Raw genomic sequence first — 45,405 nt, forward strand, 5'->3', positions numbered from 1 at the left:
ATCGTGCGGTGCCTTGTACATTGCCGTGGTGATATATCCGAGTTCGCGCAGCGGGCGCTTGGCCATGCGAACACCCAGTTCCAGCGAGGTGAAATGCGCGGACAGCAGAATGATGCCGCGTCCTCGCGCGCACGCCGCTTCGAGGTTTTCCTGACCTTCGATATGGGCCAGCGATTCGATCTTGTCGGTCGGCCCCCACCAGCACAGCGCCGTTTCGATCGCCCCCATGCCCACGGATTGAAAATGCGCGCGCAGAAGACGCTGACGTGCCTCGGCATCGAGTTCCGGAAAGCACAGACGCAGATTCACCTCGGCCACCCGGCGGCGCTCGCGAATGACGTGGTAGGCCAGATCGCCGAAGCGTTTGCCCAGCCACATCTGCAGGCGGTAAGGCAGACGCGCGAGCAGCCAGCCCAGCCCCATCAGCACCCAGCTTGGCCAGTGGCGCGGGCTGTTGAGCGTGGGCGTATCGGAATCTTTCGACGGGGCGGGGCTAGCCATGCGAATAAAGCCCCTGCGGTCGGTCGGCAGTCATAGGCACGAACGCGTATCAGGTCGCGGATTGCGCGCTACACAGCACGCAGCAGGGTTTGTATGATGCGCCAATTGTTCGCCCGGTGAAAGCATGCTCACGGTTCCTTCGTTTGAAAACGCGCGCGTCCTGGTGGTGGGCGACATCATGCTCGACCGCTACTGGCACGGCGACACGGGCCGTATTTCACCGGAAGCGCCGGTGCCGGTGGTACGTATCGCCGACGAGGAACGCCGTCTGGGCGGTGCGGCCAACGTTGCGCTCAACCTTGCACGTGTGGGCGCACAGACCCGCCTGCTGGGCGTCATCGGTCAGGACGAACCGGGCGAAGCCACCCGCGCAATGCTCGAAGACGCGGGCGTGGTCGCCGACCTGATCGCCAGCGACAGCTATCCCACGATCGCCAAGCTGCGCGTGATGAGCCGCAACCAGCAGCTCATTCGCCTGGACTTCGAGAAGTCGTTTGCTCTGGACGGGGCCTTCGAGCGCGAGCGCCTGATCGAGCGCTATCGTGCAGCGCTCGATGATGTTGATGTCGTGGTGTGCTCCGATTACGGCAAGGGCACGCTCGCCGATGTGGATACGATCATCGCCATCGCGGGCGAGCGGCATATTCCGGTGCTTGTCGACCCCAAGGGAGCCGACTGGCAGCGCTATGCGGGCGCGCACCTGATCACCCCCAATCTGCACGAGTTCGAGATGGTGGTGGGGCCGGTAGGCGACGAGGCATCGCTCACACGCGAAGCAGCGGCGCTGCGCACGCGGCTGGATATCGATGCGCTACTGGTCACACGCAGCGAAAAAGGCATGAGCCTGTTCGCCCACGCCGGGCATCTGCATCTGCCCGCCCAGGCCCAGGAGGTCTTCGATGTGACCGGCGCGGGCGATACCGTTATCGCGCTGCTGGCGGCCGGGCTTGGCGCCGGGCTGGCGCTGGCCGATGCCGCGGCCATCGCCAATCTTGGCGCGGGTATCGTCGTGGCCAAACTGGGTACGGCGACGGTCACGCCCGGCGAACTCAAGCAGGCGGCCCACGGTCAGCGCAATGGCCCCCGCGGGCTGGTCGACGAAGAGGCGCTGGCCGCGATTGTGGCCGAGCGTCGTGCGCGCGGTGAGCGCGTGGTGATGACCAACGGCTGTTTCGATCTGCTGCACCCGGGCCATATCGCCTATCTCGAAGCGGCCCGCGCACTGGGCGACTATCTGGTGGTCGCCGTCAACGACGATGCGTCCGTTCGCCGCCTCAAGGGCCCTTCGCGGCCGCTCAACGATCTCGACCATCGCATGCAGGTGTTGCGCGGGCTGAGTGCCGTGGACTGGGTTGTGGCGTTTTCCGAGGACACCCCGGAACGCCTGATCTGCCGCATCCTGCCGGATGTGCTGGTCAAGGGCGGGGATTACACGCCCGAGCAGATCGCCGGCGGTCAATGCGTACGTGATGCCGGCGGCGAGGTGCGAGTACTCGAGTTCGTCGATGGCTACTCGACCACGTCGATCATCGAGCGCATGAATGGCGATGCGGCTGCGCCGCGGTGAAAAAACGCCCGGCTAGCGGCGCGTTCGCGGCGCGCATGGCCGATCTGATCGTGCGCGGCGTCTATCGCCTGGCCACCTGGGCAGCGCTGCCTTTCGTGCTGGCTTATTTCTACTGGCGCGGCCGGCGTGAGCCGGCCTATCGCCGGTACTGGAAGGAACGCCTGGGCTGGATTGGCGACGTACCTGCCCGCGCGATCTGGATTCATGCCGCATCGGTGGGCGAAGCGATCCTGGTTACGCCGCTGATTCGCCGGCTCGAGCAGGCATACCCGGATCGCGCCATTCTGGTGACCACCATGACGCCCACCGGGCGGGAACGTATCGAGCGGACCTTCGCGGACGATGTCTACTGCCGGTACGTGCCGCTCGACACCCTGGGTGCAACACGCCGATTCATGCATCGCGCGCGTCCCGGCCTGGGCGTGATCGCCGAAACCGAGCTGTGGCCGCATCTGCTGGCTGCCGCCGATCGATACGAAGTGCCCATCGCGCTGGTCAACGCGAGCGTGTCGCAACGTTCGGCTGCTCGCTATCAGAACCCGCTCTGGCGTCAGACCATTGCCCGCATGCTCGCTTCGCTGGCCGCCATCGGTGCGGCCAGCCCGGCCCATGCAGAACGCTTCGTCGCGCTCGGCGCGTCGGCCGAGCGGGTACATGCAATCGGCAATCTCAAATACGACAATATTCCGGCCGGCGCCGACGAATCCGAGGCCACGGCGCTGCGAGACGACTGGCAGGCCCCTGATCGGCCCATCTGGGTCGCGGCCAGCACGCATGAAGGCGAAGAGGCCCGGGTACTCGATGCCTGGGCCGAGCTGCGTGCCCGTCATCCCGAACTGCTGCTCGTCATCGCACCGCGTCACCCGCAGCGTTTCGATTCTGTCGCCGAATTGCTCGAAGCGCGCGGCATCGTTTTTGCCCGCCGCAGTACCGGCCAGTTGGTCGGCGACGATACCGGTGTAGTGCTTGCCGATACGCTGGGCGAAGTGCCGCTGTTCTATGCCGCGGCCAACGTGGTGCTGGTCGGTGGTAGTCTGGTGCCCGGTATCGAGGGGCACAACGTACTCGAAGCCGCCGCTCTTGCACGTGCGTTCTGCGTGGGCCCGTACGTACGTGAATGGCGGGAGATTGTCGACGCGCTGGTCGCGGCCGAGGCGGCCTGCGTCTGCGATACGCCCGCTGCGCTGGTTGCGACACTGGATGAATGGCTTGCCGACCCCGACCTGGCCGCGGCGGCCGGCCGAGCGGGGCGACAGCTGGTCCACGAGCGCTCCGGTGCACTCGAGCGGAGCATGCAGATGATCGAAACGCTGGCGCACGACAGGGCCTAGCACAACACTATTCGCGTCATGCACGCCGTGATATAGAAGGCGGTGGCGCGGTGCTGATTACAACCCTTGGGGGAACGAAATGCTGGAACGTTTGCTGAGCCGGGCGCATGCCCGATCGTTAATAACGGCCGCGGTGGTCGCAAGCTTGAGCGCCTGCGGCAGTGGCGGCGACGGCTCGGGCTCCGATGAGGGGGGCGGTACGGATGGCGGCGGCGGTAACGCCGGCGGTGGAACGACGGTGCCGGATCCGGATTTTGCCAGCGTTCGCGGCTTGAGCGCGGATGGCGTGATGCAGGATCCGGCAACGGCCGCGATCTACCAGAGTCCGGACGACAGCGGGATCATCAATATCTACGTCGAGATCGATCCGCCCGTAGGCGAAATCTGCGGCGACGACCCCTCGACCCCAGAAACCGAAGAGAACTACGCCGGTTGTACCCTCGACGATCTCGATGATGACGACGATGGCAGTGATGCGTTCGATCCCGAGCTATCGGGGACGGTGCGCATCGGCAGCTTGGCAGCGCCCCGCGACCTGACCTTCAGGTCGGACGAGATCGAGGTGCGCGGTGCATCGAGCCGGCAAGCGCGACAGAAGTCCTACAAGGTGGAGTTCGAAGACGGCGACTGGTTCGGCATGGAGCGGCTCCAGCTCAACAAGCATCCCTTCGACCTGAGCCGGATACGCAACAAGCTGTCTTTCGATCTATTCAAACAGATCGAGAATTTTCCGAGTCTACGCACGCAGTTCGTGCATGTCTTCGTGAAGGAAGAAACTGACGCGGACTACCAGGACGGTGGCCTGTTCACCAATATCGAGTATATGGACGACGACTGGGCGGATAATCACGGCCAGGAGGAGCAGTCCAACATATTCAAGACCGAGCAGTTCTCCTTCCAGTCGCTCGAGGACACCCCCGAACTCACAGAAGATGTCGACTCCGACGCGTTCGAAACCGTGCTGGAATCCAAGGGCGACGATGAAAGCACCGAGACTCTCATCGCCATGCTCAATGCGCTCAACGATGACGACGTGCCGTTCGATAACGTGCTCAAACAGTACTTCCAGGCCGACAACTTCCGTACCTGGCTGGGCATCAATATCCTGCTGTCCAACGACGATACGAATTCGCAGAATTTCTATCTGTATCGACCCAGCCAGATCGACAACTTCTATTTCACGCCGTGGGATTACGACGGCGCCTGGGATTTCTTCGGCCAGCGGGCACAGCAGCTCGCTTTCGCGCAGCGCCCCCGCTGGACGCAGGGCATTGCCAACTGGTGGGCCATGCCGTTGGTCAGCCGGTACGTGCGTAACGGCGGGATCCCGGCGCTACAGGCGAAGCTGGACGCCCTCCAGGCAGGCGCGCTTGCCCCGGCAAACGTAGAGACGTTGATCGATAGTTATCCAATCGACGACATAGTCGGTATTTTGGTCAACCGCGCGGGCCCGGACCTGGATGGTCTGCCGACCGTAAACGATGGTCGAAGCGCGGAACCGCAAATCCGGGAAGAGATCGAGCGGCTGCGGAAGTCGGAGACCATAGTTGCAGCGCGCGAAGAGTTCGACAGCACGCTGGATCGCCCGATGCCGGTCTATACCGCGGCTTCGCTGCAAAACGGCAACGTGGTTTTGCGTTGGGACGAGTCCTACGACATCCAGAACAACGCGTTGAGCTATGACGTGCGCCTGGCGACCAGCCCGCTGCTTAACGGCACGCGCGACGCCTGCACCAGTGAAGACGACGCCATGCCGATGCTGAATACCAACGTCGTGTTCAGCCGCAACGGCATTCAAGGCACGACGGTCGTACCGACAACCGCGTTGACCCCCGGCCAGCGCTACTACGCCCAGGTCATCGTGCGCGACAGCGACGGCTATTGCCAGAGCTCGTTCGACGAGTACTACGATCAAGCCAACGACGAAACCTACTACGGTGTGTTCGGCTTCACGTATACGGGCACCGAAATCGTCACAGCCTATGAGGAACAGGCGGACGCTGAATAATCCGTAGCTGACGTTTGTGCAGCCAATCAAGGCGGGCCGGCTAACGGTCCGCCTTTTTTAATGCCTATCAGCTGAATCAGCGACGCCGGGCATGCCGAGCTCGCGTCGGGCTGGCAGTAGACGGGGCCAGATCGGCTAGGCTGTCTCAAGCGAGCTCGGCGTGTTTCTCCGGGGCTACATGGCCCCGGTTCGTATCGAATAGGCGCAAGGCTCGACCTAAGTCGACCTTCCCACCCCGGGTTGGATGTGAAAGGGTTGTTACAGGGGAAAGCCATTTTATCTGGGGGACGTGATGGCGATTGGTGTATGGATCAGTCTGATCCTGTATTTCTGCCTGATGCTGGGTATCGGCTTCTACGCGTGGCGCAAGTCCACGGCATCGTCCGAGGAATACATGCTGGGCGGGCGCAATCTCAGCCCGGCGGTTGCCGCGCTGTCGGCGGGCGCTTCGGATATGAGCGGCTGGCTGCTGCTGGGGCTGCCCGGCGCGCTCTACGCCTCCGGCCTGGTCGAGGCCTGGATCGGCATCGGCCTGTTCGTGGGCGCATTCGCGAACTGGATGATTGTCGCGCCGCGCCTGCGCGAGCAGACCGAACGCTACGACAATAGCCTCACGATTCCCCAGTTTCTGTCCAAACGCTTTCCCTCCCGCGCGATGGCGTTACGCACCGTGTCCGCGGTGATCATCGTGATCTTCTTCGCGGTCTATACCGCCTCCGGTCTGGTCGCTGGCGGCAAACTCGTACAGAGCGCGTTTGGCGACGTGGTCACGCTGGCCTCGCTTAGCGATTACCAGGTCGGGGTCTGGGGGACCCTGGCGGTGGTGCTGGCCTACACCGTGGTCGGCGGCTTTCTGGCCGTGAGCCTCACCGATTTCTGCCAGGGTGTGATCATGATGCTGGCGCTGATCATCATGCCCGCGGTCGTGTTGTTCGGCAGCGGCGGCGGCGGTTTCTCGCAGGCCTCGGAGACGCTCGCCGGCGTGGATCCGAACTTCCTGTCTTTGGGCAACGGGCTGACGATCGTCGGCTTTTTATCGGCGGTGACCTGGGGCCTGGGTTATTTCGGCCAGCCGCATATCGTCGTGCGTTTCATGGCCATTCGTACCGTCGGCGAGGTGCCCAAGGCACGCAATATCGGCATGACCTGGATGGGTATTTCCCTGATCGGCGCGATCTGTGTGGGCGTGTTCGGTCGTGCCTATGCCGAACGCAACGGCCTGAACGTCGAGGACAAGGAAACGATCTTTATCGTCCTGGCGGATCTGCTGTTCCACCCCTTGGTGACCGGTTTTCTCTTTGCGGCGTTGCTGGCCGCGATCATGAGCACCATATCGAGCCAGCTGCTGGTGGCCTCGTCCTCGCTTACCGAGGATTTCTATCGCCTGTTTCTGCGGCGCGAAGCCGGTGAGGGCGAAAGCGTGACCATTGGCCGTATCAGCGTGCTGATCGTGGGTCTGGTCGCAGCGTTCATCGCCCGCGATCCCGAATCGCAGGTGCTGGGGCTGGTCAGTAACGCCTGGGCCGGCTTCGGCGCAGCGTTCGGGCCGTTGATCATCCTGTCGCTGACCTGGCCGCGCATGTCGGGCACCGGGGCGGTGGCCGGCCTCGTTGCCGGTGCGGCAACCGTGCTGGCCTGGATCCTACTCGGCTTCAACAATAGTTTTCTGGGCGGGCCGGGCGTGTATGAAATCATTCCCGGGTTCATCGTGGCCTGGCTCGCCATCTATGGCGTGAGCCTGGCAACGCAAACCAGCGGCGAATACCGCGCGATCGAGACGAACTGACTGGGCAAGGCCCGCCGAGAGCCACTGAAACGAAAAGCCGGGCCGGCAGGCCCGGTTTTTTTATGTCACGCCGCGCGGTGCAAGGCGATCGGCGGGCAGGGCAGGCGAAGGGGCTTCCAGCGGCGGTGGACGCCCCGAATCTCTGCGAGCGCTTGTGTCGGCGCATGTCCGCCTGAACCGCATATGCGACCAGACGCCGGCCGCCCTGGGGCGCGGCGGGCCAGCCGGCGCCGGCTGGCTAGGCGTAGCGCTGCGGTTCGGGTGTGACCAGAACATTGTCGGCCGGTTCGTCTTCTTCCAGCGACATGAGAGAGGCGTTGCCGCCGGCTGCCGTGGTATCGCGGCTGATCGCACGTTCGGTTGCGAAGCGGTATAGATAGTGCGGACCGCCGGCTTTGGGGCCCGTGCCCGACAGGCCTTCACCGCCGAACGGATGCACGCCCACGACCGCGCCGATCATGTTGCGATTGACGTAGGCGTTGCCCACCTTGATACGGCGCACCACGCGCTCGACCGTGGTATCGATGCGGCTATGAATGCCGAAGGTCAGGCCATAGCCGAGCCCGTTGATCTGATCGACGACGTTGTCGATATCCTCCGCCTCGTAACGAATCACGTGCACGATCGGGCCGAACTGTTCCTCGCCAAGATCGTCGATGCTGTTGAGCTCGACGGCTCGCGGCGCGAAGTAGGTGCCGTTGCCTTCGGGTGGCGTGCAGACATGGATCGTGTTCAGCTTCTTTCTGGCCTTGTCGACGTAGTCTGCCAGGCCAGCCCGTGCATCGGCATCGATCACCGGCGTAACGTCCGTGGAGAGCTTCCACGGATCGCCGATCGAGAGTTCCGCCATCGCACCGGAGAGCATGGTGAGCAGGGTGTCGGCGATATCGGTCTGAACATAGAGCAGGCGCAGCGCCGAGCAACGCTGGCCGGCGCTCTGAAAGCCGGAACGGATGACGTCGGCCACCACCTGTTCGATCAGCGCCGACGAATCCACGATCATCGCGTTCTGGCCGCCGGTTTCGGCGATCATGGGGATGAGCGGGCCCTCGCGCTCGGCCAGGGTTCGGTTGATTGCCTTGGCGGTTGCAAGTGATCCGGTGAAGGCGATGCCGGCAATGCGGGGATCGGCGACCAGCTTTGCGCCGACCGACGGGCCGTCGCCCGGGAGGAAGTAGAGTACGTCCCGCGGTACGCCGGCCTCGTGCATGAGCTGGATCGCACGATGGCCGATCAGACAGGTCTGTTCTGCCGGCTTGGCGATGACGGCATTGCCCGCTGCCAGCGCTGCGGCGACCTGGCCGGTAAAGATGGCCAGCGGAAAATTCCACGGGCAGATGCACACGAACACGCCGCGGCCGACGAGCCGATAGGTATTGCGCTCGCCGGTCGGCCCGGGCAGCAGGGTTTCGCCGTCGAACTCGTCTTCCACCTGGCAGGCATAATAGCGACAGAAATCCACCGCCTCGCGCACCTCGGCCACGCCGTCGCCGATATTCTTGCCGGCCTCGCGTGCACACAGGGCGATCAGCTCGGCCATATGGCTTTCCAGCAGATCGGCATAGCGGCGCAGCACGGCCGCGCGTTCGCGACCGGGCGTCGCGCTCCAGCGATCCGCCGCGGCCGCCGCGCCGGCCAGCGCGGCTTCGATATCCTCATCGTTCGCCCACACCACATCGCCCACGCTGATGTCGTTGTCGGCCGGGGATTTCACCGCGATTGCGCTGCGATTATCGAAGTCGATGCGCGTGTCGCCGATCAGCGGCGCGGCCCGCCAGGTTTGGGCATCGGCCTCGCGCATGCCCTGGGCGAGGGCGTCCAGCTCGCGTACATCGGACAGATCCACGCCTTTCGCGTTCGGGCGCCGTTCGCCGTAGAGGTCGTAGGGCAGGGGAATACGCGGATGCCGCGCCTGCTGCTGTTTTTCGGCCGCGAAGACCGGGTCGGCCACGATGTCTTCCACTGGCTCGCTTTCGTCCACGAGTCGATTGACGAAGGAGCTGTTGGCGCCGTTTTCAAGCAGGCGGCGTACCAGGTAGGCGAGCAGATCCTCGTGCGCGCCGACCGGCGCATAGATACGACAGGCCGCAGGGCGTTCGCCTTTTTCGACTATCTCCTCGTAGAGATCCTCGCCCATGCCGTGCAGGCGCTGGAACTCGAAGTCGGTACGCTCGCCGACCGCCTGACGGATATAGGCCAGGGTATGCGCATTGTGGGTGGCGAACTGGCCGTAGAAAACGTCCGAGGCCTCCAGAATGTGGTTTGCACAGGCCAGGAACGATACGTCCGTATTCATTTTGCGGGTGAACACCGGATAGCCGTCGATGCCGGCCTCCTGGGCCCGTTTGATCTCGGTATCCCAGTAGGCGCCCTTCACCAGCCGGATCATGATGCGGCGGTTATGGCGGCGGCCCAGATCGGCGAGCCAATCGATCACATCGAGCGCGCGCTTCTGATAGGCCTGTACCGCCAGGCCGAGGCCCTGCCAGTCGGCGAGATCCGGTTCCTGCGATACGCAGGCGAACAGCTCCAGCGACAGATCCAGGCGCGCGGCTTCTTCCGCGTCGATGGTCATGTTGATGTTGTGCTTCGCGGCCAGGCGCGCGAGTTTGAGCAGACGCGGCAGCAGCTCTTTATGCACCCGGACCCGGTGGCTGAGTTCGTAGCGGGCGTGCAGGGCGGACAGCTTGACCGACACGCCGGGCGATTTCTCCGGGCCGAGGCCGCGGCTGGCCTTGCCGCATTCTTCGATGGCATGCCAGTAGTCGTCGAAATAGCGCTGGGCGTCGCGATCGGTACGCGCGGCCTCTCCCAGCATGTCGTAGGAATAGCTATAGCCGCGTTTTTCCAGCGACCGGGCATTGTCGATGGCTTCTTCGATGGTGCGCCCCATCACGAACTGCCGGCCCATGATGCGCATCGCCTGGCTGACCGCCTGGCGGATGAACGGCTCGCCGCTGCGTTTGACCAGCCGTTGCAGCACGCTGCGGAAGTTGCGCTGCGGCGAATCCTCGTAGCGCAGAATCCGACCGGTGAGCATCAGGCCCCAGGTGGAGGCATTCACGAACCAGGACTTGGACTCGCCCAGATGCGATTCCCAGTTCGAACCGCCGATCTTGTCGTCGATCAGTCGATCAACCGTCGTGGCATCGGGAATACGCAGCAGGGCTTCGGCCAGGCACATCAGCACCACACCCTCCTGGCTGGACAGCTCGTATTCGTGCATGAAGGCGTCGATGCCGCTGCCGTGGGCATTCTTCTTGCGTACGGCCTCGACGAGCTTGCCGGCTTCGGCCTCAACGCGCCGGCTGCTATGCGGCGAAAGCCGAGCGATCTCGATCAGTCGATTGACCTGCGCCGCCTCGTCGCAGCGATAGGTTTCCAACACACCGCGATAGGCGGGCTCGTCGATCTGACTCGGGCGGGAATAGTCCATGGCTACAGCGCGTCGGCGTGGGTGAACGAAACCAACTTAGCGTGGCCGCAGCGCAGGTGTCGATTAGCCAGACGGTGGCAATAAGTCGCATACGTCCAGGGTGCCGGGCCGTGTGCAAACCTGCGCCGACGTACTTGTCGACGTTTTTCAGCCGATTACCGATCGCCTGTGCCGTGTCCGGCGTAGGCGGGACGAACGGCGTGTGAAGTGGCGTACTGCCTGCTTGCCGAATTACCAGCTCGAAATCGGGCCGACTGTGCGCTCGGGGCTGAGCGAAAATCGCGGGCATAAAAAAAGCCGCCCGACCTTGCGGTGGGCGGCTTTCCTGCCGTAATGGCGTCCCCAAGGGGATTCGAACCCCTGTCGCTGCCGTGAAAGGGCAGTGTCCTAGGCCTCTAGACGATGGGGACACTTTTTATGGTGGAGCCAGGCGGGATCGAACCGCCGACCTCAACACTGCCAGTGTTGCGCTCTCCCAGCTGAGCTATGGCCCCTGATGTGCAGCGAGGGCGTATTGTAGAGATTGGCGTGCGGCTTGCCAACCTCTATCGCATTATTTTTTTAATGCGTTTTTCAGCGCCTCGGCTACGCGTTGCTGATCGGCCTTTTCCAGATACGGATGCATGGGCAGGCTGAGTACCCGTTCGGCCGCACGCTCGGACTTCGGAATGGCCACATCCGAATACAACGGCGGCTGCCGGTTCAACGGGACGGGATAGTAGACGGCGTTGGGAATACCGGCATCGTTGAGGGACTGGCGTACCCGGTCGCGATCGTCGACTTCGATCGTGTACTGAGCATAGACGCTCGTGCAGTCGGCGCCGATCACCGGCGTATGCACCACGCCGTCGAGCAGCTCGGCATAACGTGCGCCCACCTCGGCACGCCGGGCGACCTCGTCGTCGAAGACCTCCATCTTGGCCAGAAGCACTGCCGCCTGAATGGTATCCAGACGGCCGTTGATGCCCAGCCGCGGGTGCTGGTAAGGAGCATTTTGGCCATGGTTGCGCAGTTCGCGCATGCGTTCGGCAAGCGCCGCGTCGTGGGTGAACGTCGCGCCGCCGTCGCCGTAGCAGCCCAGCGGCTTGGCCGGGAAGAAGGAGGTGGCCGCGATCGGCGATACGCCGCAGGAGCGTTTGCCTTTATAAGTGGCGCCAAAGCTCTGGGCGGCGTCTTCGATCACCGGTACGCCGTGGCGTTCGCCGATGGCGTTGATGGCGTCCATATCGGCGGTCTGGCCGAACAGGCTTACGGGGACGATCGCCTTGGTGCGATCGGTGATCTTTTCTTCGATGAGCGCGGCGTCGATGTTGTAGGTATCCGGATCGATATCCACGAACACCGCGGTCGCGCCCAGCAGGCCGATCATCTCGCCGGTGGCGATGAAGGTGAACGGCGTGGTAATGACTTCATCGCCCGGGCCGATTTCCAACGCCATCATGGCCACGAGCAGCGCATCGGTGCCGCTGGATAGCGCGATGCAGTGTTCGATGCCGACGTATTCGGCCAGACGCGCCTCCAGGGCTTCCACCTCGGGGCCCATGACATAGCGGCCGTGGTCTAGAACCGCCTGAATGCGCGCGTCCACATCCGGTTTGATGCGCTGGTACTGGGCTTGCAGATCGATGAGTTGCATCCGGGCTCCCGGCTTCGAGGGTGATAGTTCCTTGGCTGCGCGGATTCTAGCATCGCATCGGCGCGATTTATTCGTTGACCCGTTATGGCTTGCGCACTAGACTCTGCGCGCTCGCAAAGCGAACCGGGCGGTTAGCTCAGCGGTAGAGCACTGCCTTCACACGGCAGGGGTCACTAGTTCGAACCTAGTACCGCCCACCAGAATCAAATCGAGGGTCAGGCCAGTCGGCCTGGCCCTTTTTTTATGTCCGCGCGGTTGGCGGGTGCTCGCATCCACGGGCCTGGTTGCGCATAATCGCGGCGTTCCCGGGTCATTCGACTCGTCAAACCAAGCAGTCAAGGGGTCAGTGTGCGTATCACGATATTCGGAACGGGTTATGTCGGTCTTGTCACCGGGGCCTGCCTCGCCCAAAGCGGCAACCACGTTGTATGCGTGGATATCGATGAAGCCAAGATCGCGCGCCTGACGCAGGGCGAGATCCCGATTTTCGAGCCGGGGCTCGAACAGATCGTGCACGACAACGTGCGTGCCGGCCGGCTGCGCTTCACCACCGATGCCGCCGAGGCCGTGGCCCACGGGACCCTGCAGTTCATCGCCGTGGGCACGCCGCCCGACGAGGATGGCAGCGCCGATCTGCAATATGTGCTCAAGGTCGCTGCGACCATTGGCGCGCATATGGACGATTATCGGTTGGTGATCACCAAGTCGACGGTGCCGGTCGGCACGGCCGACAAGGTCCGGGATGCGCTGGCCGAAGCGGTGCGCAAGCGCGGCGTCGATGTCGAGTTCGACGTGGCCTCGAACCCGGAATTCCTGAAAGAGGGAGCCGCGGTCGAAGATTTCATGAAGCCTGATCGCGTGGTGGTGGGCGTGGACAGCGACCGTGCCGCCGAACACCTGCGCGCGCTCTATGCGCCATTCAACCGCCAGCACGATCGCACCATCGTCATGGATATCCGCTCGGCTGAACTGACCAAGTACGCGGCCAATATCGTGCTCGCGACCAAGATCAGCCTCATGAACGAGCTGTCGCAGGTCGCCGATCGCGTGGATGCGGATATCGAACAGGTGCGTAAGGCCATCGGTGCTGATCACCGTATCGGCTATCACTTTATCTATCCGGGCTGCGGCTTTGGCGGCTCCTGTTTCCCCAAGGACGTACGCGCGCTTGCGCAGACGGCCGGCAAGCTCGGCTACGAAACCGAGATCATCAACGCCGTGGAGCGGGTCAACGATCGTCAGAAGCAGGTGCTGTTCGAGAAGCTGGCGGCCCATTTCGGCGATCTGGCGGGCAAGAACATCGCGCTCTGGGGGTTGGCCTTCAAGCCCAACACCGATGATATGCGCGAAGCGCCCAGCTGCACGCTCATGGAAGCGCTATGGGCCGCCGGGGCGAGCGTGCGCGCCTACGACCCCGAAGCCATGACGGAAACCCGGCGTATTTACGGCGAGCGCGACGATCTGACGCTCTGCGATACGGCCGAACAGGCGGTGGAAGACGCCGACGCGCTGGTGCTGGTTACCGAATGGCATATTTTCCGTACCCCCGATTTCGGCGATATCGCACAGCGCATGCGCGAGCCGGTGCTCGTCGACGGGCGCAACATCTACAAGCCATCGTATGTCGCCCAGGCCGGATTCACCTACTACGGTATCGGCCGCTCCGCGGCCAGTGGCGCAACGCGTCACGTCGTATAAAATACGCGCCGTTATTGGCCTCGCAGGGGTTTCGAGCATGCCCATCTACGAATATGTCTGCCGCAACTGCGGTCATGAACTTGAACGGCTCCAGCGTCTGTCGGAAGACCCGCTGACGCAGTGCCCGGCCTGTGATACGCCGGAACTCAAGCGCAAGATTTCGGCGGCCGGCTTCCGTCTGGCCGGCGGCGGCTGGTACGAAACCGACTTCAAGTCGGACGGCAAGCGCAATATTGCCAGCGGTGACGACAAAAGCGCGAAGTCGTCGGGCTCGACGTCCTCGAGCACAAGCGACAGCGCCAAGTCGGATACGTCCACCCCGTCGTCGACGCCTGCCGCCAGCGACAAAAAGTCGGATAGCGCCGCGTCCAAGCCGACCAACAAGACCAGCACCCCGTCGTCCTCGAACGCGGGCAGCTAGACATTGGAGCGCCCCGGCCGAGCCCGGCCGGGGTGTGATCGCGGCAGTTCGCTTGCACGCGCCTGCCGTGCGGAATTTTCGCGCGGGTACCGGCCAGGCGCTGCCTCTTGCTAGACTCGCGCTCTTTTGCATACCTCGAAGACGATAGCCATGATGCGATCCCACTACAGCGGCGACGTCACCGCCGCTGCCATCGACAGCGAAATCACCGTCTGCGGCTGGGTGCATCGCCGCCGCGACCACGGCGGGGTGATCTTCGTCGACCTGCGTGATCGCAGCGGTCTGATCCAGGTCGTCTTCGACCCGGACGAACCCGATACCTTCGCCGAAGCCGAAAAGCTGCGCAGCGAGTACGTGATTCAGGTGACCGGGCGGGTGCGCGCGCGGCCCGAGGGCACGGTCAACAAGAATCTGGCCTCGGGCGAAATCGAGGTCTACACAACGGCGTTGACCGTGCTCAATGCTTCGGAAACCCCGCCGCTACAGCTCGACGACACCGAGAACGTGGGCGATGCCGCGCGTCTGCGCTATCGCTATGTCGAGCTGCGCAAGCCGCGCATGCAGCGCCACATTCAGCTGCGTGCCCAGGTGACCCGTGCGGTGCGCAACGCGCTCGATGAGCTCGGCTTTCTGGATATCGAAACCCCGATTCTCACGCGGGCCACCCCGGAAGGCGCGCGCGACTATCTCGTGCCCAGCCGAACCCAGCCCGGCCATTTCTTTGCGTTGCCGCAGTCGCCGCAGCTGTTCAAGCAGCTGCTGATGGTGGCGGGCATGGATCGCTATTATCAGATCGCGCGCTGCTTTCGTGACGAGGACCTGCGCGCGGACCGTCAGCCCGAGTTCACCCAGATCGATATCGAGGCCTCGTTCGTCGATGCCGACGACATCATGGCGATCAACGAAACCATGATTCGGTCGCTGTTCGCCGACGTGCTCGACGTCAAGCTGCCCGATCCGTTCCCGCGCATGAGCTATGCCGAAGCGATGCAGCGCTTCGGCTCCGACAAGCCGGATCTGCGCATCGATCTGGAGCTGGTCGATATCGCCGATCTCGTGGCCGATGCCGACTTCAAGGTGTTTTCCGGCCCGGCCAACAGCGAAACCGGCCGCGTCGCGGTCATGCGCGTGCCGGGCGGGGCGAGCCTCACGCGCAAGCAGATCGACGGCTATACCGAGTTCGTCGGTCGCTACGGCGCGAAGGGCCTGGCCTACGTCAAGGTCAACGATATCGCCGCGGGTCGCGACGGCCTGGCCTCGCCGATTCTCAAGTTTCTGTCCGATGCCGCTGTCGACGGCATCATGTCACGCAGCGGTGCCGCCGACGGCGACCTGCTCTTCTTCGGTGCCGACACCGAGACCGTGGTCAACGATGCGCTGGGTGCCCTGCGGGTTCGCCTGGGCCACGATCTCGGGCGTGTCGAAGGCGACTGGGCGCCGCTGTGGGTGGTCGACTGGCCGATGTTCGAGTACGACCCCGAGGCGAAGCGCTGGGACGCACTGCATCATCCGTTCACCGCGCCGGCGGTCAACGATGCCGACGCGCTGCGCAACGACCCCAAGAACGCGCTGTCGCAGGCCTACGACATGGTGCTCAATGGCACCGAAATCGGCGGTGGCTCGGTGCGTATCCATACGCCGGCGATGCAGCAGGCCGCCTTCGACGTGCTCGGCATCTCCCGCGAGGACGCCGAAGAGAAGTTCGGCTTCCTGCTCGAGGCGCTCAAGTTTGGCGCGCCGCCCCATGCCGGCATTGCTTTCGGGCTCGACCGACTGGTGATGCTCATGGCCGGGGCGGACTCCATTCGCGAGGTCATTGCCTTTCCCAAGACGCAGACCGCCACCGATCTGCTCACGGGTGCGCCGGGCGTGGCCGACAACGCGCAGCTGCGTGAACTGGGCATTCGGTTGCGCGCCACCGGCGACGGCAACACGCCGAAGGGGAGTTAGCGCGCCGCTTCGTTACCGGCGAAAACTGTTGGCCCGACAAGCCGGCGCCGCCTCGAGCGGTTGCCGGCTTTGTTGTATCTGGCAACCGGTTTTGACGTTCAGACGGCAGGCGGGAGAGTCTCGACCTGTGTTTTGGGATAAAAATCCTAAAGCGTGGGAGGCGCGCCCATCGCGCCAATGGCAAGGGGAACCCAGTCATGAGAATGTCAAACCGAGTCGGCCCACGCCTGCGGCAGCAGGTGCGCCTCGCACTCATCGGTACATCGCTGGCGGTCGTTGCGCCGGGCGCGATGGCCGCGACCATCACCGTCAACGCGACAGGCGACGCATCCAGCGAGGGTCAGTGCACGCTGCGCGACGCGATCGCTGCGGCGAATCAGAACGAAATGGTCGGCGCCTGTGCAGCGGGCGACGACATGAACGACACCATCGTTTTCGGCAACAGCGTTGCCGGGTCAAAGATTACGCTGGCCGGCACGGCGCTGCCGACCATCGCCTCCGGGTCGACGTTGACCATTGGCATGGCCAGTGACGGCGATTCCGACAGCACGAATGATTCCGCAGGCGTCACCATCGATGCCAACAACCAGAGCCGAATCTTCACCAACCAGGGCAACCTGACGCTCAACGGCCTGACGCTGGTCAACGGTACGGCGACGACGTCCGGCGGCGATGCCGATGCCCGCTCCGGCGGCGCGATTCTCAACGACGACGGCGGCGTTCTGACCGTTAACGGCGGCGCCATGAACAACAACACCGCCGATCGTGCCGGCGGTGCCATCGAAGAAGCCTCGGGTGCCACGGCCGCGGGCGACGATGACGACAGCGCCAACGACAACGTCCGCGTGACGCTCAACAACGTCAACTTCAGCGGCAACAACGCCGGTATGAATCCCGGTAACGGCGGTGCGCTGCATGTGACCGGCAGCGGCGATATCGTCGTCAACGGCGGTACGTTCAACGCGAATATCGCCGAAGAAGGCGGCGCGCTCTGGAACAACGGCGGTACCCTGACCGTGTCGGGCGCAAGCTTCACGCAAAATCGGGCCAACGGCACCGAAGCCGATATGGGCGGCGGCGCGATCTTCGGCCAGGTCGGCGGCGCAAACGGCACGGTGGTCGTATCCGATTCCACGTTCGTGTCGAACATGGCCGGCAACTCGGATGATAACGAAAGCTCGGCCTCGGGCGGCGCCATTCTGGCCGGCGACGGCACGACGCTGACGATCTCCGACTCAGTGTTTCGCATGAACACCGCACGGCGTGCCGGTGGCGCCATCGAAGTGCTGGCGGGCAGCACGACCACGCTCGACAACGTCACCGCGACCGGCAACGATGCGGGCGCGAGTCCCGGCAACGGCGGCTTTCTGCACGTGACCGGCGATGGCGACATCGATGTGACCGGCGGCCTATTCGCACGTAATACCGCGGTCGAAGGCGGCGCTTTCTGGAACAACCAGGGCACGATGACCCTCGACGGTGTCTCCATCGTCAACAACGAAGCCACCGGTGCCGATGCGACCCAGGGCGGCGGCGGCATCTATGCCGAAGGCAACGACATGGGCGATAGCGGCACGCTCACGATCACGGCCAGTCGTATCGCCATGAACCGTGCATCGGGCACGTCCGGCTCGGGCGGCGGTATTCTGGTCAGCCCGAATGCCACCGCGAACATCACCGATACGCGCATCTCGGGTAATACCTCCCAGCGCGCCGGCGGCGGTATCGAGAACGCAGGTGGCAGCGTGACGCTGACCGAGGTCACGCTGGGTGGCACGGCAAGCGCTGACGGCAATAATGCCGGCGCCAACCCGGGCAACGGCGGTGGCCTGCATATCGGCGGCAGCGGCACGACCACGATCGTCGACTCCAGCGTGGGTAACAACAAGGCCGTGGAAGGCGGCGGGCTGTGGAACTCGGGCGGCGGTACGCTCGATGTCGACAACAGTACCGTGGCGCAGAACAGCGCGACGCGCGGGGCCGGCGTGTATCTCGACGGGGCCGGCGGTACCATCACCCTCGACTATGTCAGCGTGACCAACAATCAGGGCAGCGGCGTGTTCGCGGTCGACGGTGCGGGCGGTTCCATTACCGTGAACAACAGCCTTGTGTCCGGTAACAGCCCCGACCTGGACCCGGACAGTGGCGTGACCGCCGATGGGGCGAACGGCAACGTCACCGGCGACGTGGCCTTCAACGGCGCGTACCGTTTGTATGGCGGATCGACCGCGACCCAGCCTCTTGCCATGGGCAGTGCGGCAGTCGATACAAACGACTGTGCAGCAACCGCAACCGATCAGCGTGGCGCGGAGCGTGGTGCCGATATGACCGATTGCGATTCGGGGGCTTTCGAGCTCACCGATGATCCGGTCGTACAGGCAACCCGCCTGAACCTGGGGTCGGCGGTGATCGGAAACGACGATGCCGATGCCGTGGTGCTGGGTGTGCGGCTGGCCAACAACAGCGACACCGCGGTGACGATTGGCGGCTTCTCCGGCTACGTAAATCGCGACGATCGGCTGCCGGCCGGTATTGACCCGAGCGACATCCGTCTCACGGTCTATGCCGACAGCAACGACAACGGCCGCTATGACATGGGCAGCGACATGTCGGTAGGCAGCGCAACCCTGGATGAAGGCTACGACTTCACCGTGACCTTCAACGGTGGCGGTCAGAGCGTGTTGGCCAACGATAGCGCGAGCTACTTCATCGTGGCTGACCGGGTCACTCAGGGCGATGTTGTTGCCGGTGTGGCGACCGTACAGCTGTCCACTTCGCTCTATGCGGGCGGCGGACTGCTTGCGCTGCTCGGTCTGGTTTCTGTAGGCGGCGTGCGTCGGCGTACGCAGTACGCTCTGGTCGCCGGTGCGCTGGTGCTCATGCTTACCGCCTGTAGCGATAGCGACAGTGATCGTACGGTCAACGTCAAGCAGCCGGGCAACCCGATGATGGGCGAAGGCGAGGCGACCTTCGTACTGAGCGAAGTCAATGGCACGGGTACGGATCTGCTCATCGGCGACGGTTTGCCGATCAGCGGGCCGACCGTGTCGTTCGAGTCGTCAACGACGGACGCCAACGACACGAACTAGCGTCACGTCGGATCGCGCTTGCTGGCCGGATCGGGGTTCCCGATCCGGCCTTTTTTATGGCAATTCGTCCTGGTCGTGCCTGCGCTCAATCGGCGGCGTCGAGCAGGATGCGCGCACGTCGTACGATGCTGATCCGATCGCCATTCTGCGGTCCGGTCAATCGTACGCGCGCGCCGGCGTCAACGGCGGTATAGAACGTCTGGGCATCGACGGCGTTGCCGTCAGCGTCCTCGTAGGCGGTGGTGGCATCATCGAGCTGTGCGGTGACCCCGGCCACCACGATCGTCGCGGCCGTGCCGGTACGCGTCACGTTCGTGGCCGCGCCTGCGATGGCGGCCTCGTCGGCCTGGGCGGCCGGCAAGCGCTCGATGCTGCGGGCTGTCGCCGTAGCGCCGTCCAGATAGGCCTGTACGCGTACCGCATCCCCGGCTGCGAGCGTGTCGAGACGCAGGGCCTGCTTGCCTGTTTGGCTGTTGTCGATATAGGCCGTATCGGCCGATACGCCGATGCTTTGTCCGAGCAGGGTAAGGGTGTCGGCGTCGGTCGATTCGACCCGGGCCTTGAGCATGGCGTTCGAGCGCGGCTCGACCCGCAGTGTGCGGGCCTTGACTCGTTGGTTTTCGAATACGCCGCGTACGCTCACCACCACGCCCGGGGCGAGGGCGGTCTTGCCGTCGTCGAGGCGCCGGGCATCGCTGGCATCGATACGCCAGTTGCCGGCCACGAAGTCCGACCTGCTCGAAAAATCGTCGATCGTGGCGCCAACGAGCATCTGTCGACCGGCCGGCGCGGTATTGAGCGACTTGACGTTGATAACGCTTGCGATCAGCGCATCGCTGCGAGCCGCGCCGCGCGTGCCGAAGGCTTCGATACGGCTTTCCGTGTTCAGCGTCGCGCCGGCGGGGCGGAGCGCGGCGTTGGTGAAATCGATGCGCTGGCCGCCGACCGTCAGCTGCGTGCCGTCGACACGATCGACCTTGCCTTCGATCTCCAGCGTGGAGCTATTGGGTACGAAGTCGGTTTCGCTCTGGCGGATCGATGCGGCCTGGACGCGATTGGCGGTCTGGGTGAAGCCGCTCACCGCGATCAGATCCCCCACGGCCAGCTCGGCGGCCGGCGTGTTCACGAAAACGGTATCGCCATCGAAATGTACGGTCTGTTCGAGTGCGACCAGCGTGCCGCTTTCGCCGTCGGTGTCGATACGCTCGATCGGGCCATCGAGGGTGCGCTGGTAGACGATGCGCTCGGCACGCGCGTTGCCGTCGCGATCCAGCGTGCCGGTCACGGCGACGCGATCGCCCACGCTCAGCCGGGATTCCGGCACGTCTTTGCCGACAAAGCGAATGGTGGTTGCGCCGGTATCGAATTCGGTGCCGTCGATATAGACGCTGCCGAAACCCGAGACGATGCCGGTGCCCTCGATGCCGGCCTGGCGGCTTCCACCTGCGTCATCGCTGCCGCCGCAGCCGCCCGCCACGAGGGCTGCGAGCACGCCGGCGAGCGCCAGGCCGACGCGGCCGGCGCGATGCGCTTTGTTATTCGGGCTGGTCGTCATCAGAAGTCTCCCCCTTGTCCTCGAAATAGTAGATACCCACGCCCGCGCGGGTGCACGCGGTGTCGTGATCCTTTTCATCGACTTCGTGGCGCTCGAGCCAGTCGTCGAGTGTTTCGAGGAGTTGCTGTGCTTGTTGTGAGATCAGGCGATGAAATACGGGCAGCACCCGCTTGTTCACGCGCGTATTGAATACCGTGCGCTGGAAGCGCGGCTTTCTGTCCTCGCCCGAGGAAAGATTGTGCTCGAGGGTCGACAGAAGATCGTGACCTGCCGAGCCGAGCATGCGAATACGTTCCGAATCCCCGGTGCCGGGTACATAGGCACGATTGAGCACCTGCACACGGCCTTGCGCGTCGCGGGCCACCGAGCGCACCCGTTCGAGTTCATCAAGAATGGCCATCACCGGAATATCGCCGCTGTAGCGGCGTACCAGCGCGGTGAAGCCCTCGATGTCGTCATCGAGGATCAGCGGCCGCGGCGCGCCTTCGTCGTCGGTGAAGTCCGGGTCGCGATGCCAGCCGGAAAGCACGCGGGTGGCCCGGTTCGCGCCGCCCCAGGTGCCGGCGTCGTACTGCGAATCGCTTTGCTCGCGCAGGCGCTTGACCTCCTTGCGCGTCAGTCCGGTAACGACCGCTACATGGGAATCGGTCGCTCGCTTGCCCGCGGGGGTGAACGATTCCCTTGCCACTTCGGCATAAACCGCACGCACGATGGCATCGAAATCGCGATGCGCAACACCCTGGGCCAGCATGATGCGCACCAGCGGCCGGAGCAGACGGTGGGATGCGCGGGCGAGCCATTGGCGGTCGTGGTTATTCATGGGGCCATTATAGATGTCTAAGGGCCGGCGCCGACTTGCCGTCTTGGTTGTGGTACATTTTCCGAACGATTCGCCGACTGATCAAAAGCATGTCTGCAACTGCTCTTGCCTTGCAGGATTTCGCGCGCTACGACGATGCCGCCTGCGATGCGCGTATTCGTGCCGCCAAGGAAGCGCTCGGCTCGCGGTGCGCCATTCTCGGCCATCACTACCAACGTGACGAAGTGTTCGCGCATGCCGATTTCTCCGGAGACTCGCTGAAACTATCGGCTCAGGCCGCGAAATCTGATGCCGAGTACATCGTCTTCTGTGGCGTGCATTTCATGGCCGAGGTGGCCGATATCCTCTCGCGCGATGATCAGACCGTCATCCTCCCGGATATGGCGGCCGGCTGCTCGATGGCCGACATGGCCAACCTGCGCAACGTCGAACGGGCCTGGCGCGAACTCGCGACCGTGCTCGAACCGGAAGAAACCATCACGCCGGTGACCTATATCAACTCCGCGGCCGACCTGAAGGCGTTCTGCGGACGCCATGGCGGCATCGTCTGTACCTCGTCGAACGCGCGCGGCGTGCTCGACTGGTCGTTCTCGCGGCGCGAGAAGGTGCTTTTCTTCCCCGATCAGCATCTGGGACGCAATACCGCCTACGACATGGGCATCGGCCTGGACGAAATGGTGGTCTGGGACTACGACAAGCCCATGGGTGGGTTGAGCGCGGACGAAATTCGCGATGCGAAGATGATTCTCTGGAAGGGCTTCTGCTCGGTTCACCAGATGTTTCATCCCAACCACATCAAGAAGTTTCGCGAGACGAACCCGAACGGCCGGGTCATTTCGCATCCCGAGAATGCCTTCGAAGTGTGTCAGGCCTCGGACGTGGTGGGCTCCACCGAAACCATTCTCAAGACGGTGCGGGCGAGCGAGCCGGGCAGCCACTGGCTGGTGGGCACCGAGCTGAACCTGGTCAACCGGCTGCATCACGAAATGGCGGAAAAGGGCGTGAAGGTGCAGTTCATGTCACCGGTGGTGTGCATGTGCTCGACCATGTTCCGTACCGACCCGCAGCACCTGGCCTGGGTCATGGAAAACCTGGCCGAAGGGCATGTCGTCAACCAGATCAAGGTCGACGCCGCCGAGGCGCGCGAGGCCAAGGCCGCGCTCGATCTGATGCTCGAGATCACGGCCTAGCGTCGAGCCGACACCATATCTGGGGTCGGCAGCGCGTCTGCGCTACACTATGCGCCCGTATAAGCTCCGAAAACGTGTCGGTGAGCGCCAAGCGCGTCGCCGTCGCGGTGCATTTTTCGTACTTCAACCCGAGCATTCGAACATGTTTGACTCCGCACAGGGCATCGCCGAATTCGACCCGGAACTGGCCGCCGCCATGGCCGACGAGGATCAGCGTCAGGAAGACCATATCGAGCTGATCGCCTCCGAGAACTACACCAGCCCGCGCGTGATGCAGGCACAGGGCAGCCTGCTGACCAACAAGTATGCCGAGGGTTATCCCGGCAAGCGCTTTTATGGCGGCTGCGAACATGTGGACGTCGCCGAACAGCTGGCGATCGATCGCGCCTGCAAGCTCTTTGGCTGCGACTTTGCCAACGTACAGCCGCATTCGGGCGCCCAGGCGAACGCCGCGGTCTATCTGGCGCTGGTCAAGCCGGGCGATACCATTCTCGGCATGAGCCTCGATGCCGGCGGCCATCTCACCCATGGCGCGGCCCCCAATTTCTCGGGCAAGAACTACAACGCCGTCCAGTACGGCCTGGACGCCGAAACCGGCGAGCTGGACTACGACGAAATCCAACGTCTGGCCGATGAGCACAAGCCGAAGATGCTTATCGGCGGTTTCTCGGCCTATTCGCGCCATATCGACTGGGCACGCATGCGCAAGATCGCGGACTCGGTCGGCGCCTGGCTGCTGGTCGATATGGCACATGTCGCGGGTCTGGTCGCGACCGGCCAGTATCCGAGCCCCTTGCCGCATGCCCATGTGGTGACCACGACGACACATAAAACGCTGCGCGGCCCGCGCGGCGGGCTGATCCTGTCGGCAGCCGGCGATGAAAAACTCTACAAGAGGCTCAACAGCGCGGTGTTCCCGGGTACCCAGGGCGGGCCGCTCATGCACGTGATCTCGGCCAAGGCGGTGGCCTTCAAGGAAGCGCTGGAAACCGACTTCGAAACCTATGCCCGCAAGATCGTGACCAACGCCAAGGCCATGGCTCAGGTGTTCATCGACCGCGGCTATCATGTGGTTTCCGGCGGTACCGACAACCATCTGATGCTGGTGAGCCTGGTCAAGCAGGACATTACCGGCAAGGACGCCGAGGAATGGCTCGGCAAGGCGCATATCACCGCCAACAAGAACGCCGTGCCCAACGACCCGCGTTCGCCGTTCGTGACCTCGGGGCTGCGTATCGGCACGCCGGCGGCCACCACGCGCGGCTTCGGCGAAGACGACGTGCGCCAGATCGCGACCTGGATCTGCGATGTGCTGGATACGCTGTCTGCGGGTGGCGATGTCGCCGCCGAGGCCGAGCGTGTGCGTACGCAGGTCAACGAGCTGTGCGCGCGTTATCCGGTGTATCGCACGGCGGCGCGCGGCGCGGCCTGATCGCGGCCTGGCGCTGCAAGGAAACGGCTGATGCAGTGTCCGTTCTGTGATGAACGCGCAACGCGCGTGGTCGACTCGCGCCTGGCCGCCGAGGGCAGCCAGGTGCGTCGGCGCCGGGAATGCCCGGCCTGCGGCGCGCGTTTCACCACCTTTGAAACGGCAGAACTCGTGTTGCCGCGTATCGTCAAGAACGACGGTACGCCCGAGCCGTTCGACGAGGCCAAGCTGCGTCAGGGCATCACCCGCGCGCTTTACAAGCGACCGGTGGCGGCCGAGGCGATCGATACCGCCATCAGCCATATTCTGCAGCGGCTGCGCACCGACGCCGAGCGCGAGGTGGCATCGCGCCAGCTCGGCGAATGGGTGATGGAAGAGCTGCGAGAGCTTGATCAGGTCGCGTTCGTGCGCTTTGCCTCGGTCTACCGGCGCTTTGAGGATGTTCAGGCATTTCGCGAAGAAATCGAACGCCTCGAAGCCACGCCGGGTCGTGGCGATGGCCAGCTGTCGTTGATCGATAGCGCCGCGGGCGGCGAACGCGGGCGATCGTGAGTACCACGAGCGTTCGCAAGGCCGTGCACGCCTTCTTCATGCAGCGGGCGATCGAGCTGGCCCGGCGCGGCTGGTATACGACCCGGCCGAATCCGCGCGTGGGCTGCGTGATCGTGCGCGGCGAAACCGTGATCGGCGAAGGCTGGCACGAGCGTGCCGGCGAAAACCATGCCGAAAAGGCAGCGCTGGCCGACGTCGAGCGGCGCGGCGACAACGCCCGCGGGGCGACGGCCTATGTGACGCTGGAACCCTGCAGCCATACCGGACGCACCGCGCCCTGTGTCGACGCGTTGATCGCAGCCGGAGTGGAGCGCGTGGTGGTGGGCGCGACCGACCCCAATCCGCAGGTCAACGGCCGCGGCATTGGACGCCTGCGCGAGGCGGGTATCGAGGTCGTCACCGACGTCGTGGCCGATCGCTGTCGTGCGCTCAACCCCGGCTTCGAAATGCGTATGCGCGAAAGCCGCCCGCGGGTGCGCGTGAAGCTGGCCATGAGCCTTGACGGCCGTACCGCGGCCGCCGACGGCACGAGCCAGTGGATTACCGGCGACGTGGCCCGTGAAGACGTGCATCGGCTGCGCGCGGAAAGCGGCGTGGTGATGGTCGGTCGCGGTACGCTCGTGGCCGACGATCCCGGCCTGAACGTGCGCCTGAAAGGGCAGTGGCCACAGCCGCTGCCGGCGGTGCTGGATACCCGCCTGCAAATCACGCCGTCCGCGCGGCTTTTTGAAACGGCTTCCGGGGTGTTGGTCTATACCGCCTGCGCCGATCGCGAGCGCATTGACCTGCTCGAACAGGCCGGTGCCGAGATTGTAACGCTCGGCTCGGACAAAGACGGACTCGATTTGCCTGCGGTGCTCGCCGATCTGGGCGAGCGCGAGATCAATGATGTACTGGTCGAGTCCGGCCCGCAGCTTGCCGGGGCGCTCGCGGATGCCGGGCTGGTCGACGAGTACGTAATTTATATGGCGCCCAAGCTGCTGGGCGACGGCGGGCGCGGGCTGTTGCACATGCCCGGCATTGCCACGCTGGCGGATGCGCCCAATCTGGTCATCGATAGCGTCGAGCCGCTCGGGCGCGACTGGCGTATCACCGCGCGGCCGAGCACAGCGACAAAGGACTGATTATGTTTACTGGCATCATCAAGGGCCTTGGCCGGGTCGCGGCCCTCGAGGCCCAGGGCGGCGATACGCGCATCGTGATCGACGCCGCGCAAACGGATCTGGGCACGGTAGCGCTCGGCGACAGCATCGCGGTGAATGGCGTGTGCCTGACCGCGGTTGCGCTCGACGGCGCGACGTTTGCCGCCGACGTGTCGACAGAAACCCTGTCGCTGACCACGCTGGGCGCGCTCGAGGTGGGCAGCGCGGTGAATCTCGAGGGTGCGCTGCGCGCGGGCGAACCGCTGGGCGGGCATATGGTGTCCGGCCATGTCGACGGCTTCGGCGTGCTGGAGGCGCGTGAGCAGGATGCGCGCTCCTGGCGGCTGGTGTTTTCGGTGCCGCCCCATCTCAGCCGTTTTTTCGCGCCCAAGGGGTCGGTGTGCGTCGATGGCATCAGCCTGACCGTCAACGAGGTCGAGGGCGATCGTTTCGGGGTGAATATCGTGCCGCATACGATGTCGCACACGACCCTGGGCGAGCGCGCGGTGGGCGACCGCGTCAATCTGGAAATCGACGTGATCGCGCGTTATCTCGCGCGCCTGGTCGAAACCCGCTAGCGCCTTTCGTCACCAGCCCGCGCGGCAATCGTTGCCTGCGGTGCTAGACTGCGCCGCGGCGTGCGAGGCCGCGCCTGTTCTCGCGTTCGCGTAACGCCCTTGCAAGGAGCCCGGTATGGCCATCAGCCCGATCGAAGACGTCGTCGACGACATGCGCAATGGACGCATGGTCATCATGCTCGACGATGCCAACCGCGAAAACGAGGGCGACCTGATCATGGCTGCCGAATGCGTGCGCCCCGAAGATATCAACTTCATGGCCCGCTATGGCCGCGGGCTGATCTGTTTGACCCTCACGCGTGAGCGCTGTCGGCAACTGCATCTACCGCTGATGGTGGCCGCCAGCGACGAAGCCCAGTCGACCAATTTCACCCTCTCGATCGAGGCCGCCGAAGGCGTGACCACCGGGATTTCGGCACACGACCGTGCCCAGACCGTTCGTGCCGCGGTCAAGCGCGATGCCCAGCCTTCGGACCTGGTCCAGCCGGGGCATATCTTTCCGCTGATGTCGCAGCCCGGCGGCACTCTGGCACGCGCCGGGCACACGGAAGCGGGCTGCGATCTTGCCCGGCTTGCCGGCCTCGAGCCGTCGTCGGTGATTGTGGAAATCCTCAACGAAGACGGCACCATGGCTCGGTTGCCGGACCTGGAAGCATTCGCGGCCGAGCACGATATCAAGCTCGGCACGATCGCCGACCTGATCCGTTATCGCATCGAACACGAGCGGACCGTGGTGCGGGTGACCGAGTCGCAGGTGGATACCGAGTTCGGCCCGTTCACGCTGTACTCCTTCGAAGACGAAGTGGACAAGGTGCTGCATTTCGCCATGGTGCGCGGCACCATCGACGCGGAAACGCCGACGCTGGTGCGTGTGCACGTGCGCAACACCCTGGCCGACATGCTCGGCGTGCGCCACGGTGATTTTGGCTGGCCGTTGCGGGATACGCTGGCCCGCGTGGCCGAAGAGGGCTGTGGCGTGGTCGTGGTTCTGCGCAAGCCGGAAACCGCGCGCGAGCTCATCGAGCGTATCCGTATCGTCGAGGGCAAGGTGCCGCCGCATGCCCCGGACGGGGTCGGCGACGAAAGCCGTATCCTGCGCACTTACGGCGTGGGCGCGCAGATTCTCACGGATCTCGGCGTACGCCGCATGCGCGTGCTGTCGGCACCGATGCGCCTGCAGGGCATTTCCGGCTTCGGGCTGGAAGTGGTCGAATACGTTCAAGGCAACGACGACGCGGAATAAGCCGCGGTCGTCGTGCAATAATATCGATCGGAATCAAAAGGGCCGCCATCATGCGCAGCATTCAAGGAGAATTCGACGGCGACGGCTTGCGTCTCGCCATCGTGTGTACCCGCTGGAACGACGACATCGTCGACCGTCTGGTCGACGGCGCGCTCGACGTGCTCAACGACTGTGGCGTGGATGACAACGACATCACGCTGGTGCGGGTCCCGGGCGCGTTCGAGCTGCCGCTGGCGGTCGACCGCCTCGCCGAGCGCGATGAATACGACGGCATCATCGCGCTGGGCGCGGTGATCCGCGGCGAGACGCCGCATTTCGATTTCGTCGCCGGCGAGTGTGCCAAGGGCCTGTCGGCCACCGCACTCGAATACGGCGTGCCGGTGGGTTTTGGTGTGATCACCGCCGACAACGCCGAGCAGGCGGATGCGCGTGCCCAGCCGGACGAAGACCACAACAAGGGCGCAGAAGCCGCGAGCGCCGTGGTCGAAATGGCCTCGCTGCTGCGCATGATCGCGGAATAGGCGAGCCGAGAGATATCCACGTGATCATCAGCGACGATCAGGTCCAGTACGAATCGCAGGAAGAGGATCGCCCCGAGCAGGACGAACTCCCCACACCGGCGCGTATCCCCGGCGGCGCCCGTATCCGCGCGCGCATGGCCGCCGTGCAGGCGATCTACCAATGGCGCATGAGCGGCACCGATCTGGGCGAGCTGATTCTGCAATTTGCCCAGGCCGGGCGGCTGCGCGAACTCGATCGCGAATATTTCGAGACGCTGCTGCGCGGCGTCGTCTACGACGTGAGTGCGCTCGAAGCCGCCTTCGACCCTTACTTGAGCCGGCCGGCGGTACAGCTGGACCCGGTGGAATACGCGATTCTGCTGCTGGCCACCTTCGAGTTGCGTGACCGTATCGAAATTCCGTTTGCCGCGATCATCAACGAAGCCACCAACCTCGCCAAGACCTTCGGGGCCACCGACGGGCACCGTTTCATCAACGGCGTTCTCGATGCGACTGCCCGCTCCCTGCGCGCCAACGAGGTCGGCGCCCGCAAGTAAGGTGCCCCGTGCGTGAATTCGCGCTCATCGAGCGGCTTGCACAACGCCTGGGCAGCGGTCGGGCCGATACGCGGTTGGGCATTGGCGACGACGCGGCGCTGATCGCACCCCCGGCCGGCCAGGAACTGGCGATTACCACCGATACGCTCATCGCCGGGCGTCATTTCCCGTTCGAGACGCCAGCCTTCGATATCGGCTACAAGGCCCTCGCGGTCAACCTCTCTGATCTCGCGGCCATGGGGGCGGACCCGGCCTGGGTCACGATCGCACTCTCGGCGCCCAAGCTGTCGGCCGACTGGTGCGATGCGCTGCTCGACGGCGCGCTCGCAGCGATCGGCGATCACCCGGTGGATATCGTCGGCGGCGATACCACTCGTGGCGAGTTGTCGCTCACCATCACCGCCATCGGCTGTCTGCCGGCCGGCCGGGCGCTGCGACGCAGCGCCGCCCGTGTAGGCGATTTGATTGCCGTGACCGGCACGCTCGGCGACGCGGCCTTCGGGCTGCAGTGCTGGCCCATGCGCGATCGCGCCAGCGACGACCAGCGCTTCTGTATCGACCGTCTGGCGCGGCCGCAATGGCGGCCGGGCGCGGCGCTGCGCGGGCTGGCGAACGCGGCGATCGACCTATCCGACGGCCTGGCGGCCGATCTGGGCCATATTCTCGCGGCCAGCGGGATAGGCGCGCGGCTGGCTATCGATGCCTTGCCAGCATCCGCTGCGCTGACACGTGCCTGCGATGCGGAAAGCCGGCGCCGCCTGCAATGGTCCGGCGGCGACGATTACGAGCTGTGCATCACCCTCGCCGAGGACCGGCTCGACTCAGCCCGCGCTGCGCTCGACTGTCCGCTGACCGTGATTGGCACGATCGAGCAACAGCCCGGCCTGCGTGCGTTCGACGATAACGGACAGGCGTGGGGCCGCGACGGCGAGCGCGGCTGGGATCATTTTAGCTAGCAGGTCAGCACGGGGTTGGCGGGCCGGTTTCAGCGTCCGCAGGCCGGTTGAAAACCCAGTGTGCAGGCGCGTTCGAAGTAGCCATTGGCTTTCGTAACGTCGCCGAGCCCATCGCGGCTTTCAGCCATAAGGAACAACGCGCGCGGATTGTCGGGCTGATTTTCCAGCAGCGGCTGGAGCGCGCCAATTGCGCGCTCGTAGTTGCCGTCGTCGACGTAGAGCCGGGCAAGTGCTTCCTGTGCCGCGGCATGGGCGGGTTTCAAGGCAGTGGCCTGGCGGTAGTCCTGTTCCGCCTGAGCGCGCTCGCCTTTGGCGGAAAACGCCTCGCCCCGGCGGTAGTAGGCTTCGGCGCGGTCGGCCTGCAGGGCGATGGCGGCACTGAACTGGTCGATCGCGCGATCAAAGTTCGCGTCGGCCAGCGCCTGGCGCCCGTGCTTCATGGCGGCATCGGCGGCATAGCGTTTGTAGCCGCTTGCGCCGTTGCCAACGAGCAGGGCCGCGATATCACGCCGATCGTGATTGAGCGCATAGGCCAGCGGCACAATGCCGCCGGCGCCAGCCTCCGGGTTCGCGCCACGGGCCAGCAGCAGGCGCACCGCGTTTTCATGGGCGCCGATCACGGCCTGGAATAGCGCGGTGCGTCCCTGATCGTTACGGGCCTCGATATCGGCGCCCAGGTCGAGCAGGTAGCGGATCATCGGTTGGTGGCCCGAGCGCGCTGCCATGATAAGCGGGGTGTTGTGCTTGTGGTCGGGTCGAGTGGGGTCGGCTCCGGCGGCGACCAGAATATGGGCGATTTCGGTATTGCCCTGTTGCGGCTGCCAGGCGGCGACCCAGAGTGGTGTCTGCTCCCACTTGTTGGCGGCATTGGGCTGGGCGCCGGCCGCGATCAGTGCCCGCGCGATCGCCGGGTGGTAGGCCTCGGCGGCCCAGTGCAGGGCGGTGAAGCCGTTGCGCCCATCGCGCGCCTCAAGCTGGGCGTCGCGTTGGAGCAGCGCGCGTACAACCGTCAGGCTGCCATATTCGGCGGCGATGTTGAGCGGGGTCTGGCCGGCCGGCGTGCGCAGGTTTGCCGACAGGCCCTCGTCGAGCGCGGTGACAAGCGCGCCTGCGTCGTCGCGCGCCGCGGCGTAATGCAGGCAATGCCAGCCGGCGTGCTGCTCGCGTACCGTATCGATTGCGCGCTCGACCATGCACGCCGCATCGCGATACGGGTCCAGCGTGAGGGCTGTGAGTATTCCGGCGACGGCCAACACGACGATGGCCAATATCGTTTTCATGGCTTCCATATTAGTGCATACGCAGACCGCCACGGGCGCATGGCTTGTGCGAGCCGGTAGACTGTGCCGCTCGGTTCGTCTCACCTATCGACGTTTTCGCCCCATGATTGAACTGCACGACAGCCTCAGCGGCCAACGCCAGCCCCTCAAGACTCTGGAGCCGGATCATGTGCGGCTTTATGTTTGTGGTGTAACCGCTTACGACTATTGCCATCTTGGGCATGCGCGCGTGATGATCGTGTTCGATATGTTCGTGCGTTATCTGCGTGCGCTGGGCTGGCGGGTGACCTATGTACGCAACGTCACCGATATCGACGACAAGATCATCAAGCGCGCGAATGAAACCGGCGATACGCCCGAGGCGATCGCAGAGCGCTTCACCCGCTTCATGCGCGAAGACGAGGCCGCGCTCGGCCTGACGGCGCCCACGCTCGAGCCGACCGCGACCGGCCATGTCGACCAGATCATTGCCATGATCGAGCGTTTGATCGACAACGGCGCCGCCTATGCCGGCGACAACGGCGACGTCTACTACGACGTGAGCACGTTCGACAGCTATGGCGCGCTGTCCGGGCGGCGTCTGGCCGATCTGCGCGCCGGCGAACGGATTGCCGTGAACGAGGCCAAGACCGATCCGCTCGACTTCGTACTCTGGAAAGCAGCCAAGCCCGAAGAGCCGAGCTGGGATTCGCCCTGGGGCTCGGGCCGGCCGGGCTGGCATATCGAATGCTCGGCCATGTCCACCCATTGCCTGGGCGCGAGTTTCGATATCCATGGCGGCGGGCTGGACCTGCAGTTCCCGCACCACGAAAACGAGATCGCACAGAGCGAGGCGGCGACCGGCCAGCGCTATGTCACGACCTGGATGCATAACGGCTTCGTAACCGTCGACGACGAGAAGATGTCGAAGTCGCTCGGCAACTTCCTGACCATTCGCGACGTGCTGGCCCATTACGACGCGGAAACCGTGCGTTATTTCGTGCTGTCGACGCACTATCGCAGCCCGCTGGCCTACAACGCGGATGCCATGGATGCCGCCACCAGCGCGCTGTCGCGGCTTTATACGGCCCTGCGCGACGTTGAACCCGGCGATGGGCAAAGCGATATCGCGGATGCCTTTGAAGCACGCTTTACCGACGCCATGGCCGATGACCTGAATACGCCGGCCGCGATTGCCGTGCTGTTCGAAATGGCGCGCGATTGCCAACGACTCAAACAGGAGGAACGAGAAACCGCTGCCGCGATCGCCGCCCGGCTGCGCACGCTGGCCGGGCGAATCGGCCTGTTGGAACAGTCGCCCCAGGCGTTCCTGCAGGGCCAGGCCGGCGAGGGCGATCTGAGCGCGGACACCATCGAGGCCATGCTCCAGGCGCGCCGCGAAGCGCGGGCCGAAAAGAATTTCGCCCGCGCCGATGCGATTCGCGACGAACTCACCGCCCAGGGCATCGTATTGGAAGACGGCCCCGACGGTACGCTCTGGCGGCGCAGCTGAGCGCGGCCTAGTCGGCCCGTTCTGCCTGTTCGCGCAGCTCGGCCGCGCGCAGGGTGTTGCTCATGAGCATGGCTACGGTCATCGGCCCGACGCCGCCGGGCACCGGCGTGATCCATGCCGCGCGCTCGGCGGCGGTGTCGAACTCGACGTCGCCCACGAGCTTGCCGGAATCGAGCCGGTTCATGCCGACGTCGATCACGGTGGCCCCTTCGCGGATCCATTCGCCCTTGATCAGGCCCGGTTTGCCGACGCCGACCACCAGGATTTCGGCCTGACCGACTTCGTATTCGAGATCGCGGGTAAATCGGTGGCAAACGGTAGTGGTCGCGCCCTTGAGCAAGAATTCCAGCGCCATCGGCCGGCCGACGATATTGGAGGCGCCCACGACCACGGCCTGGCGGCCGCGAAAGGGTTCGTCGATTGATTCCAGCAGGCGCACGATGCCCAGCGGAGTGCAGGCGCGCAGCTGTGGCACGCGCTGTGCCAGCCGGCCCACGTTATACGGATGAAAGCCGTCGACGTCCTTGTCGGGGCGCACGCGCTCGATGACCTTCGTCGCATCGATATGCGCCGGCAGGGGCAGCTGTACGAGCACGCCGTCGATCTCATCGTCGGCGTTGAAGCGGTCGATCAGCTCAAGCAGCTCGGCCTGCGAGATATCGGCTTCGGGATAGACCGCCTGGGACACGAGCCCGGCCTGCTGGCAGGCCTCGATCTTCTTGCCCACATAGATCTTGGACGCCGGATCGCTACCGACAAGAATAACGGCGAGCCCGGGCGCGCGCTGTCCGCGCGCCAGGCGTGTGTCGACCGCATCGCGTACGGCATGACGAAAATCCTGGGCGATCTGCTTGCCGTCGATAAGGCGGGCGGCCATGGGCATCAAGGCGGTTGGGAAAAGTGCGCGGATTTTCGCACGCTCCGCGAAGGGCCACAATTTGGCAGGGCGAATCCAGCCGTCTGCAGGTGATGCTCGCATGCCGGGCGGCGACCAGATAGAATCCGCCGCCAGCCGATATGTTTGCGTGTCGGTCGCTCGACTTCGCACTGAGGTGAAGCAGCTGCGGCCAGAATGGCTCGCCGCTTTGAGTGAGGAAGAAAACCGGGGTATAGCGCAGTCTGGTAGCGCACCTGCTTTGGGGTTTGTCGTATACGACAAACGCCGAGGAACGCATGTTTCGAGGCCGGGTTCCTTGGCGAAGCGCAGCTGAGCCTAGTAACAGACTGCTCGCAGAGCAGGTGCCCGAACATGGCAGAATGCCCGTCGTTGCAGTTGAGTGAGGAAGAGAAACCGGGGTATAGCGCAGTCTGGTAGCGCACCTGCTTTGGGAGCAGGTGGTCGCAGGTTCAAATCCTGCTGCCCCGACCACTCACTGTCCGTCGCCACGCAAGAGCGACCCACCATTTTTCGCGCCCGTAGCTCAGGGGATAGAGCAACGGCCTTCTAAGCCGTCGGTCGCTGGTTCGAATCCAGCCGGGCGCGCCATTGCCAGAGTGCGCCGCAGGCGTGCTCTGGCAATGGCCTATCCAACTAGAATTCGAACCAGCGACAAATAAATGATCATGGTTCGACGGATGCGCGTAGCGCATCCGAACAGGGCGGCGTCAGCCGCACTGGCCCGAAGGGCGAGCGGCGCAGCCGCGAGTAATCCAGCCGGGCGCGCCATTGCCAGAGTGCGCCGCAGGCGTGCTCTGGCAATGGCCTATCCAACTAGAGTTCGAACCAGCGACCCGTGAACGATGTGGGTTCCACGGATGTGCGAGCCGGTAATGCCCGGTGGTTGCCTGGACCGGTCGCCGCAACCGCCCGCCCGACGCGGCAGATCCGGGCCGGTCGCGGATAAATACCGCGATTGCGCATGCAGGGGGTAGCATCGCGCCACGAACATGACTAGAATACGCCGCCTGCGCCGTCGGCGATCCTTGATCGTCACGGATCACGCAGGATGCTTTCGATGGTGGGCGTAGCTCAGTTGGTAGAGCCCCGGATTGTGATTCCGGTCGTCGTGGGTTCGAGTCCCATCGTCCACCCCATCCCTGCCACGGGCAGGTTGGCGAAGGCAGAATCGACGCTTATGATGGCGTCCGGCGATCGCCCGATCGCCAAAAGTTCCGGCAGCGCCGGATCACGGATGGGCCGTTAGCTCAACGGTAGAGCAGTTGACTCTTAATCAATTGGTTGAAAGTTCGAATCTTTCACGGCCCACCAATTCCTTGCGCAAGCCTCGCTAGTCCCCGCTTTGGCGGCGCTGCGCGCATCGAGCCGTGGCCAAGCTTCTTGATTTCGTCTTTCGCGTAGATCTCGAGCCCCTGGCGCTGTTGAATGCCGGCCCAGCGCACCCATTTCCATTGCTGTACATCCGAAAGGACTAAGAGTTGCGGCCATGGAAACACTCGATCTGAACGGCAACGGCGTTGTCGCATCACGTATCGGTCTGGGCACCTGGGCTATCGGTGGCTGGATGTGGGGTGGCACGGATGAAGCCGAATCCATCCGGACCATCCAGAGCGCGCCCGACCACGGTATTACCCTCATCGACACGGCGCCGGTCTACGGCTTCGGCCGTTCCGAGGAGATCGTCGGCAAGGCGGTCAAGCAGGGCGGTTTGCGCGACCAGGTCGTGCTGGCCACCAAATGCGCGCTCGAATGGGATGCCAAGGAGCGGGTCGCGCGCAACGCCACCAAGAACCGTATTCTCAAGGAAGCCGACGACTCGCTACGGCGCCTGAACACCGACTATATCGATCTGCTCCAGATCCACTGGCCGGATCCGAACGTCGACATGTACGAAACGGCGAGCGCGATGGCCACGTTACGTGAGCAGGGCAAGATTCGCGCGGTGGGGGTATCCAACTTCACGCCCGAGCAGCTCGACGCCTTCAGCGAAGTGACCACGATCGATGTGGTGCAAAACCCTTATAACCTGTTCGAACGCCAGATCGACGAGGACGTTCTGCCCTGGGCCCGCGAGCACGACACCCGGCTGTTGGCTTACGGCGCGCTTTGCCGCGGCCTGCTCTCCGGCCGGATGCATGCCGATCGAGAGTTTCCCGGCGACGATCTGCGCAACAACGATCCCAAGTTCCAGCAGCCGCGCTTCGACCAGTATCTTGCGGCGGTCAACGAACTTGAACAGTTTGCCCAGGATAACTACGGCAAGCATGTACTCGATCTGGCTATTCGCTGGGTGCTCGATCAGTATCCGAACAGCGTCGCACTGTGGGGCGCACGCACGCCCGAACAGCTCGAGGCGGTCGACAATATCTGGGGCTGGCAGCTGGACGAGGCGGCTCGCACCCAGATCGAGACGATCGTGGATCGGCATGTGGTCGATCCGGTGGGGCCGGAATTCATGGCGCCGCCGGCACGAGAGACATAACGGATATTTGCAGTTTCACGAGCGGGCTGGCCAGCCTTGATATACTCGTGGGTCAACATTCGCAGCAGCGGCCGCAATCCGGCGGCCCTGTACATACCAGACGATTGGATAGAGGTAGTTAATGGACGTTTCTGTTGAGAATCCCGGTGGGCTGGCCCGTCGCCTCAAGGTTCAGATCCCGGCCGAGCGGGTCAGCGAAGCGGTGGACGCCAAGGTCAAGCGCGTTGGTCAGCACGCCAAGATCCCGGGCTTTCGGCCGGGCAAGGTGCCGCTGAAGGTGCTCTACCAGCGCTACGGAGCCCAGGCGCGTCAGGAAGCGGCCGGCGAGCTGATCCAGAGCGTCTATCCCGAAGCGATCGAGAAGGCAGAACTCAAGCCGGCCGGCCAGCCGCAGATCGAGCTGGGCGAAGTCAACGAAGACGGCCCGCTCGAGTTCACGGCCAGCTTCGACGTCTATCCGGAAATCGAGCTCACCGGCCTGGACGGCCTGACCGTCGAAAAGCCGGTGGTGGAAGTCACCGACGCCGACATCGACAAGACCATCGAACGCATTCGTGAGCAGAACAAGGCCTACGAGGCGGTCGAGCGTGAATCCCAGGACGGCGATCAGGTCGTAGTGGACTATGTCGGTCGTATCGACGGCGAAGCCTTCGAAGGTGGCACCGGCAACGATATCGAAGTCAATATCGGCGAGCAGCAGTTCCTGCCGGATCTGGAGCGTGCGCTGGTCGGTCGCAAGGCCGATGAAAACTTCGATGTCGACGTGGCCTTCCCGGAGGACTATGGCGCCAAGGACCTGGCCGGCAAGACCGCGACTTTCGATGTCACCGTCAAGGCCGTCAAGGAAGCCAAGCTGCCCGAGATCGACGACGAATTCCTCAAGCAGATGGGCATCGAGGAAGGCGGTATTGACGCACTGAAAGACAAAGTGCGCGAATCGCTGGAACAGGAAGCCAAGCACGCGGTGGATACCAGCGTGAAGACGCAGATCATGGACGGCGTGCATGCGGCCAACCCGATCGAAGTGCCCGAGTCCATGGTGGCTCAGGAAATCGATCGCATGCGCAAGGAAGCACTGCAGCGCATGCCCCGCGAAATGCAGGGTGACGAAGAGCAGGCCAAGAAGCTGCTGCCCGACGAAGTGCTGCGCGAAAACGCCGAACGTCGCGTCGCCCTGGGCCTGCTGATCGCCGAGATCATCTCCGAAAAGGAGCTCGAACTCGACCAGGACCGGGTCAGCCAGAAGATGGACGAAGTCGCTTCGGGGTATGGTGATCAGGCCGAACAGGTCAAGGCCTACTACCAGCAGAACCCGCAGCTGATGCAGGGCCTGCAGGCCATGGTCATGGAAGAGCAGGTGGTCGATACGCTGCTTGAAGGCGCGACCGTGACCGAGAAAGAGACCGAGCTCGACGAACTACTCAACGCACAGCGTCAGAACGGTTGATCGAGGCTGCGCCTCGACGCTGCTGACGCGGCAAGGAAAGCCAAAGTCTATGTCAGAACCTAACGACAACATGCAGCCCCAGAACCTGGGGCTCATCCCGATGGTCATCGAGCAGACCGCCCGCGGCGAGCGCTCGTTCGACATCTATTCGCGTCTGCTCAAGGAGCGCGTGATCTTCTGTGTGGGCCCGGTCGACGACCATATGGCCAACCTCATCGTCGCCCAGCTGCTGTTCCTCGAGTCCGACAATCCGGACAAGGACATCCAGCTCTACATCAACTCGCCGGGCGGCGTGATTACGGCCGGTATGTCGATCTACGACACGATGCAGTTCATCAAGCCCGATGTCGCCACCATGTGCCTGGGTCAGGCTGCAAGCATGGGCGCGGTATTGCTGGCGGGCGGCGCCCACGGCAAGCGCCATGCGTTGCCGAACTCGCGAGTGATGATCCATCAGCCGCTGGGCGGCTTCCAGGGTCAGGCCACGGATATCGAAATCCACGCCCGGGAAATCCTGCATGCGCGTGAACGGCTCAATGAAGTGCTCGCGCATCACACCGGTCAGCCGCTGGACAAGATCAAGCACGACACCGAGCGCGACTTTTTCATGAGCGCGGAATCGGCAAAGGAATACGGCGTGATCGATGGCGTGTTGAGTTCGCGGGCAGCACTTTCGAGCGAGACGGCCGATAAGAACAAGTAAGCGCTTTGTTCGCCCACGGCAGCAAAGCCGTGACAAGCGTTTATCCGGTATGCCATACAGGGTGTATGGCAGGCCCAGACTGAAGAGGTCCTAGAACATGGCGGAAGACTCCAACAGCAACGGCGGTTCGAATTCCAACTCCGGCCGCACCCTCTATTGCTCGTTCTGTGGCAAGAGCGAGCACGAGGTTCGCAAGCTGATCGCTGGTCCGTCGGTATTCATCTGCGACGAGTGCGTGGATCTGTGCAACGACATCATGCGCGAGGAACTGGCGAGCAAGCCGTCCAAGAAAGGTCTGCCGAGCCCGCAGGAAATCAAGCATGTGCTCGACGATTACGTCATTGGTCAGGAGTCGGCCAAGAAGATTCTCGCCGTGGCCGTGTACAACCACTACAAGCGCCTCAATGCCGAAACCGGCGAAGGCGAAGTGGAACTGCAGAAGTCCAATATTCTCATGATCGGGCCGACCGGCTGCGGCAAGACGCTGTTGGCCGAGACTCTGGCCCGGCTGCTGGATGTGCCGTTCGCGATCGCGGATGCGACCACGCTCACCGAAGCCGGCTATGTCGGCGAGGACGTGGAAAACATCATCCAGAAGCTGCTGCAGAAGTGCGATTACGACGTGGAAAAAGCCCAGCGAGGCATCGTCTATATCGACGAAATCGACAAGATCTCGCGCAAGTCGGAAAACCCGTCGATTACCCGTGACGTGTCGGGCGAGGGTGTCCAGCAGGCGCTGCTCAAGCTCATCGAGGGTACGACCGCATCGGTGCCGCCGCAGGGCGGGCGCAAGCATCCGCAGCAGGAGTTCCTGCAGGTGGATACGGGCGGCATCCTGTTCATCGTGGGCGGCGCGTTCGCCGGTCTGGACAAGACCATCCAGACCCGCAAGGGCCGTTCCGGCATCGGCTTCTCGGCCGAGGTCAAGGGTCAGGACGACCAGCGCTCGCTCGGCGACATGCTGGCGACGGTGGAGCCCGAGGATCTGGTCAAGTACGGGCTCATCCCGGAGTTCGTCGGCCGTCTGCCGGTGATCGCCACGCTCGAGGAACTCGACGAAACCGCGCTCATCTCGATTCTGCGCGAGCCCAAGAACGCGCTCACCAAGCAGTATGCCAAGCTCTTCGAAATGGAAGACTGCGAGCTGGAACTGCGCGATGATGCCCTGCGGGCGATCGCCCATCGTGCGATGGAACGCAAGACCGGCGCCCGTGGCCTGCGCACGATTCTCGAATCGATCCTGCTCGACGTCATGTACGAGCTGCCGGCCATGGAGAACGTCTCCAAGGTCGTGGTCGACGAGGCGGTGGTCAAGGGCGATGCCCAGCCGTATATCGTCTATGAAAACGCGGATGCGACCCGGGCGGGCGCCTGAAGCGGCAGGGACGGCGTGCAAGGCGCCGTCCCGCGCAATGCGGCTGTCCGCCCACGCGCTGATTGAAAACGGCGCAGCCAGCCGCATTCTAGATAGTTAAATACACAGTGGCCGGCACCATGCCGGCCGCTTTTTAAGCGAGGGTCCAATGACGGACAACACCCTGGTACCTGTTCTGCCACTACGGGACGTCGTCGTCTTTCCTCATATGGCGATCCCGCTGTTTGTCGGCCGCGAAAAGTCCATCACTGCGCTGGAAGCGGCGATGGCGGAAGACAAGAAGATTCTTCTGGTCGCCCAGCGCTCGGCGGATATCGACGATCCGGGCGCCGACGATATCTATGAAGTGGGCACGCTGGCCTCGATCCTGCAGCTGCTCAAGCTGCCGGACGGCACGGTCAAGGTGCTCGTCGAGGGCGCAGACCGCGCGCGCCTGCACAACCTGCACGAAGCCGACGGCAGTCTGGTGGCCAGCTGGGACGTGATCGACGACGCCGCCGACGACAGCGCGGAAGCCGATGCGCTCATGCGCTCGGCCATTTCCACGTTCGAGTCCTATGTAAAGCTCAACAAGAAGGTGCCGGCCGAGCTGCTGCCTTCGCTGTCGAGCATGGATTCGATCGGCCGCCTGGCCGACACCATCGCTGCCCATCTCAACCTCAAGCTCGAAGAACGCCAGGACGTGCTCGAGATCGCGGACGCGCAGGAACGCCTCGAACACATCGTCGCCAAGACCGACGCCGAGATCGAGGTGCTGCAGATCGAAAAGAAGATCCGCGGCCGCGTGAAGCAGCAGATGGAGCGCAGCCAGCGCGAGTACTATCTCAACGAGCAGATGAAGGCCATCCAGAAAGAGCTGGGTGAAATCGACGACGCGCCGAACGATCTCGACGAACTCGAAGAGAAGATCGAGAAGGTCGGCATGCCCAAGGAGGTCAAGAAAAAGGCCACCACCGAGTTCAACAAGCTCAAGAGCATGTCGCCGATGTCGGCGGAAGCCACGGTGGTGCGCAACTATCTTGACTGGCTGGTCGATGTGCCGTGGAAGAAGCGCTCGAAGACCAAGATCGATCTCAAGACCGCGCAGGAAACGCTCGACGCCGACCACTACGGCCTGGAGCGGGTGAAAGAGCGCATCATCGAAAACCTCGCGGTGCAGAGCCGCGTGAAGAAGATCAAGGGCCCGATCCTGTGCCTGGTCGGCCCGCCGGGCGTAGGCAAGACGTCGCTGGGCCGTTCGATCGCCAAGGCGACGAACCGCGAGTTCGTGCGCATGAGTCTGGGCGGCGTGCGCGACGAGGCCGAAATCCGCGGCCATCGGCGCACCTATATCGGCTCGCTGCCGGGCAAGATCATCCAGAACATGGCCAAGGTCGGCGTGCGCAATCCGCTGTTCCTGCTCGACGAAGTCGACAAGATGGCCCAGGACTTCCGCGGCGACCCGGCCTCGGCGCTGCTGGAGGTGCTGGATCCGGAACAGAACAACAGCTTCGGTGACCATTACCTCGAAGTCGACTACGACCTGTCGCAGGTGATGTTCGTGTGCACGGCCAACACGCTCAACATCCCGCCGGCGTTGCTCGATCGCATGGAAGTCATCCGGCTGTCGGGCTATACCGAAGACGAGAAAGTCAATATCGCCGAGCGCTACCTCGTGCCCAAGGCCATGAAGGAGAACGGCCTGAAGGACGAAGAGCTGGCTATTTCCGACAACGCGCTCACCGACGTCATCCGTCGCTACACGCGCGAAGCCGGGGTACGAAATCTCGAGCGGGATATCAGCAAGATCTGTCGCAAGGTGGTCAAGGAGTTGATCAGCGCCGAGAAGGACGGTTCGGTCCAGGTCTCCAAGCGCAACCTCGACAAGTATCTTGGCGTGCCCAAGTTCCGCTACGGCCGTGCGGAGGAAACCGACGGCGTGGGCCAGGTCACGGGTCTGGCGTGGACGGAAGTCGGCGGCGAGCTGCTGTCGATCGAGTCCGCGGCGGTGCCCGGCAAGGGCAAGCCGTTGCATACCGGCTCGCTCGGCGACGTCATGCAGGAATCGATTCAGGCGGCGCTCACCGTCATTCGCTCGCGCGCGGCGACGCTGGGCATTGAGCGCGATTTCATGCAGAAATCCGACCTGCACGTCCACGTGCCCGAGGGCGCAACACCCAAGGATGGGCCCAGTGCGGGCATCGGGATGTGCACGTCGATGATCTCGGCGTTGACCCAGATTCCGGTGCGTGCCGATGTGGCGATGACCGGTGAAATCACGCTGCGTGGCGACGTGCTGCCCATTGGCGGGCTCAAGGAAAAACTGCTGGCAGCCCACCGTGGCGGGATTAAAATTGTTATTATCCCGCACGAAAACACTAAGGATCTCGCGGAGATACCGGCGAACATCAAGAATCGACTCGATGTGCGACCGGTTCGCAAGATCGACGAGGTGCTCGAAATTGCGCTCACGCGTCAGCCCCAGCCGCTTGCCGACGATGCCGCTGCCGCGGATGCGCCGGGCAAGAGCGATCCGGCCGGCCTGCGGGCGCATTAGTGGTCTCGTGACAGCATCCCGTGATCAGGGCTAAGCCTTTGTTGACGGTACAAACAGCCGCTTGGTATAAAAGCGGCTTATTGCTCGCGGTCCGGCGTTGAAAACGCCGCCGTGAGTACGCAAGGTTGGCGACGCGTTCGCGATCGGGCGTATGCCAAGGTGCCGACTCGGTCGGCACTACATAGAATTTTCGTTTCATTCCTCAGGGGATACTTGCTATGAACAAAACCGAACTAGTCGACGCGGTCGCCGATGACGCTGATCTGTCCAAGGCCGACGCCTCGCGTGCCGTGGACGCCATGATCGACGCCGTGACCGACGCCCTGAAAAAAGGCGATAAGGTGTCGCTGGTCGGCTTTGGTGTGTTCTCTGTGCGCGAGCGCGCCGCTCGTCAGGGCCGCAACCCCAAGACCGGTCAGTCGATCACGATCCCGGCCGGCAAAACGCCCGGCTTTAAGGCTGGTAAAGCGTTGAAAGACGCTGTAAACTAGCGCCCCTTCGCTGGGTGAACGGTTACACCGAACACGCCGGAGAGGGTGCTTAGCTCAGTTGGTAGAGCGTCGCCTTTACACGGCGAATGTCGGCGGTTCGAATCCGTCAGCACCCACCACGATAAAGTTTCGGAGCGGTAGTTCAGCTGGTTAGAATGCCGGCCTGTCACGCCGGAGGTCGCGGGTTCGAGTCCCGTCCGCTCCGCCAATCCGTGTCGACGTACGCGTCGGCCAGGACACTAAAAGACCCTCTCGTTTCGAGGGTCTTTTTTGTTCTTTGTTGTATGAGTGCTGGGGCAGGTTTGGCGGTGCATCGCATCGGTAGCCGGCCAGCCATAGGTCAGGAGCGGTAGTTCAGCTGGTTAGAATGCCGGCCTGTCACGCCGGAGGTCGCGGGTTCGAGTCCCGTCCGCTCCGCCAGTCTTTGTCGACGTGCGCGTTGGCCTGGACAGAATGAAGGCCCTCTCCGGAGGGCCTTTTTTTATGCGTGTCGTTCTTGGCCAGCGATTCGCGGCCGATGTTGCAGGTCGGGCCTCCCATGGGCGTCGCGTATGCGGCACAATGGCGGCTTCGCATAAAGCGCGCACAGGGCAGGGCTTGGTGCTGCGTTTGAAATATTCCATCCGCCGGAGCGCGATCAATGCTGCAGAGAATCCGCGACAACGCCAGCGGCCCCTTGGCCTATGTCGTCGTTGCCGTCATCACGCTGGTTTTCGGTGTGTGGGGGATCGGTTCATACTTCACCCCTTCGGCGGATCCCGTCGTTGCCAATGTGGGCGGTACGGATATCACCCGTAATCAGCTGGAGAACGCGTATCAGCAGCGTTACCAGCGGCTGCGCCAGATGATGGGCGACAACTTCGATCCCAGCATTCTCGACCCGCAGCGGCTGCGCCAGACGGTGCTGGACGGTCTGATCAACCGCGAGGTGATGGACCAGTACGCCCAGCAGGCGGGCTATCGCGTCACCGATCGGGCGTTGCTCGGCGCGATCCGCGGCAATCCGCAGTTCCAGCAGAACGGCGAGTTTTCCAACCAGCGCTATCGCGCGCTGTTGGCCCAGGCAGGCATTGCGCCCGCCCAGTATGAAGCCAGCCTGCGCCAGGACCTGGTCAGCCAGCAGCTGCGCGGCGAAATCACGCAGAGCGCGTTCGCGGCGCCTGCCGAAGTAGACCAGTCTTATCGACTGGCCAACCAGCAGCGGCAGTTGCGCTATCTGGCGTTCGATCCCGCGAGTTATCGCGACAGCATCGACGTGGACGATGCCCAGATTCAGAGTTATTACGACGAACATCCGGACGCCTTCAAACGCCCGGAGCGGGTCAAGCTGCGCTACGTGTCGCTTGATCGCAGTAATGCCACCGCCGACGCCGGGGAGCCGGACGAACAGACGCTGCGTACCCTGTTCGAAGACAACAAGCAGCAGTTCGGCCAGCCCGAGCGCCGCAGCGGCGGTTTTGTACGGGTGCCCATCGGCGACGACGCCGACGCAGCACGCGATAAGATTCAGGCGCTGGCGAGCGGGTCCGACGATCTTGAAACCCGTGCCGATGCCGGTGAGGACAGCGATTATGAAGCCATCGACAACGCCGCCCGCGCTGATTTGCCGCAGGCCGTAGCCGAGGCGCTGTTCGACTTGGAGCCCGGTCAGACGTCCACGCCGGTCAAGGGTGCGCAGGCTTGGTATCTCGTGCATCTGGCGAACGTTACGGCGGCCAGCGAGCCGGCTTTCGACGATCCCGAAGTCCAGTCTCGGCTCAAGGCGATGGCGAGCACGCAGCAGGCGCAGCAGGCGTTCGCTGACAAGCGTAGCCGGCTTGAATCGCTTGCCTATGAAGCGCCCAACGATCTCGATACGCTGGCCAACGAGCTGGGCCTGGAGATTCAGACGACCGAATGGATCACACGCGATGAAGGGCCGGGTATCGGCCAGTACGACGCGGTTCGCAAGGCGGCGTTCACCGACGCGGTGCTCAAGGACAAGCTCAACAGCACGCCTATTCAGCTCGGTGCCGAGCGTCAGGTGGTGGTACGTGTAGCCGAACATGAAGCGGCCAAGCGTCGGCCGCTGGATGAAGTCAAGAATGATATTCGTGATCGCGTGATTGCCCGGCAGGCGAGCCAGAAGGCCCAGGACGCCGCCAACGCAGCTCTGGACAAGGTGAAGTCGGGTACGGCGCTGTCTGCGCTGGCACAGGAAAGCGGTGCCACATTCGAGCAGAAGGGCTTCGTACAGCGTTCGAACCGCGATATCGACCCGCGCATTCTGGAGGCGGCCTTCAACATCCCGCAGCCCAGCGAAGACAGCCCCGGCTACCGGGTGACCGCGACCCGTGACGGTCGCGTCGCGCTGGTGGCGGTGGATGCTGTAAGGGAGGCGCCCGCGAACGAGGCGGGTACCCCGCGCGAACGCTTTGCCAGTCAGCAGCGCGAGTACATCGCCGGTCTCGAATACGCGGTGCTGGGCCAGTACCTGCGCGCGCAGACCGATATCGAGGTGAACGAGGATCGTATCAACTGATCCGAGTCGCCTGATCGCTGTGCTAGTTTGAGGCGGCGAATGCGACAAGGCCGCAGCGTATCCAGCGCTGCGGTCTTTTTTATGTCCGGGTTTCAGCGCGCGTGGTTGGCAGGGTCTGCGTTGGCACGCGCTGGCGAAAGGCCGACGGCGATATGGCGCCTGGATGGGGAATCGTGGCCGTGCCAGGCGGCCCGTCTTGCACGACGGGCAAAAAAAAGGTTCATCGCACATTACC

General features: G+C 63.8%; 32 protein-coding genes and 10 tRNA genes (1 of these 42 only partly in view). 33 read left to right on the forward strand and 9 right to left on the reverse strand.

Translation table 11 applies throughout. The features are described 5' to 3' along the window. Window positions 1-501 carry the 5' portion of a lysophospholipid acyltransferase family protein gene (locus tag C84B14_RS13885; protein ID WP_293627047.1) on the reverse strand. Its footprint begins 456 nt before the window's first position, so the window shows 501 of its 957 coding nt (coding positions 1-501); the start codon lies at window positions 499-501; its stop codon lies off the left edge, out of view. Between the two features lie 124 nt (window positions 502-625). Between C84B14_RS13885 and hldE the strand changes: the two genes are divergently transcribed. The 4 genes from hldE to putP all read left to right on the forward strand — a co-directional run bounded on the left by hldE (window position 626) and on the right by putP (window position 7,193). Then, on the forward strand, window positions 626-2,068 hold the full coding sequence (gene hldE, locus C84B14_RS13890; protein WP_353224970.1) for a bifunctional D-glycero-beta-D-manno-heptose-7-phosphate kinase/D-glycero-beta-D-manno-heptose 1-phosphate adenylyltransferase HldE: 1,443 nt from the start codon (window positions 626-628) through the stop codon (window positions 2,066-2,068). 35 nt (window positions 2,069-2,103) lie between these two features. Further along, entirely contained in the window at window positions 2,104-3,399 is a 1,296-nt protein-coding gene (locus tag C84B14_RS13895; protein WP_353224972.1) for a 3-deoxy-D-manno-octulosonic acid transferase, read from the forward strand. Window positions 3,400-3,478: 79 nt separating this feature from the next. Further along, entirely contained in the window at window positions 3,479-5,407 is a 1,929-nt protein-coding gene (locus tag C84B14_RS13900; RefSeq protein WP_353224974.1) for a CotH kinase family protein, read from the forward strand. Window positions 5,408-5,699: 292 nt separating this feature from the next. Beyond that, window positions 5,700-7,193 (forward strand): sodium/proline symporter PutP, encoded by a 1,494-nt coding sequence (gene putP / locus C84B14_RS13905; RefSeq protein ID WP_293627055.1) that lies wholly within the window; start codon window positions 5,700-5,702, stop codon window positions 7,191-7,193. A 238-nt stretch (window positions 7,194-7,431) separates the two neighbouring features. On the opposite strand, the gene putA is transcribed toward putP, so the two are convergent. The 4 genes from putA to C84B14_RS13925 form a co-directional block, all read right to left on the reverse strand. Next, window positions 7,432-10,629 (reverse strand): bifunctional proline dehydrogenase/L-glutamate gamma-semialdehyde dehydrogenase PutA, encoded by a 3,198-nt coding sequence (putA, locus tag C84B14_RS13910; protein ID WP_353224976.1) that lies wholly within the window; start codon window positions 10,627-10,629, stop codon window positions 7,432-7,434. Between the two features lie 334 nt (window positions 10,630-10,963). After that, window positions 10,964-11,039, reverse strand: a tRNA-Glu gene (locus tag C84B14_RS13915). Between the two features lie 8 nt (window positions 11,040-11,047). Next, a tRNA-Ala gene (locus C84B14_RS13920) sits at window positions 11,048-11,123 on the reverse strand. 59 nt (window positions 11,124-11,182) lie between these two features. Further along, on the reverse strand, window positions 11,183-12,265 hold the full coding sequence (locus C84B14_RS13925) for a DegT/DnrJ/EryC1/StrS family aminotransferase (RefSeq protein WP_353224978.1): 1,083 nt from the start codon (window positions 12,263-12,265) through the stop codon (window positions 11,183-11,185). 125 nt (window positions 12,266-12,390) lie between these two features. Between C84B14_RS13925 and C84B14_RS13930 the strand changes: the two genes are divergently transcribed. The 5 genes from C84B14_RS13930 to C84B14_RS13950 all read left to right on the forward strand — a co-directional run bounded on the left by C84B14_RS13930 (window position 12,391) and on the right by C84B14_RS13950 (window position 19,423). Then, window positions 12,391-12,465: transfer RNA gene (locus tag C84B14_RS13930), tRNA-Val, on the forward strand. Between the two features lie 148 nt (window positions 12,466-12,613). Further along, entirely contained in the window at window positions 12,614-13,963 is a 1,350-nt protein-coding gene (locus C84B14_RS13935; RefSeq protein WP_353224980.1) for a UDP-glucose dehydrogenase family protein, read from the forward strand. Window positions 13,964-14,000: 37 nt separating this feature from the next. After that, window positions 14,001-14,384: an FmdB family zinc ribbon protein gene (locus C84B14_RS13940; protein ID WP_353224982.1), complete on the forward strand. Its 384-nt coding sequence runs from the start codon at window positions 14,001-14,003 to the stop codon at window positions 14,382-14,384. A gap of 153 nt (window positions 14,385-14,537) precedes the next feature. Beyond that, window positions 14,538-16,334 carry an aspartate--tRNA ligase gene (gene aspS / locus C84B14_RS13945; RefSeq protein WP_353225011.1) on the forward strand — a complete coding sequence of 599 codons (1,797 nt, stop codon included), beginning with the start codon at window positions 14,538-14,540 and terminating at the stop codon, window positions 16,332-16,334. A gap of 197 nt (window positions 16,335-16,531) precedes the next feature. After that, on the forward strand, window positions 16,532-19,423 hold the full coding sequence (locus C84B14_RS13950) for a beta strand repeat-containing protein (protein ID WP_353224984.1): 2,892 nt from the start codon (window positions 16,532-16,534) through the stop codon (window positions 19,421-19,423). An 85-nt stretch (window positions 19,424-19,508) separates the two neighbouring features. Here C84B14_RS13950 and C84B14_RS13955 read toward each other — a convergent pair whose 3' ends face one another. Further along, window positions 19,509-20,978, reverse strand: coding sequence for a DUF5666 domain-containing protein (locus C84B14_RS13955; protein WP_353224986.1), 1,470 nt, complete (start codon window positions 20,976-20,978; stop codon window positions 19,509-19,511). Beyond that, window positions 20,959-21,798 (reverse strand): DUF6502 family protein, encoded by an 840-nt coding sequence (locus C84B14_RS13960; protein WP_353224988.1) that lies wholly within the window; start codon window positions 21,796-21,798, stop codon window positions 20,959-20,961. The genes C84B14_RS13955 and C84B14_RS13960 overlap by 20 nt, the downstream gene beginning before the upstream one ends. A gap of 89 nt (window positions 21,799-21,887) precedes the next feature. On the opposite strand from C84B14_RS13960, the gene nadA reads away from it, so the two are divergent. The 9 genes from nadA (at window position 21,888) to thiL (ending at window position 29,945) form a co-directional block, all read left to right on the forward strand. Next, window positions 21,888-22,988 (forward strand): quinolinate synthase NadA, encoded by a 1,101-nt coding sequence (nadA, locus tag C84B14_RS13965; RefSeq protein ID WP_353224990.1) that lies wholly within the window; start codon window positions 21,888-21,890, stop codon window positions 22,986-22,988. 142 nt (window positions 22,989-23,130) lie between these two features. Beyond that, on the forward strand, window positions 23,131-24,420 hold the full coding sequence (gene glyA / locus C84B14_RS13970; RefSeq protein WP_353224992.1) for a serine hydroxymethyltransferase: 1,290 nt from the start codon (window positions 23,131-23,133) through the stop codon (window positions 24,418-24,420). A 30-nt stretch (window positions 24,421-24,450) separates the two neighbouring features. Beyond that, on the forward strand, window positions 24,451-24,969 hold the full coding sequence (gene nrdR, locus C84B14_RS13975) for a transcriptional regulator NrdR (protein ID WP_293627349.1): 519 nt from the start codon (window positions 24,451-24,453) through the stop codon (window positions 24,967-24,969). Next, entirely contained in the window at window positions 24,966-26,093 is a 1,128-nt protein-coding gene (ribD, locus tag C84B14_RS13980) for a bifunctional diaminohydroxyphosphoribosylaminopyrimidine deaminase/5-amino-6-(5-phosphoribosylamino)uracil reductase RibD (RefSeq protein WP_353224994.1), read from the forward strand. The genes nrdR and ribD overlap by 4 nt, the downstream gene beginning before the upstream one ends. A gap of 2 nt (window positions 26,094-26,095) precedes the next feature. Beyond that, on the forward strand, window positions 26,096-26,689 hold the full coding sequence (locus C84B14_RS13985) for a riboflavin synthase (protein ID WP_348766859.1): 594 nt from the start codon (window positions 26,096-26,098) through the stop codon (window positions 26,687-26,689). Between the two features lie 115 nt (window positions 26,690-26,804). Then, window positions 26,805-27,932, forward strand: coding sequence for a bifunctional 3,4-dihydroxy-2-butanone-4-phosphate synthase/GTP cyclohydrolase II (gene ribBA, locus C84B14_RS13990; protein ID WP_353224996.1), 1,128 nt, complete (start codon window positions 26,805-26,807; stop codon window positions 27,930-27,932). A gap of 50 nt (window positions 27,933-27,982) precedes the next feature. Then, window positions 27,983-28,453 (forward strand): 6,7-dimethyl-8-ribityllumazine synthase, encoded by a 471-nt coding sequence (gene ribH / locus C84B14_RS13995; protein ID WP_353224998.1) that lies wholly within the window; start codon window positions 27,983-27,985, stop codon window positions 28,451-28,453. 20 nt (window positions 28,454-28,473) lie between these two features. Next, entirely contained in the window at window positions 28,474-28,989 is a 516-nt protein-coding gene (nusB, locus tag C84B14_RS14000) for a transcription antitermination factor NusB (protein WP_502949912.1), read from the forward strand. A gap of 8 nt (window positions 28,990-28,997) precedes the next feature. Then, window positions 28,998-29,945 carry a thiamine-phosphate kinase gene (gene thiL / locus C84B14_RS14005; protein ID WP_353225000.1) on the forward strand — a complete coding sequence of 316 codons (948 nt, stop codon included), beginning with the start codon at window positions 28,998-29,000 and terminating at the stop codon, window positions 29,943-29,945. 29 nt (window positions 29,946-29,974) lie between these two features. Here the strand turns inward: thiL and C84B14_RS14010 are convergent, their stop codons facing one another. Then, window positions 29,975-31,225, reverse strand: a complete 1,251-nt coding sequence (locus C84B14_RS14010; RefSeq protein ID WP_353225002.1) for an ankyrin repeat domain-containing protein — start codon at window positions 31,223-31,225, stop codon at window positions 29,975-29,977. Between the two features lie 103 nt (window positions 31,226-31,328). Between C84B14_RS14010 and cysS the strand changes: the two genes are divergently transcribed. Then, the gene (cysS, locus tag C84B14_RS14015; RefSeq protein WP_353225004.1) at window positions 31,329-32,717 is read left to right on the forward strand and encodes a cysteine--tRNA ligase; all 1,389 of its coding nucleotides are present in this window, start codon (window positions 31,329-31,331) and stop codon (window positions 32,715-32,717) included. 7 nt (window positions 32,718-32,724) lie between these two features. On the opposite strand, the gene folD is transcribed toward cysS, so the two are convergent. Continuing rightward, on the reverse strand, window positions 32,725-33,594 hold the full coding sequence (gene folD, locus C84B14_RS14020) for a bifunctional methylenetetrahydrofolate dehydrogenase/methenyltetrahydrofolate cyclohydrolase FolD (RefSeq protein WP_348766865.1): 870 nt from the start codon (window positions 33,592-33,594) through the stop codon (window positions 32,725-32,727). A 415-nt stretch (window positions 33,595-34,009) separates the two neighbouring features. Between folD and C84B14_RS14025 the strand changes: the two genes are divergently transcribed. The 14 genes from C84B14_RS14025 to C84B14_RS14090 all read left to right on the forward strand — a co-directional run bounded on the left by C84B14_RS14025 (window position 34,010) and on the right by C84B14_RS14090 (window position 45,170). After that, window positions 34,010-34,086 (forward strand) — tRNA-Pro (locus tag C84B14_RS14025). A gap of 41 nt (window positions 34,087-34,127) precedes the next feature. Then, window positions 34,128-34,203 (forward strand) — tRNA-Arg (locus C84B14_RS14030). 472 nt (window positions 34,204-34,675) lie between these two features. After that, window positions 34,676-34,751: transfer RNA gene (locus tag C84B14_RS14035), tRNA-His, on the forward strand. 100 nt (window positions 34,752-34,851) lie between these two features. After that, window positions 34,852-34,926 (forward strand) — tRNA-Lys (locus C84B14_RS14040). Between the two features lie 175 nt (window positions 34,927-35,101). After that, window positions 35,102-36,097 carry an aldo/keto reductase gene (locus C84B14_RS14045; RefSeq protein WP_353225006.1) on the forward strand — a complete coding sequence of 332 codons (996 nt, stop codon included), beginning with the start codon at window positions 35,102-35,104 and terminating at the stop codon, window positions 36,095-36,097. Window positions 36,098-36,218: 121 nt separating this feature from the next. Further along, window positions 36,219-37,544, forward strand: coding sequence for a trigger factor (gene tig / locus C84B14_RS14050; RefSeq protein ID WP_353225008.1), 1,326 nt, complete (start codon window positions 36,219-36,221; stop codon window positions 37,542-37,544). A gap of 70 nt (window positions 37,545-37,614) precedes the next feature. After that, a complete protein-coding gene (clpP, locus tag C84B14_RS14055; protein WP_353225015.1) occupies window positions 37,615-38,247 on the forward strand; it encodes an ATP-dependent Clp endopeptidase proteolytic subunit ClpP in 633 nt (210 codons plus the stop codon). 97 nt (window positions 38,248-38,344) lie between these two features. Then, a complete protein-coding gene (gene clpX / locus C84B14_RS14060; protein WP_293624002.1) occupies window positions 38,345-39,622 on the forward strand; it encodes an ATP-dependent Clp protease ATP-binding subunit ClpX in 1,278 nt (425 codons plus the stop codon). 148 nt (window positions 39,623-39,770) lie between these two features. Beyond that, on the forward strand, window positions 39,771-42,158 hold the full coding sequence (gene lon, locus C84B14_RS14065; RefSeq protein WP_348766268.1) for an endopeptidase La: 2,388 nt from the start codon (window positions 39,771-39,773) through the stop codon (window positions 42,156-42,158). Between the two features lie 218 nt (window positions 42,159-42,376). Next, window positions 42,377-42,649, forward strand: a complete 273-nt coding sequence (gene hbs, locus C84B14_RS14070) for a non-specific DNA-binding protein Hbs (protein ID WP_006915476.1) — start codon at window positions 42,377-42,379, stop codon at window positions 42,647-42,649. 43 nt (window positions 42,650-42,692) lie between these two features. Next, a tRNA-Val gene (locus C84B14_RS14075) sits at window positions 42,693-42,768 on the forward strand. Window positions 42,769-42,780: 12 nt separating this feature from the next. Further along, window positions 42,781-42,857 (forward strand) — tRNA-Asp (locus tag C84B14_RS14080). Window positions 42,858-42,992: 135 nt separating this feature from the next. Further along, a tRNA-Asp gene (locus C84B14_RS14085) sits at window positions 42,993-43,069 on the forward strand. A 220-nt stretch (window positions 43,070-43,289) separates the two neighbouring features. Continuing rightward, a complete protein-coding gene (locus C84B14_RS14090; protein WP_348766269.1) occupies window positions 43,290-45,170 on the forward strand; it encodes a SurA N-terminal domain-containing protein in 1,881 nt (626 codons plus the stop codon). Window positions 45,171-45,405: the final 235 nt, after the last annotated feature.

It is taken from the genome of Salinisphaera sp. C84B14 (assembly GCF_040361435.1).
Taxonomy (GTDB): domain Bacteria; phylum Pseudomonadota; class Gammaproteobacteria; order Nevskiales; family Salinisphaeraceae; genus Salinisphaera.

Coding starts and splice junctions, on each gene's coding strand:
- glyA (WP_353224992.1), top strand. CDS start 23,131: ATGTTTGACTCCGCACAGGGCATCGCCGAATTCGACCCGGAACTGGCC.
- hldE (WP_353224970.1), top strand. CDS start 626: ATGCTCACGGTTCCTTCGTTTGAAAACGCGCGCGTCCTGGTGGTGGGC.
- C84B14_RS13985 (WP_348766859.1), top strand. CDS start 26,096: ATGTTTACTGGCATCATCAAGGGCCTTGGCCGGGTCGCGGCCCTCGAG.
- nrdR (WP_293627349.1), top strand. CDS start 24,451: ATGCAGTGTCCGTTCTGTGATGAACGCGCAACGCGCGTGGTCGACTCG.
- hbs (WP_006915476.1), top strand. CDS start 42,377: ATGAACAAAACCGAACTAGTCGACGCGGTCGCCGATGACGCTGATCTG.
- ribBA (WP_353224996.1), top strand. CDS start 26,805: ATGGCCATCAGCCCGATCGAAGACGTCGTCGACGACATGCGCAATGGA.
- putP (WP_293627055.1), top strand. CDS start 5,700: ATGGCGATTGGTGTATGGATCAGTCTGATCCTGTATTTCTGCCTGATG.
- C84B14_RS13960 (WP_353224988.1), bottom strand. CDS start 21,798: ATGAATAACCACGACCGCCAATGGCTCGCCCGCGCATCCCACCGTCTG.
- C84B14_RS13940 (WP_353224982.1), top strand. CDS start 14,001: ATGCCCATCTACGAATATGTCTGCCGCAACTGCGGTCATGAACTTGAA.
- C84B14_RS13955 (WP_353224986.1), bottom strand. CDS start 20,978: ATGACGACCAGCCCGAATAACAAAGCGCATCGCGCCGGCCGCGTCGGC.
- C84B14_RS14010 (WP_353225002.1), bottom strand. CDS start 31,225: ATGAAAACGATATTGGCCATCGTCGTGTTGGCCGTCGCCGGAATACTC.
- aspS (WP_353225011.1), top strand. CDS start 14,538: ATGCGATCCCACTACAGCGGCGACGTCACCGCCGCTGCCATCGACAGC.
- clpX (WP_293624002.1), top strand. CDS start 38,345: ATGGCGGAAGACTCCAACAGCAACGGCGGTTCGAATTCCAACTCCGGC.
- cysS (WP_353225004.1), top strand. CDS start 31,329: ATGATTGAACTGCACGACAGCCTCAGCGGCCAACGCCAGCCCCTCAAG.
- ribH (WP_353224998.1), top strand. CDS start 27,983: ATGCGCAGCATTCAAGGAGAATTCGACGGCGACGGCTTGCGTCTCGCC.
- nadA (WP_353224990.1), top strand. CDS start 21,888: ATGTCTGCAACTGCTCTTGCCTTGCAGGATTTCGCGCGCTACGACGAT.
- putA (WP_353224976.1), bottom strand. CDS start 10,629: ATGGACTATTCCCGCCCGAGTCAGATCGACGAGCCCGCCTATCGCGGT.
- C84B14_RS13950 (WP_353224984.1), top strand. CDS start 16,532: ATGAGAATGTCAAACCGAGTCGGCCCACGCCTGCGGCAGCAGGTGCGC.
- tig (WP_353225008.1), top strand. CDS start 36,219: ATGGACGTTTCTGTTGAGAATCCCGGTGGGCTGGCCCGTCGCCTCAAG.
- clpP (WP_353225015.1), top strand. CDS start 37,615: ATGCAGCCCCAGAACCTGGGGCTCATCCCGATGGTCATCGAGCAGACC.
- lon (WP_348766268.1), top strand. CDS start 39,771: ATGACGGACAACACCCTGGTACCTGTTCTGCCACTACGGGACGTCGTC.
- C84B14_RS13925 (WP_353224978.1), bottom strand. CDS start 12,265: ATGCAACTCATCGATCTGCAAGCCCAGTACCAGCGCATCAAACCGGAT.
- C84B14_RS14045 (WP_353225006.1), top strand. CDS start 35,102: ATGGAAACACTCGATCTGAACGGCAACGGCGTTGTCGCATCACGTATC.
- C84B14_RS13895 (WP_353224972.1), top strand. CDS start 2,104: ATGGCCGATCTGATCGTGCGCGGCGTCTATCGCCTGGCCACCTGGGCA.
- C84B14_RS13900 (WP_353224974.1), top strand. CDS start 3,479: ATGCTGGAACGTTTGCTGAGCCGGGCGCATGCCCGATCGTTAATAACG.
- folD (WP_348766865.1), bottom strand. CDS start 33,594: ATGGCCGCCCGCCTTATCGACGGCAAGCAGATCGCCCAGGATTTTCGT.
- C84B14_RS14090 (WP_348766269.1), top strand. CDS start 43,290: ATGCTGCAGAGAATCCGCGACAACGCCAGCGGCCCCTTGGCCTATGTC.